Source organism: Bacteroidota bacterium, from assembly GCA_023957335.1.
Lineage (GTDB): Bacteria > Bacteroidota > Bacteroidia > NS11-12g > UBA955 > JALOAG01.
Genome location: JAMLHC010000001.1, coordinates 173,015 through 230,685, shown reverse-complemented (window position 1 = coordinate 230,685; position 57,671 = coordinate 173,015). Strand labels below are relative to the sequence as shown.

Annotated in this window: 51 protein-coding genes and 1 pseudogene (2 of these 52 running past the window's edge); 29 read left to right on the top strand and 23 right to left on the bottom strand. The window is 37.3% G+C overall.

Features of this window, described 5'->3' with window-relative positions; genetic code table 11:
* The 13 genes from M9892_00955 to coaD form a co-directional block, all read left to right on the top strand.
* Nucleotides 1-571 carry the 3' end of an OmpA family protein gene (locus M9892_00955; GenBank protein ID MCO5252918.1) on the top strand. Its footprint begins 2,078 nt before the window's first position, so the window shows 571 of its 2,649 coding nt (coding positions 2,079-2,649); its start codon lies off the left edge, out of view; its stop codon occupies nucleotides 569-571.
* A gap of 99 nt (nucleotides 572-670) precedes the next feature.
* A complete protein-coding gene (gene cyoE / locus M9892_00950) occupies nucleotides 671-1,573 on the top strand; it encodes a heme o synthase (GenBank protein ID MCO5252917.1) in 903 nt (300 codons plus the stop codon).
* Nucleotides 1,574-1,579: 6 nt separating this feature from the next.
* A complete protein-coding gene (locus M9892_00945; GenBank protein MCO5252916.1) occupies nucleotides 1,580-2,209 on the top strand; it encodes a cytochrome oxidase subunit III in 630 nt (209 codons plus the stop codon).
* Nucleotides 2,210-2,238: 29 nt separating this feature from the next.
* The gene (locus M9892_00940; GenBank protein MCO5252915.1) at nucleotides 2,239-2,985 is read left to right on the top strand and encodes a cytochrome c oxidase subunit 3; all 747 of its coding nucleotides are present in this window, start codon (nucleotides 2,239-2,241) and stop codon (nucleotides 2,983-2,985) included.
* Nucleotides 2,986-3,012: 27 nt separating this feature from the next.
* A complete protein-coding gene (locus tag M9892_00935) occupies nucleotides 3,013-3,375 on the top strand; it encodes a cytochrome C oxidase subunit IV family protein (GenBank protein MCO5252914.1) in 363 nt (120 codons plus the stop codon).
* 167 nt (nucleotides 3,376-3,542) lie between these two features.
* Nucleotides 3,543-4,397: a hypothetical protein gene (locus tag M9892_00930; protein ID MCO5252913.1), complete on the top strand. Its 855-nt coding sequence runs from the start codon at nucleotides 3,543-3,545 to the stop codon at nucleotides 4,395-4,397.
* 21 nt (nucleotides 4,398-4,418) lie between these two features.
* Nucleotides 4,419-5,327, top strand: coding sequence for a hypothetical protein (locus M9892_00925; protein MCO5252912.1), 909 nt, complete (start codon nucleotides 4,419-4,421; stop codon nucleotides 5,325-5,327).
* 121 nt (nucleotides 5,328-5,448) lie between these two features.
* A complete protein-coding gene (locus tag M9892_00920; protein ID MCO5252911.1) occupies nucleotides 5,449-7,101 on the top strand; it encodes an aldehyde dehydrogenase family protein in 1,653 nt (550 codons plus the stop codon).
* A 69-nt stretch (nucleotides 7,102-7,170) separates the two neighbouring features.
* On the top strand, nucleotides 7,171-7,848 hold the full coding sequence (locus tag M9892_00915) for a YceI family protein (protein MCO5252910.1): 678 nt from the start codon (nucleotides 7,171-7,173) through the stop codon (nucleotides 7,846-7,848).
* 126 nt (nucleotides 7,849-7,974) lie between these two features.
* Nucleotides 7,975-8,508 carry a hypothetical protein gene (locus M9892_00910; protein MCO5252909.1) on the top strand — a complete coding sequence of 178 codons (534 nt, stop codon included), beginning with the start codon at nucleotides 7,975-7,977 and terminating at the stop codon, nucleotides 8,506-8,508.
* Nucleotides 8,509-8,590: 82 nt separating this feature from the next.
* Nucleotides 8,591-9,295 (top strand): DUF3822 family protein, encoded by a 705-nt coding sequence (locus M9892_00905; protein ID MCO5252908.1) that lies wholly within the window; start codon nucleotides 8,591-8,593, stop codon nucleotides 9,293-9,295.
* Nucleotides 9,286-9,816 carry an RsmD family RNA methyltransferase gene (locus tag M9892_00900; protein MCO5252907.1) on the top strand — a complete coding sequence of 177 codons (531 nt, stop codon included), beginning with the start codon at nucleotides 9,286-9,288 and terminating at the stop codon, nucleotides 9,814-9,816. The genes M9892_00905 and M9892_00900 overlap by 10 nt, the downstream gene beginning before the upstream one ends.
* Nucleotides 9,817-9,836: 20 nt before the next feature.
* Nucleotides 9,837-10,295, top strand: coding sequence for a pantetheine-phosphate adenylyltransferase (gene coaD / locus M9892_00895; GenBank protein MCO5252906.1), 459 nt, complete (start codon nucleotides 9,837-9,839; stop codon nucleotides 10,293-10,295).
* Nucleotides 10,296-10,418: 123 nt separating this feature from the next.
* On the opposite strand, the gene M9892_00890 is transcribed toward coaD, so the two are convergent.
* From M9892_00890 to M9892_00865, 6 genes are all read right to left on the bottom strand, one after another.
* Nucleotides 10,419-11,060 carry a hypothetical protein gene (locus tag M9892_00890; GenBank protein MCO5252905.1) on the bottom strand — a complete coding sequence of 214 codons (642 nt, stop codon included), beginning with the start codon at nucleotides 11,058-11,060 and terminating at the stop codon, nucleotides 10,419-10,421.
* A 38-nt stretch (nucleotides 11,061-11,098) separates the two neighbouring features.
* The gene (locus M9892_00885) at nucleotides 11,099-11,422 is read right to left on the bottom strand and encodes a hypothetical protein (GenBank protein MCO5252904.1); all 324 of its coding nucleotides are present in this window, start codon (nucleotides 11,420-11,422) and stop codon (nucleotides 11,099-11,101) included.
* A gap of 86 nt (nucleotides 11,423-11,508) precedes the next feature.
* The gene (locus M9892_00880) at nucleotides 11,509-12,183 is read right to left on the bottom strand and encodes a response regulator transcription factor (protein ID MCO5252903.1); all 675 of its coding nucleotides are present in this window, start codon (nucleotides 12,181-12,183) and stop codon (nucleotides 11,509-11,511) included.
* Nucleotides 12,184-12,221: 38 nt separating this feature from the next.
* Nucleotides 12,222-14,108, bottom strand: coding sequence for an ATP-binding protein (locus tag M9892_00875; GenBank protein ID MCO5252902.1), 1,887 nt, complete (start codon nucleotides 14,106-14,108; stop codon nucleotides 12,222-12,224).
* A gap of 300 nt (nucleotides 14,109-14,408) precedes the next feature.
* The gene (locus tag M9892_00870) at nucleotides 14,409-14,879 is read right to left on the bottom strand and encodes a hypothetical protein (GenBank protein MCO5252901.1); all 471 of its coding nucleotides are present in this window, start codon (nucleotides 14,877-14,879) and stop codon (nucleotides 14,409-14,411) included.
* Nucleotides 14,880-14,979: 100 nt separating this feature from the next.
* A complete protein-coding gene (locus M9892_00865) occupies nucleotides 14,980-15,345 on the bottom strand; it encodes a hypothetical protein (protein ID MCO5252900.1) in 366 nt (121 codons plus the stop codon).
* A gap of 139 nt (nucleotides 15,346-15,484) precedes the next feature.
* On the opposite strand from M9892_00865, the gene guaA reads away from it, so the two are divergent.
* From guaA to M9892_00840, 5 genes are all read left to right on the top strand, one after another.
* Nucleotides 15,485-17,011, top strand: a complete 1,527-nt coding sequence (guaA, locus tag M9892_00860; GenBank protein MCO5252899.1) for a glutamine-hydrolyzing GMP synthase — start codon at nucleotides 15,485-15,487, stop codon at nucleotides 17,009-17,011.
* A gap of 55 nt (nucleotides 17,012-17,066) precedes the next feature.
* Nucleotides 17,067-18,263 carry a hypothetical protein gene (locus tag M9892_00855; protein MCO5252898.1) on the top strand — a complete coding sequence of 399 codons (1,197 nt, stop codon included), beginning with the start codon at nucleotides 17,067-17,069 and terminating at the stop codon, nucleotides 18,261-18,263.
* A 3-nt stretch (nucleotides 18,264-18,266) separates the two neighbouring features.
* On the top strand, nucleotides 18,267-19,415 hold the full coding sequence (locus tag M9892_00850) for a hypothetical protein (GenBank protein ID MCO5252897.1): 1,149 nt from the start codon (nucleotides 18,267-18,269) through the stop codon (nucleotides 19,413-19,415).
* A 77-nt stretch (nucleotides 19,416-19,492) separates the two neighbouring features.
* Nucleotides 19,493-20,719 (top strand): diaminopimelate decarboxylase, encoded by a 1,227-nt coding sequence (gene lysA, locus M9892_00845; protein MCO5252896.1) that lies wholly within the window; start codon nucleotides 19,493-19,495, stop codon nucleotides 20,717-20,719.
* Between the two features lie 29 nt (nucleotides 20,720-20,748).
* Nucleotides 20,749-20,937 carry a hypothetical protein gene (locus tag M9892_00840; protein MCO5252895.1) on the top strand — a complete coding sequence of 63 codons (189 nt, stop codon included), beginning with the start codon at nucleotides 20,749-20,751 and terminating at the stop codon, nucleotides 20,935-20,937.
* Nucleotides 20,938-20,976: 39 nt separating this feature from the next.
* Here the strand turns inward: M9892_00840 and M9892_00835 are convergent, their stop codons facing one another.
* The 3 genes from M9892_00835 to tsaD form a co-directional block, all read right to left on the bottom strand.
* Nucleotides 20,977-21,849: a metallophosphoesterase gene (locus M9892_00835; protein MCO5252894.1), complete on the bottom strand. Its 873-nt coding sequence runs from the start codon at nucleotides 21,847-21,849 to the stop codon at nucleotides 20,977-20,979.
* Nucleotides 21,827-22,579, bottom strand: coding sequence for a hypothetical protein (locus M9892_00830; protein MCO5252893.1), 753 nt, complete (start codon nucleotides 22,577-22,579; stop codon nucleotides 21,827-21,829). The genes M9892_00835 and M9892_00830 overlap by 23 nt, the downstream gene beginning before the upstream one ends.
* Nucleotides 22,580-22,673: 94 nt before the next feature.
* Nucleotides 22,674-23,672, bottom strand: coding sequence for a tRNA (adenosine(37)-N6)-threonylcarbamoyltransferase complex transferase subunit TsaD (gene tsaD, locus M9892_00825; protein MCO5252892.1), 999 nt, complete (start codon nucleotides 23,670-23,672; stop codon nucleotides 22,674-22,676).
* A gap of 29 nt (nucleotides 23,673-23,701) precedes the next feature.
* Between tsaD and M9892_00820 the strand changes: the two genes are divergently transcribed.
* The 6 genes from M9892_00820 (at nucleotide 23,702) to M9892_00795 (ending at nucleotide 34,809) form a co-directional block, all read left to right on the top strand.
* Complete coding sequence (locus M9892_00820; protein MCO5252891.1) at nucleotides 23,702-28,267, top strand: translocation/assembly module TamB; 4,566 nt, start codon at nucleotides 23,702-23,704, stop codon at nucleotides 28,265-28,267.
* Between the two features lie 187 nt (nucleotides 28,268-28,454).
* Nucleotides 28,455-29,111 (top strand): Crp/Fnr family transcriptional regulator, encoded by a 657-nt coding sequence (locus tag M9892_00815; protein MCO5252890.1) that lies wholly within the window; start codon nucleotides 28,455-28,457, stop codon nucleotides 29,109-29,111.
* Nucleotides 29,112-29,469: 358 nt separating this feature from the next.
* Nucleotides 29,470-30,393, top strand: a complete 924-nt coding sequence (locus M9892_00810) for a c-type cytochrome (GenBank protein ID MCO5252889.1) — start codon at nucleotides 29,470-29,472, stop codon at nucleotides 30,391-30,393.
* Nucleotides 30,394-30,412: 19 nt separating this feature from the next.
* A complete protein-coding gene (locus tag M9892_00805; protein ID MCO5252888.1) occupies nucleotides 30,413-32,080 on the top strand; it encodes a cbb3-type cytochrome c oxidase subunit I in 1,668 nt (555 codons plus the stop codon).
* Nucleotides 32,081-32,134: 54 nt separating this feature from the next.
* Nucleotides 32,135-32,866, top strand: coding sequence for an SCO family protein (locus M9892_00800; protein ID MCO5252887.1), 732 nt, complete (start codon nucleotides 32,135-32,137; stop codon nucleotides 32,864-32,866).
* A gap of 2 nt (nucleotides 32,867-32,868) precedes the next feature.
* The gene (locus M9892_00795) at nucleotides 32,869-34,809 is read left to right on the top strand and encodes a 4Fe-4S binding protein (GenBank protein ID MCO5252886.1); all 1,941 of its coding nucleotides are present in this window, start codon (nucleotides 32,869-32,871) and stop codon (nucleotides 34,807-34,809) included.
* A gap of 94 nt (nucleotides 34,810-34,903) precedes the next feature.
* On the opposite strand, the gene aroQ is transcribed toward M9892_00795, so the two are convergent.
* From aroQ to gcvP, 10 genes are all read right to left on the bottom strand, one after another.
* A complete protein-coding gene (aroQ, locus tag M9892_00790; protein MCO5252885.1) occupies nucleotides 34,904-35,326 on the bottom strand; it encodes a type II 3-dehydroquinate dehydratase in 423 nt (140 codons plus the stop codon).
* Nucleotides 35,327-35,335: 9 nt separating this feature from the next.
* Entirely contained in the window at nucleotides 35,336-36,967 is a 1,632-nt protein-coding gene (locus M9892_00785) for an ATP-binding cassette domain-containing protein (protein MCO5252884.1), read from the bottom strand.
* A gap of 117 nt (nucleotides 36,968-37,084) precedes the next feature.
* Complete coding sequence (locus M9892_00780) at nucleotides 37,085-37,807, bottom strand: methyltransferase (GenBank protein MCO5252883.1); 723 nt, start codon at nucleotides 37,805-37,807, stop codon at nucleotides 37,085-37,087.
* A 93-nt stretch (nucleotides 37,808-37,900) separates the two neighbouring features.
* Nucleotides 37,901-39,220, bottom strand: coding sequence for an NADH:ubiquinone reductase (Na(+)-transporting) subunit F (nqrF, locus tag M9892_00775; GenBank protein MCO5252882.1), 1,320 nt, complete (start codon nucleotides 39,218-39,220; stop codon nucleotides 37,901-37,903).
* Between the two features lie 6 nt (nucleotides 39,221-39,226).
* The gene (nqrE, locus tag M9892_00770) at nucleotides 39,227-39,844 is read right to left on the bottom strand and encodes an NADH:ubiquinone reductase (Na(+)-transporting) subunit E (GenBank protein MCO5252881.1); all 618 of its coding nucleotides are present in this window, start codon (nucleotides 39,842-39,844) and stop codon (nucleotides 39,227-39,229) included.
* Between the two features lie 24 nt (nucleotides 39,845-39,868).
* A complete protein-coding gene (locus M9892_00765; protein ID MCO5252880.1) occupies nucleotides 39,869-40,522 on the bottom strand; it encodes an NADH:ubiquinone reductase (Na(+)-transporting) subunit D in 654 nt (217 codons plus the stop codon).
* Between the two features lie 4 nt (nucleotides 40,523-40,526).
* Nucleotides 40,527-41,264, bottom strand: a complete 738-nt coding sequence (gene nqrC / locus M9892_00760) for an NADH:ubiquinone reductase (Na(+)-transporting) subunit C (GenBank protein ID MCO5252879.1) — start codon at nucleotides 41,262-41,264, stop codon at nucleotides 40,527-40,529.
* Nucleotides 41,251-42,387: an NADH:ubiquinone reductase (Na(+)-transporting) subunit B gene (locus tag M9892_00755; protein MCO5252878.1), complete on the bottom strand. Its 1,137-nt coding sequence runs from the start codon at nucleotides 42,385-42,387 to the stop codon at nucleotides 41,251-41,253. Before M9892_00755 ends, nqrC begins: the two co-directional genes overlap by 14 nt.
* 5 nt (nucleotides 42,388-42,392) lie before the next feature.
* Nucleotides 42,393-43,742 carry a Na(+)-translocating NADH-quinone reductase subunit A gene (locus tag M9892_00750; protein MCO5252877.1) on the bottom strand — a complete coding sequence of 450 codons (1,350 nt, stop codon included), beginning with the start codon at nucleotides 43,740-43,742 and terminating at the stop codon, nucleotides 42,393-42,395.
* Between the two features lie 100 nt (nucleotides 43,743-43,842).
* Nucleotides 43,843-46,719: an aminomethyl-transferring glycine dehydrogenase gene (gene gcvP, locus M9892_00745; GenBank protein ID MCO5252876.1), complete on the bottom strand. Its 2,877-nt coding sequence runs from the start codon at nucleotides 46,717-46,719 to the stop codon at nucleotides 43,843-43,845.
* 208 nt (nucleotides 46,720-46,927) lie between these two features.
* On the opposite strand from gcvP, the gene M9892_00740 reads away from it, so the two are divergent.
* The 5 genes and pseudogenes from M9892_00740 to M9892_00720 all read left to right on the top strand — a co-directional run bounded on the left by M9892_00740 (nucleotide 46,928) and on the right by M9892_00720 (nucleotide 52,063).
* Entirely contained in the window at nucleotides 46,928-48,370 is a 1,443-nt protein-coding gene (locus M9892_00740; protein ID MCO5252875.1) for a transglycosylase SLT domain-containing protein, read from the top strand.
* Complete coding sequence (locus M9892_00735; GenBank protein MCO5252874.1) at nucleotides 48,367-49,407, top strand: DUF4837 family protein; 1,041 nt, start codon at nucleotides 48,367-48,369, stop codon at nucleotides 49,405-49,407. Before M9892_00740 ends, M9892_00735 begins: the two co-directional genes overlap by 4 nt.
* Nucleotides 49,407-49,985, top strand: coding sequence for a phosphoribosylglycinamide formyltransferase (locus M9892_00730; protein MCO5252873.1), 579 nt, complete (start codon nucleotides 49,407-49,409; stop codon nucleotides 49,983-49,985). The genes M9892_00735 and M9892_00730 overlap by 1 nt, the downstream gene beginning before the upstream one ends.
* Before the next feature lie 890 nt (nucleotides 49,986-50,875).
* Nucleotides 50,876-51,067, top strand: a pseudogene (locus tag M9892_00725) (hypothetical protein).
* Nucleotides 51,068-51,604: 537 nt separating this feature from the next.
* Nucleotides 51,605-52,063, top strand: a complete 459-nt coding sequence (locus M9892_00720; GenBank protein ID MCO5252872.1) for a T9SS type A sorting domain-containing protein — start codon at nucleotides 51,605-51,607, stop codon at nucleotides 52,061-52,063.
* 35 nt (nucleotides 52,064-52,098) lie between these two features.
* Here M9892_00720 and M9892_00715 read toward each other — a convergent pair whose 3' ends face one another.
* The 4 genes from M9892_00715 to M9892_00700 all read right to left on the bottom strand — a co-directional run.
* A complete protein-coding gene (locus M9892_00715) occupies nucleotides 52,099-53,103 on the bottom strand; it encodes a fumarylacetoacetate hydrolase family protein (protein ID MCO5252871.1) in 1,005 nt (334 codons plus the stop codon).
* 16 nt (nucleotides 53,104-53,119) lie between these two features.
* Nucleotides 53,120-54,091: an SIS domain-containing protein gene (locus M9892_00710; protein MCO5252870.1), complete on the bottom strand. Its 972-nt coding sequence runs from the start codon at nucleotides 54,089-54,091 to the stop codon at nucleotides 53,120-53,122.
* A gap of 51 nt (nucleotides 54,092-54,142) precedes the next feature.
* Complete coding sequence (locus tag M9892_00705; protein MCO5252869.1) at nucleotides 54,143-55,303, bottom strand: AIR synthase-related protein; 1,161 nt, start codon at nucleotides 55,301-55,303, stop codon at nucleotides 54,143-54,145.
* Nucleotides 55,304-55,434: 131 nt separating this feature from the next.
* Nucleotides 55,435-57,671 carry the 3' portion of an OmpA family protein gene (locus tag M9892_00700; protein MCO5252868.1) on the bottom strand. 841 nt of this gene lie beyond the right edge of the window, so only the last 2,237 of its 3,078 coding nucleotides appear in the window; its start codon lies off the right edge, out of view — the gene reads right to left on this strand; the stop codon is at nucleotides 55,435-55,437.

Genomic DNA, 57,671 nt, shown 5'->3' with positions numbered 1-57,671 from the left:
TGCAGCTACTATTGTTTATAATGGAATTGAAGATGGTGTGAATTATGGAATAGCCAGAACAAACCCTGCCACAGGTGAATATAAGATTGTCCTTCCTTATGGCAAAAACTATGATATCACTGCCAGCGCTCCTAATTTTATCGGTGTATCTGAAAACTTAGACTTGAGACAAGTAGGGGAATATAGAGAGATAGAAAAGAATCTATTCTTGGTTCCTATTGAGGTTGGTGCTACAGTGAGGTTGAATAATATTTTCTTTGAATTTGGTTCTGCTAATTTAAAAGAAGAGTCCTATTCAGAGTTAAATAGGGTAGTTGAGTTTTTACAACAAAATCCAACTGTCAAAATTGAACTTTCCGGTCATACTGATAACGTGGGAAGTGATGCGTCTAATAACAAACTGTCACAAGATCGTGTAAATTCTGTGAAAACTTATTTGGTGAGCAAAGGCATATCTGAAAGCAGAATGCAAGCTAAAGGTTACGGCAAAACCAAGCCCGTTGCAACCAATGATACCGAAGAAGGAAGACAACAGAACAGAAGGGTTGAATTCAGTATCTTAGAAAAATAATTTTACGAATACATATCGTTAAAATAATAAAGGCAGCATTTTTATGCTGCCTTTATTATTATTTGCCATTTTGAATTAATTTCGCACGCGGTTTACAAGTTGGAGAATCAGCCCGAAATATCGAATGTGGAAGTGTTTACCTCCAAGGCTAGTGTAAAAGACTATCTCATACTGGGGAAGTTTCGACTATCACTTCTTGTTGCGGTGACTGCATGTATTGGCTATCTTGTGGGTGTTTACAAAGACCCTTACGCTGAATTTCACTTTGCTTCTTTATTACTACTTCTGATTGGAGGTTTTTTGTTATCCGCAGCATCCAATGCGCTGAATCAAGTGATGGAAAGAGATTCTGATAAATTAATGACCAGAACACAGAACCGTCCACTCGTGACTAATTCCATGTCTATCAACGAAGCTTTAGTTTTTGCCTTTATCAGTTCAATATTGAGTATTTTCATATTGGGAATTACTTTTAACGCAACAGTGGCATTTTTAGGCTTAGGCTCATTGGTTATATATGCCTTTATTTACACTCCTTTAAAGAAGATTACTCCCATTTGTGCTTTTGTTGGAGCTTTGCCCGGTGCGGCTCCTCCCATGCTTGGTTTTATTGGAGCAACAGGAGAAATTTCATTTATTGCAATTATCATTTTTGCCATTCAATTTTTCTGGCAATTTGTTCACTTTTGGAGTTTAGCATGGCTATTACATGAGGATTATCTTAAAGCCGGTTATTTTATGTTGCCTTCGCGTCAGGGCAAAAGTAAGAATAGCGCCTTTCAAATATGGTGGTACTCACTGTTGATGACACTTGCCAGTGCCATTCCTTTCTTGATTGGTTTTAGTGGAGTCGTTTATCTCATTGTTGCCATGATATGCGGTGGAATTGTGCTATGGTATGCCCTTCAATTATATAAAACATTAGAGAACAAAGACGCCAAAAAGGTTATGTTAGCAAGCTATCTGCATATCGTTTTTGTTTTAGTTGCTTTATTATTTTAATTTAAAATGAGTGAAAAAATTACAAATATAAATCCAAGTAATATTCAGAATACAAGGGAGGATAAAAGCAGTTTTGGAGTACATCCAGTTGTATTCCTTGTTTGGCTGCTCATCATAGCTTCCATCATGCTTTTCTCAGGATTTATCAGTGCTTATATTGTACAAAGAACTGATGGATTGCGCAATGAGGCTTGGCTTCAATTTCAGTTACCTATATGTTTTTGGGTGAGTGCCGGTATTGCTGTTGTATCGAGTTTCTTAATGCAAAAGGCATATAATTCTGCTCGCAAAGATGATGTGCAACTTGTGCCCAGTCTTGTATTTTTAGCCATTATTACCGGACTTATGTTTGGAATTTCTCAATTCTTGGGTTGGAAGGATATGACAAGTAGAGGTTTGTTCATTTCCAATCAAGAACCTGAGGAAATATCTGCCAGTTTTGTTTATGTGATTTCACTGGTGCATTTGGCACATATCCTGATTGGTTTAGCACTGCTTATTATTACTTTTTATAAGTCTTTAAAGCTCAAAGTTCATAGAAAAGACCTTGTGTTTATTAATATCTCAACAACATATTGGCATTTTCTCGGATTACTTTGGATTTGTATTCTTTTATTTCTTTACTTTGCGCGATAACAAACAAAATTAACTTAATTTACAAATAGATGTCAAACACTGCTACAATTCAACAAGCTAAGCCTACGTGGGCAGGAGGTCGCTCTCCATTTAATGTTAGCTATGGAAAATTGATGATGTGGATATTCTTGATTTCAGATATCTTCACATTTTCCTCACTCTTAGTTTTCTATGGTGCAACCAGATTTGCCAATTGGGATGTATGGCCATCACCGGATATGGTGTTTAATCACTTCCCTTTTGCCGGACACATGCATCTACCTTTGTTTTTCGTTAGTTTCATGACTTTTGTGCTGATATTTAGCTCAGTTACCATGGTTTTGGCAGTGGAAGCCGGACAAAGAATGGCACAGAAAGAAGTTGCTAAATACATGCTGTTGACCATCGTGGGTGGACTTATTTTCTTGTCATGTCAGGCTTGGGAATGGTCTGTCTTTATTGGCGAAGGCGCCAGAATGTATGGAAATGATTTTGGGCTGACAGCAGAAGGCGCTAAATATGCACACAGCCTCAAACTTTTTGACACTTACCATTGGCAAGAAGGATATAGAATGACTGGCGCACCGCAATTTTCTTCATTTTTCTTTTTGGTAACCGGATTCCATGGTTTACACGTTTTCAGTGGTGTTATCATCAACCTTGTTGTTTATATCAATGTTATTTTTGGTACTTATGAAAGGAGAGGACACTATGATATGGTTGAAAAAGTGGGTTTATATTGGCACTTTGTTGATTTGGTTTGGGTTTTTGTATTTACCTTCTTTTACCTCATTTAAAACTATTAACAATAATAAATTACAGATATGAGTACAATGAATCACACTATTGAAGATCCAGAAAAGGAGTACGACCCATCACAATATGTTCCCGAAGCACATAGTCATGGCAAGAAAGAAGTATGGATGGTTTTCTATATATTACTTTTTCTAACCTTAATTGATGTAGCTATCTATTTCATTTTCCACCCCTCAACCGCAAGACACTTGACTTTTATTGCTTTGGGAGTGCTTAAAGGTTTCTATATAGTAGGTACTTTTATGCACCTTAAATATGAAGTTAAGAATCTGGTTTTAACAATCTTATTACCCTTAATCTTGGTAGTCTATCTTATAGCACTAATTATTCATGAAGGGGGCGCCATAGAATTATCAAACTATATTCAATAATATCTAGTATCAACAATTCAAATCCGGTTATGAATTATCATAATCGGATTTTTTTATTGTCACAATATTAGACATTCTGGATGTAATGTTAACATAATCAATGAGTAGTTGATTATTGAATGTAATTTTTGCTTTTCTTTGCGACCTCAAAAAAATTAATAATTCAAATGAAAAAACAAATTTTAAAATTTGCCGTATTGATGGCATTACCTGTTCTTTTTTCAATTCAATCTTGTAAAAAGGACAATGAGAACACAAGCACAGCAACACTAGGCTCAGCATTTGTTGTTGGGAAAATTAATGGAAACCTTAACCTATTAAGTGGAGAGAAAGATCCAGTTGCTGGAATTAAGGTAATTGCTAGGGTGAATATGTCTGACCTGGTAACTTCTGGTTCTGCTCCTGCAAATGCAGTAAAAGTTTATGAAGCAACTACTGATGCTGACGGAAATTTTACTATTAAACTTGACGCAGGGAACAAACCAATGAACGTAACCGTTAGTTTCCCAGCAAAAGCTAATCTTGAACAAACAAAAGAAGATGGTGCTAAAGAAGTAATGGAGTACACTGTAAATTCAGCAACACGTAATATTACAGTTTACAAAGGCGAAACAAAAACAGAAAACGCTAATTATACATTTGTTCCTGAAATACCTATGGGATTAATGACTGTAAAAGGAAAAGTTAAATTCAGAAATGATATGTGCGAAACAGGTGACGACCAATTACATGATGCTCCAAGTGGAACAGTAATCGTGATTTCTTGGATGTCTGATGGTTCTATGGCTTATGACAGAGAAATTGAAGTAAAAGTAGATGGTAACGGAAATTATAGTGCAACACTAGAAACTAAAGAATCTTCTAAAAATATTAAGATCAAAGGACGCAAATTCTTTGCAAACAGAAAAGAAAAAGACGGTAGCGATTGTGTTACTAAATCTGATTATGGTTATGTACATGGTAGTCAAAATGTCGGTTTGAACAAAGGCGAAACTACTATTTCTAATTTAGAGTTTAATTAATAGCTTTTTAATAACATAAATATGAAAAAAGTATTTTTAGTAGCTTTATTTCTAAGTGTAAGTGTATATGCATTTGCGCAAGGAGAACAAAGTTTTAAGAGCAAGAATGGACACGAGGTGTTGCCACAAGCGGGTGACTGGGGATTTGGTATCTCCGCCAACCCATTCCTAAATTACTTTGGTAATTTTATTAATGGAACCAATGGTAACGCAGCTCCTACCTTCAATAATGCAGGTGCTTCAACCATATTGAACAATAACCTCAATACAGGTTCTTTTGCTCTCTTAGGTAAAAAGATCATTTCACCCAATACTGCTTATCGTGCGAGATTTGCCATGAACTTATATAATGAGAAGCGCGCTGGTATGGTTCAAAAAAATCAATTGATTTTAAACAATCTTTTACCCGAATTTGTTCAAGATAATTTCACCAATAGACTCTCAACAGTGTTCTTAGGAGCAGGTATTGAAAAACGCAAAGGAAGTACACGTTTACAGGGCGTATATGGAGCGGAAGCATTCTTAGGGTATTTTGGACAAAAGCAATCGTATCAATATGGCAACGCTATTGATGTTGATTTTACTGCTCCAAATTCAACTAACTTTGGTACAGGAAATATTACTACCCTTGGTGGACAGTTTGCCAGAACAACAGAATCGAATCTTGGAAGTGCATTCTTCATAGGTGCTCGTGGTTATGTTGGTGTTGAATATTTTATTGCTCCCAAAATTTCTCTTGGCGGTGAATTAGGCTATTCGTTAGCTTTTATGAGAAACAGTAGTACTTATGTTACAAACGAAACTTTTGATTTTGATAATCTTAAAGCTGAGAAAGTAACTTTCAAGTCTGTTAGAAATGCAGGACTCACATCTACAGGTATGGGTCTAGATAATACTAATGCAGCTATCAATCTTTATTTCTATTTCTAATAGATAAAAATAACTCGTCATCTTCAAAAAGAGCATCTGAACAAGATGCTCTTTTTTTTGCCCTAATTATTGCAGTTACAGACGGTGCGGTCATAGCATATTTGGTTAAATTTGTGCCGCCATGAACGCTATACAAGAATTTAAAAAATTAGAGCTTTATCTCAAGCAAATTAGAAGCAGAGAGTATTTTTCACTTTATCCCGAAAATCCTAAAGCATATACCGAAGATGAGTTAAAACAGGGTGAAAAAGACTTCCATAGCCGATTAAATACAAATTTTGATACATTATATTCAGATGGATGTGTTGATTGGGCTGGTGAAGAAATTTCGCCATACCTGCAAGTAGGGTTGGGTATAAAATACCCTCGATTTTCAGCAGAGACACTCATTCACAATGCAGAATCGGTTCGTGGCACTTGGGCTAAAACTTCCATAGAAACACGTATAGATATTTTACTTAAAACCTTAGATGAAGTAAAAAATCATTTCTCTGAACTTGCGTATGCGACCATGCATACAACGGGACAATCATTTTTGATGTCTTTTCAGGCAAGCGGACCTCATGCATTGGACAGAGCAGTCGAAACTATTACGCTTGGATATGCTGAATTAACCCGATTTGCAAAAGATGTAACTTGGACAAAGAATCTAGGAAAATTTGATTTGGTGCTTGAAAAGAACTTTAAGCCAATCCCCAAAGGGGTAGGGCTGGTTATTGGCTGTACCACTTTTCCTACATGGAATTCATTGCCGGGTCTATATGCAAATTTGATTGCAGGCAATCCGGTCATCGTGAAGCCACATCCCAAAGCTGTGTATCCGATGGCTATTGTCATTCATGAAATTCAACAAGTCTTAGCTAAACATGGTTTTGATAAAAGAACTGTGCAACTTGCGATTGACCGTAGTTCAGAGCTGATAACCAAACAACTATGCGAAAATCCTGCTGTGAAACTAATTGACTATACGGGAGGCAATCTGTTTGGCGATTATGTTGAACAACTCAAAGGTAAAGAAGTCTTTACAGAGAAGGCGGGTATTAACTCTGTTATTCTGGATTCTTGTGATGATATACAAAAAGTGGCGGCTAATCTTGCATTTTCAATTTGTTTGTATTCAAGTCAGATGTGTACAGCGCCTCAAAATATTTATATTTCAAAAGAAGGTATTAAAACATCAAACGGAGTGGTAAGCTATGATGAATTTAAAACGATTTTTGCCGATGCCGTCAGTGCGTTGGTGAATAATCCCAAAGCAGGACCCGGTACCTTAGGTGCAATCCAAAATGATGCAACTATTCAAAGAGTTACAGAAAGTAAAAAGAACTTTTCGAATTTAGTAAAATCTCCTGAACCTTTTGTCAATCCCGAGTTCGAATCTGCAAGAGTTCAAACTCCTACCATTGTTTCAGTGGATAGCTCTCAAAAAGATTTATTTTGGAAGGAATATTTTGGACCCTTGACTATTCTGGTTCAGACAAATAATTTTGAAGAATCACTTCAATTGACCGCGAAATCTGCTGTCGAAAAAGGTGCAATCACTTGTCTTGCTTATTGCACAGATAATAAACAATGTGAAATTATAGAGGATTCTATGAATCAAGTATTTATACCTGTCTCTTTTAATTTTACCGGAGCAGCATTTGTTAATCAGCATGCTGCTTTTTCCGATTTGCATGTTACCGGTGGTAATCCTGCAGGCAATGCCACATTCACTGATGCGAATTTTATCAATCGAAGGTATGTGTGGATAGGAAACCGTTATATGAAATAAAATGCATGTATGTACATGTATTTAAATTTTTTGATTATCTTTGCAACCTAAAATCCAAAATAAACAAATATGAAAAAAGTATTTTTAATCAGTTTCGCAGCGCTCTTATTTGCTGCATGTTCCAACCAGACACAGCATGTTGAAGCTAACGAAGCCGGAGAAGTAGCGCAAGCCGAAACTACTGCACTCAACCTTCAAATTGATACAACCCAGAGTATCATTGAATGGGTGGGAGGTAAGCACCTTGGCAAAACCCATCATGGTACCATTAACCTTGCTGGCGGGACTGTTTCTATTGAGAATGGACATGTGTCTGCAGGTGATTTTGCGGCAGATATGAGCACAATCAAAAATCTTGATTTACCCGTTGATGGTGATTATAACCAAGCTAAATTAGAGGGGCATCTTAAAAGTCCCGATTTCTTTGATGTAGCACAATTCCCAACAGCTACTTTCCATATCACTTCTGTTAAGGTAGAATCTGATGACAAGGGCAATACACACCTTATTTCAGGTAATTTGACAATTAATGGATTGGCAAAAGAGATTAGTTTCCCTGCCAAAGTTGATTTTTCTGAGAACGGTTTCCGTGCAAATGCAACTTTTATAATTAATAGACTTGATTGGGGAGTTACTTATGACGAAGAAGGAATTAAAGGATTTCTGGATGGCGTTGTAAAGAAAGGCAAAGATGATTTTGTGAAGAATGAACTTGAAATAACAGTGAAATTAGTAGCTAATCAATAGCATTATCAGCCTGAAACGACCTTTTTAATATCTTTTGTTTTATGTAAAGCCCCTTATGTTAATTCAGAGGGGCTTTTTAATAAATTAATTCCAAAAGTATTAATATTGCACTCTCATTTAAAACCTATGTCAAATAAAACTATCATCATTGTTTTGTTAATCCTAAACGCAGTTGTTGGCTATCTCATTTACCATTCCGTTAAGATGGATGTTGATTATACGAATGAGGTCAGACAAATTGACCAACAAGTGATTGACCGATTAAAAGAGGTGCAAAAGGCTCAACTTGGCTATAAGGATACCAAAGGTAAATTTGCCGATAATTTTGATTCATTACTTTACTTTTATAAACATGAACAATACATGGAAGTTAAAAGTATAGGGGACTTGGATAAAGATTCACTGGCAGGTTTAAAGGTTGATACCGTGTTTTCAAATCCTTTAGAGAAAGTATTTGGCAACAAAGAATATAATATTGATAAAATTGCATTAGTGCCTCCACAAGATACCGCAAAGTTCTTAATCTCTGCCGGATTTATTGAAAAGAATGATGTTCAAGTACCTGTGTTTGAAGTTACTGACCCGCATCCATATAATCGCGTTAGAACCCTGAAAGTGGGCTCAATGAAAGAAGCAATCTATTCTGGAAACTGGAAATAAGAATAAAGCCAATGTCTTTAAGGAGTTTACCTCCAAAAGATGGTTGGAGGATAGCTCTTCAGGCTATTTCTATGCTTTTACTTTGAAAAATGGTTTTTATAACGAAGCTGTTTTTGCTCTTAATTATGAGCTTTTGGCTTTTAGGCAAACCTTTGATGAAGGCATTGCTCCGCATAATTTTGAACCGCTAAACCATCATTGCTCTTCGGTATCATTTTTATATACCCCTCAGCATTTCGAAATTATTCCTGCTATTTTCAAAGGAGCGGGAGTTTTGAATCCAATGAATCCTGTAAATGAATCAGAATTGGACTTTTTTGGAAATACTTTATTGCTACGCAATGAAATGGGTAATAGATCAATATCGAATAAAGGACAAATAACAGAAATATCTGTAACCGATTTATTAATGAAGCTGGTTGCTAAATCACTTTTAGAGTGCACTACAACTAACAGTATTTTCGTTTTTAGAAAGGAGGATGGTTTTCATCTGATTCTTTTACAAAAGAATAAACTTCTATTTGCCAATTCTTTTGATTTTACTGCTTATGAGGAGGTTTTGTATTTTTGTTTGAACATACTCAAAGACTACGGTATTCGTCAAGAAGAGTGCAGTCTTGTTTATTCAGAGACGGAATACTCAGAAAGTGCCTCTAACCTTTGGAAGCCGTATTTTGCAAATGTTATTACCATTGAAAAGCAATTAAAATTACCTAATTACCAAGGATCAGCACCGTTTGACTTACAAGAATTTTCTTTGTTGTTTCAACTTCCACAATGCGTATAACAGGTGGGGAGTTTGCGGGAAGGGTAATCAAGGGGAGTCCCGGTAGCCATGTGCGACCCACCACAGACAGAGCGCGTGAGAGTTTCTTTAACATTTTGCAAAACAGATATGATTTTGCTCAAACAAAAGTATTGGATTTGTTCGCGGGTACCGGGGTTATGGCTTTAGAGTTTATTTCCAGAGGGTGTGTTGATGTAGTATCTGTTGACTTAAACCCAAAATCCATACAATTTATGAAACAACTTAAATTGGAATTTGGAGTTGCTGATAATTGGAGTTTAAAGAAAGAAAATGCTTTGAATTTTGTGCAAATACATGACTTGCAAAGTTATGATGTCATTTATGCAGATCCGCCCTATCATTGGACATTCTATCAGGAATTATTAAATCAAATAATGAAGAAAGTTGCATCGCCTACTTTGGTTTGTTTGGAACATGAAAGAAACCATTTGCTGCCACATATTACGCTCGTTGAAGAAAAATTCTATGGCCAATCCACTATCAGTTTCTATAGAAAATAAAAATCGTTTACTTTGCATAGATGAAAAGAGCCGTTTTCCCCGGAACATTTGATCCTATTACCAACGGACATGTTGGTGTCGTTGAAAAAAGTTTAAATCTTTTTGACGAGGTGATTATTGCGATTGGTTCTAATGTGAAAAAAGCCACTTTGTTCAGTTTGGAACAACGCCAAGCATGGATAGAGCAAGTTTTTAAAAACACGGACAAGGTTAAGGTCATGACATACGAAGGCTTGACTATCGATTTTTGTAAAAGTCAAAATGCCGGATTTATTATTAGAGGACTGCGCAATTCAACAGATTTCGACTACGAACAATCTATTGCGCATGCCAACAAAAAGATGTCGCCAGAGATTGAAACCATCTTTGTTTTAGCTCCGGAAAATGCGGCTACCATTAGCAGTTCAATAGTCAGAGAAATTATTGTCTCCGGTGGAGATTTCAGACCTTTTGTTCCTAAAGGTGTGGGAGAATCTTGAGTTTTTTATTTATTGCAGTACTTTTTATAAAGTCCAAAACCCGCCATAGGCAGGTTTGAGGACTCTTATCAAGTTGACAACTGATAGCTAATTTATATGGCAATTACTTTTGCCTCTCTGTGATTAGAGCTTATTTGTAGGGATGGAAATACCCATAGTTAAGTCTAAAAATGCTCGTGCATTCAATATTCCTTTTGACTGTCCTTTATATCCGGGACGAGCACCAAAAGCACATTCAAATGACATCCATGTTTTAACGGGATGTCTGTATTGCCAGCCTACTCTCCAACCTATTCTGCTCTGATTTTTGTTGCTTATTTCCCACACTCTTTTATCTCTTGATGCCATGTCTGCATAAGAAATAACGGGTGCAAACATTAAATCAAAATATATATCATTTAATCCTGCATTTCTTCTGCCGCCCCAACCTTCCACATCTACAACAAGATTTGAAATATATTTATACGAAATACCGGCAAACAGAGAAGTCATTGTCATCATAGTATAGCCGTTATAAATAGGGCTTCCACCGACAGTTTGGCCATAAGGACCAAATGTAAATTTTTGATTTTTGTCCTTGAAATTTACTGCTTCAAAATCAGGTTCTGCGTCTCCTTCGCTAAAATCTACTGCATTGTTAATAAACATGAGACCGCCACGTGCACTGATTACGTGTCTTGCTGTTCCGGGGACATTAATTGATTTTGTGTTTGTGTAGGTATATCCGCCATAAGAATAGGAATTAGATGATAACACTATTCGCATACTTGCTCTATTGGTATAGTCAGCCAATGTGTAGTAAGCTACGGGTTCAACAAAAATGTATTTTTTAATCCTCCTGCTGCATACATTAGATTTCCATCCATGTGTTCGCCTGCATTCATATCAAGGTAGGCTCTTCTAAAAGTTAATGCAAAGTTGAGATTTTTGTTAAATCTGTAATCTACCCTGATGCCCCACCCTATGTTTATATTAGTCATCCAGCAATCGACATAGAAAGGGTCAAGATGTATGACTGTTTTCTTGATGTCATAGGGGTCATCACTACGAATACTGTAGGAGATGTTTTGACTTTGGGCACTCAATCCAAAAGTAACTGTCATAAGACAAAGTAGTATTTTTTTCATTTTGTTTGTAAGTATTAGTGTTTCAGGGCTCAAATTTAGAAATTCTGTAATCATGTTTTCAATAAGTATAATTGCGTATTTATAACTCAATCAAGTAGGCGGTTTCCTGAAGCTTTTTGGAGTGCCTCGACTTTATTGGTTACTTGCAATTTTCGATAAATATTTTCAATGTGTTTGCGAACTGTATGATAGCTTATGAATAGATTAGAGGCTATTTGTTCATACGTGAGTCCATTTTTCAGTTGGTTAAGAATCTCTATTTCTCTTTCAGATAAGCCAAAGTCTTGAGTGTTTTGCGTTGGTTGTTGCGGGTGTTTGATGAGGTTCAATGCTTTGAGTGCGATTGCAGGGCTCATGACAGCCCCCCCGGTTATCGTGTCCATCATAGCCCTAAATATCTGTTCAGCGTTACTTTCTTTGAGTATATAACCTGAAGCACCCGCCAAGATAGCATCAAATAGATTTTGTTCATCGTCAAACATTGTGAGCATCAATACTTTGATTTGATTCCAATTCTTCTTTACTTCTTTTGTTGCCTCGATACCATTCATTACAGGCATTTCAATGTCCATCAAGACCAAGTCTATGTTGCAATCTTTGTGGAGCATGCTAATCAATTCCTTTCCATTAGCTGCAATATGTTTTATCCGAATTTGCGGATATTTTGACATGCGCTCTATGGCAGCCTGTCTTGAAAAACAGTTATCTTCTGCTATGGCGATGTTAATGGGCATATTGGGGGCAAAACTCTTTTTTTCCATATTTTATATCAATACGCAGTGTTTCGTATAAATTGCAATTAAACTTTAAAGAAGCCTTTTATGGTGGTGCCTTCACTCGGGCTACTCTCAATATCCAGATGCCCGTTTAGATATTCTATTCTATATTTCATGTTCGCCAATCCATTATTTGTACTTGTGTTATCAGTGTCAAATCCGCTTCCATTATCTGCAATTTTAAACTGTATAAGGTTATTATTGTCAATATTAATCGTAATTTTAATTTCGCTGCATTGCGAATATTTGATGGCATTGTTAACCGCTTCTTGAATAGTTCTGAAAAAGTGGGTTGTTTGGATGTCATTTAATACAACTTCGGTATTGCCGCTTGCCTGAATCAGAATGTTAATGCGTTCGTCATCCATGTTGCTCAAGAAACTTCGCAAGCGAATGACAATTTCATCAATAGAATTTGAATCTTTGTTCAACAACCAAACGGTTTTGCGTAGTTCTTTCATGCTCAACAGGATACTTTTACGTATCTTTTTGGACTTGATGTCATTTTCGTCAAATTCTTCGGTGAGTGCATTGATAAGTGTAAGATGAGAGCCAATATTGTCATGCAGTTCGCGTGAAATTCTCAAACGTTCCTCTTGAATTTTATTTTTTATTTTCTGTTCCTGAAGCGAAAGTTCAAGAGCTGCTTGTTTTGCCAATGCTTGTTTCTTTCTTAACTTCAAATAAAAATAGGAAGTTAGGGTAAAAAGAAAAAGCAAAACCACAAGAAACCACATGGTTAATTGTTTGGATTTTAAATCTTTTTCCAGATTTTGCTGACGTGCAAGCAGTAATGCCTTATTGGTTTCCTCTGTTTCATACTTAACCATCATTTCAGCAACAGTTTGATTGAGTTTGAGATTGGTGATACTGTCCTTGATGCTAAGAAGTTGAGCTAAACAGTCATTTGCTTTGTCAAGTTGTCCTAACCCAAAATAGGACTCAATCATAAACTCGCGTACATCGCCCATATCATTGAGATTTTCGGTTTTGTCTGCCAGTTCTTTGGCAATTTCAAAATAACTTAAGGCTTTGGCATATTCTTTCTTTTCATTATATAAAATCCCTAAGCTTGTATGTATCAGTATCTGATTAGCAATCGAACCATATTTGATATATTGAAACGCTTCAAGCAATGCTTCTTCGGATTTTTCTAATTTATTAGCACGCTTATAGATGTTGGCTAAATTATTCAGCGGTTCAATAAGTGACTCAAATGCACCGGACTTTTTCCCAAACTCAATCGACTTTTGATAGTAAAAGGCGGCAGAGTCTAATTTCCCGAGTATTTTATATGAAAGTCCGATGTTATTGTATGATGCACAAACAGATTTTAGGTATTTGTCGCCCAATGTCAATTTGATGGCAAGACTTTTAAAATAATATTCAAGTGCCTTATGATTGTTTTCTAACTCTGCAGCCCAAATATTCCCCATTTGATTGTATGCCTTTGCTTTTTGGATTTGCTCTTTATCGTATGGGAGGTTCACAATTTTGAGATAACTATTCAAAGCCAGATTAATCTGATTGTTTTCGTAATAATACAAACCTAAATCCAGAAGGTGTCCCATAGTTTTTGAGGTGTCTCGCTCTGCTTCCCAATATGTTAACGCTGTTTGAATCAGGTGAATAGCGGATGCATAATCGCCCGAGTCTGCATAGGCTTGCGCTTTGCTTTGTAAAATTAGATGTTCGAGATACCGGTTCTGAATCTTTTGGTATTTCTTCTGGGCTTGTTCGAGATATTGGAAAGATTCTCTATAATGCCCCTCGTAAATAAGTAACTTGCCAATTTGATGCAATACTCTGCCTTGGTGCTCAATACTGTCTTTTGGGGATAGAGCCAGTATTTGTTTTAATATAAGAATGGCTGAGTCATCTTTGTTTTCATCTATTAGACGGTTCACCATTTCCCTCTTTTGAGTAGATTCTTGAGCATGTAGGTATGTGGGAAACAATACCATACAGGTCAAGATATAAAACAGATGCTTGTATTTATGAAAGTGGACGTTCAATACTCAATTTAAATATCAATGTCCAAAACTAAAACTTTTTATGATATATGGATTGTTCTGAAGTGTTTATTTGCGTAACCACATTATATATGATTTGATTTTCGTCTTTTTCAAATTATAAATGAGTTACATAGGTTTTAGGATATGAAAAAAGCCCCGCTACAAGAGCGAGGCCTTCTAAATTAATAAAGTCAACTAATCAATTTCTTTCATTCGCTCATTGATTAATTTGTCCCATTTTTGAATCAGTTGCAGTTCGTCTGCAATTTCTGTAGAGTCAAGTTCATTATGATAAAAATCAAGAGTCAGGTTAGACTTAGCATTATCCTTAAATGTGAATGTAAGTGTTAATTGTTCAATAAAGTTCGTACTGCTTCTGTTGATGAACTGACATGATTTTACATCTTTTAATCTGATTGTATAAGGAATTATACTGTCTTTTGTTTTCCTGATTGCAAAAACAGTAGTTTTATTTTCATCCAATCCGATGGCGTTCTCTTTCCAAGTGTCGGATTCTGAAATGTGCTTGTTCTCTTTTAAAGCAAGTGCCTTGAGTGAATTTATTGCGCGTCCTTTTTTCTGTTGACTTTTAACATACATTATGATAATAGGGATGATAAATACTAATAGAATTATCAACCCGATGATGGTTGTTTCTGATAACATTTTTTTTTAAATTTATTTTTGTGAATAATTGTTTTTGCCTCCGTTGTGGTGGCTGATTAAGATATGATTCCATTTGAATAATGGAAGGAATCGGAAACAATTACCAAAAATAATGAAAAGGGAAAACTATATCCGGTGGGCTAAACCTCACGAAACTGTTTTTTTCAAAGTCGAGATAATGAAACCAAGATGTCCTATAATAGTATTCGGCTGATTCTAATATCCTTTTGAAGTCATTGGTGAGTTTCTTCTCGCCATTGTAATACATCCTAAGACTGTTTGCAAAAGCATTCTCGTTTCCGCTGGCGAGGCTGAGTCCATTAATCTTTTGTATTGAAAAACTTTCGGATTGGTTGGAATTAGCATGATAGTGATGTGTATGGCTGTGATAAAGGTTCTGCCCCGTTGCAAAAATGTATGCAACCATAATAAAAATAGAAAAGAATATTTTGACACCCTTTTTCACATTGCAAAGATATGTAACTAACTGTAGTGTTTGCGTTCTATGGAATAAGAATGAATTATGAACGTAGGAATATCTCTCAAAATATTCTCAAATTAATAGTCTTGACTGCTTAATTTCGCACACTTATCCAAAGCCTTGTATGCACCAGAAAATATTAATTCTTGATTTTGGTTCTCAGTTTACTCAGCTTATTGCCAGACGGCTCAGAGAACTCAATGTTTATTGCGAAATTCATCCGTATAATAAAATTCCTCAATTGGATGAAAATATGAAAGGAATTATACTTTCGGGCAGCCCTGCTTCAGTGCATGACAAAGCTGCACCACAAGTAGATATTGATGCCCTGAGTGCTAATCTGCCCGTTATGGGTGTCTGTTATGGTGCGCAGCTCATAGCAAATAACAATGGTGGTGTTGTGAGTAAAACTTCCAATAAAGAGTATGGCAGAGCCATTTTGAATGCCAATACTTCATGTGAGTTATTTGCCGGTATTGCACATACCTCTCAGGTTTGGATGTCGCATGGAGACACCATTACGAGTCTTCCTGCTCAGTTTGAAATTGTCGCAACCACAGATTCAATTCCGGTTGCAGGTTTTAGGGTGAAAGGCAAAAATATCTACGGAATACAGTTCCATCCTGAAGTTACACACAGCATCGAAGGAAAAACGATTCTTAAAAATTTTGTTTACAATATCTGCGGTTGCAAAGGGGATTGGACTCCCGCCAATTTTGTGCAAGAAACCGTGGAACAAATCAAACAAACTGTTGGGGATGACAAAGTAATATTAGGATTGTCAGGCGGGGTGGACTCGAGCGTTGCTGCTGTGTTAATTTCAAAAGCTATCGGAAAACGCCTGCATTGTATTTTTATAAACCATGGACTTTTGCGGAAAAATGAATTTGAAGAAGTGCTTCAAACATATAAAAGCCTTGATTTGAATGTGAAGGGAGTGGATGCCTCAGAGGTTTTCTATAATCAACTCAATGGAGTGAGCGACCCTGAACAAAAGCGAAAAATCATTGGCAGGGTGTTTGTAGAAATGTTTGATAAAGAAGCAACTCAAGTGGAAGGAGCACGTTGGTTAGCACAAGGTACTATTTATCCGGATGTAATAGAATCCGTTTCGGTGAACGGACCTTCAGCCACCATTAAGTCTCATCACAATGTGGGCGGGCTTCCCGAAAAAATGAACTTAAAAGTTCTGGAGCCACTTAGAAACCTTTTCAAGGATGAAGTCCGTAATGTGGGTACAGAGCTTGGTTTGCCCAAGGAAATCAATGGGCGACACCCGTTTCCGGGTCCGGGATTGGCAATTCGAATTTTGGGTGCCATTACCCAAGAAAAAGTTAAAACATTGCAAGAAGCAGACAGCATATATATCAACGAACTAAAAGCAGCCGGCTGGTATGACAAAATCTGGCAAGCAGGAGCAATTTTCTTGCCTGTGCAAAGTGTGGGAGTTATGGGCGATGAGAGAACTTATGAAAATGCTGTATGTTTGCGTGCAGTTACTTCTACAGATGGGATGACTGCCGATTGGGTTCATATTCCCTATGAATTGTTGGCTGCCATTTCAAACAAGATAATTAATAACGTTAAAGGAATAAACAGAGTAGTATATGATATCAGTTCTAAACCACCTGCGACTATTGAATGGGAATAAGACTCTCGTCTTTTTTTCCTTCTTTTTACTGATTGTTTCTTGCGGTTCACTAAATGTGAGCAAAAGGAACACTGTTGTGTTGCAACCCGTTGAACCTGCTTATTCTGATGAAACATCTAAAAGCGGAGGCGTAGTCATCACTACAGACAATAAAAAACAGCACAAAAATGCAAAAGCCTCCATTGTAACCTTTATGGGGCAACAGTTTGAGGTTCCTGTTTCGGATGTTAACGAATATCGTGTTGCTGTAATCCTGCCATTTTGTTTTAACAAAGAGGGGAAAATAAATGAACAACTCAAAAGTGTTTCTATGGAATATTTTGAGGGTGTAGAATTGGCTCTTGAAGAGTTGAGTAAAAGAGGAATGAATGTGCATACTGAGATTTTTGACTCCCAAAATGATACAGCAGTAGTTTCCGGAATACTCAAACAAAGCTATTTTAAAACAGTACATTTAGTTATAGGACCGGTGTATGACAGTGAGTTTGCATTAGTAGAGCGGTTCTGTAGTGTGTATGGAATTCCGCTCGTAAATCCGCTGAGATTTTATTCAAAAAGAAATAGAACATCTTCGCCAATCTATAACCCCGTGAGCGATGATTCCAATCGTCATTATTTGGCGGCTTTGCAACTGATGAAACTATTTGGTACAAGTAAATTTGTCATGCTTAATGATAATACAGCCGCTGGACTACCTGCAAGACGTGCTTTTCTGCGTGCATTTAATGAAAAGAAAAAGTCTCTCCAAATTGTTGATTTGAACATGTTGAATCAACATATAGCAAGTAGTGCGGAATTAATTGTTATTGCACCAACAAAGTCTGATATTACAGTGCATAATCTGCTTAATCTTACTGCCGGTAAAAAAAATGTAAATGTGGTGGGAGAGATGGAATGGTTTGATTTTCCTATAATCCCGTTTGCTACATGGGCAAAATGCAATTTGTTTTTTTATAATAATAATACAGTCAGCCAAGATGATTCTGAGGTAGTAATCTTTAATGAAAATTACAATGCCAAGTTTGGAGGTGTTTCCGGTAAATTTTCCTATATTGGATACGACCAAACAATTTTTTTTGTGCAAGCTCTGGCAGCATTTGGAACCGGTTTCGGAGCATATATTCAAGGTAAATCATTCCCCTTAATGCATACATCTTTTCAGTTTGAACACATGAATAACGACACTTACGAAAATAGGTTTGTTAATATTCTCAGACTGAATGAGAACTTTGATTTGGAAAAAATTAGATAGGGCGTGGCAATCATTGATAAGCATATTAAGGTTGCTGCCGAACTCATTACAACCTACGACTATTTAGTTCCGTTTCATCTCTATTTGAATCGATTTTTCAAGCAAAATAAGAAGATGGGAAGTCGTGATCGCAAAACCATCAAGGAAGCCGCTTACGGATTTTTCAGGTTAGGAAAATCTATGTCGCAATTGACTGTGGAAGAAAAAATCAGACTTTCATTGATATGCAAAGGGTTGATTGCAGAACCGGCTACACCAAAAATGACAATAGCCGGTCACACCATTGCGGATTTGATAGCGAATTCTGAAGGAGGATTTGACGTCTTTTTCCCCTGCTCAAACATGGTTAGCAAGGAGATTGACTATATTGATTTTTGTAAACATCACCTCATAACCGGCAAAGTCTATTTTAGGGAAACCCGAAAAGGAAAGTTAACACACAAGGATTGTCTCGCAGACATGCCTTTTGAACAAGTGGCGGAGAACACGTATTCGATTGATGCAACATCATATTTGAATACATTGGTAGAAGATGGTTTAGTACAAATACAAGATATAGCAGCACAAGATATTTGTAAAGAGATGGCAATAGGTGAAAAATGTTGGGATGTATGTGCAGGAGCCGGTGGCAAATCATTGCATCTGCAAGAGTTGCATCCAAGCAGCCATTTTTTCGTTTCTGATATACGCAAATCCATCTTGTATAATTTGAAACAAAGGGCATTCAATCAAGGTTTGGAGCCTTTTATGTCAGCAGAGGTCAATTTGGAGAATCCGCACGAATGCCTTGTATTTGCGGGCGAAGAAGCCGAAATGAGAATTGAACAAGCGTATTTTGACACCCTTATAGCTGACGTACCATGCAGCGGGAGCGGTGTTTGGAGAAGAAATCCCGAAAACTTGCGCGGGTTTGATTGTGCTCAAATTGAACATTATACAGAGTTGCAAAAAAAAATAGTGAAGAACGCATTGCCGTTTCTAAAACATGGTGGCACATTGCATTATATTACCTGCTCTGTATTTGAACCCGAAAATGTAGCTCATTTCCCATTCTTTTCAGAGTTAGGATTAAGAGTATTAAAGTCACAATATTATAACCGTCAGCAGATGGGCGGAGATGTGTTGTTTCATGCTGAGTTGCGCTATGATTGATAAGCAAATGGAGTAAAATAATTTCTTCATTTTCTCTTTTCTAAAACACTCATTAAAAATTACATTTGCACTCCCTTATGGAATTGATTAACGGACAATATAATATTGCAGGAATACCTGTCGAAAAATTGATTGAGGAGTTTGATACTCCTCTGTATGTTTATGATGCGTCTGTGTTTGAAAGGCAATATAAACGCTTGTTCAATGCATTCCCGGGAGTAAAAGTGAGATTGAATTATGCTTGCAAAGCATTGACCAATATTGCAGTTTTACAGGAGTTTAATAAAATGGGGTCTGGATTAGATGCTGTTTCTATTCAAGAAGTTTGGATTGCGTTAAAATCAGGTTTTGCGCCCGAAAGAATACTTTATACTCCCAACTGCGTTTCGATGGAGGAGATTGATATGGCTGTTAAAGAGGGCGTAAGAATTAACATTGATAATCTCTCGGTTTTGGAACAATTTGGAAGTAAGTATGGAAGCAAAGTGCCGGTTTGTGTTCGTCTGAACCCGCATATCATGGCGGGTGGGAATGCACATATTTCCGTGGGGCATATTGATTCTAAATTTGGAATTTCAATTCATCAAGTACGTCATATTAGCAGGATAGTAAAGAGTTTTAATATCAAAGTGGAAGGATTGCACATGCATACAGGGTCGGATATTTTGGATGCGGATGTGTTTTTGTATGGTGCTGAATTATTATTTGATGCTGCTTCTGAGTTTCCTGATTTGAAGTATATGGACTTTGGAAGTGGTTTTAAGATTGCTTACAAACCGGATGAAGTAATTACTGAGATAGAAGAGATTGGGGAAAAAATTGCCCATAGATTCAAAGAGTTTTGTAAAGATTATGGAAGAGAATTAGAACTTTGGTTTGAGCCGGGTAAGTTCTTGGTTAGTGAGTCCGGATATTTTTTGGTGAAAACCAATGTTGTAAAACAAACAACCTCTACTGTTTTTGCCGGTGTTGACTCAGGTTTTAATCATTTGATACGTCCCAAGTTGTATGATGCTTATCATCATATTGTCAATGTGAGCAATGTCGAAGGGAAACAACGTGTTTATTCGGTGGTGGGCTATATCTGTGAAACAGACACATTTGCGATGGATAGAAAATTAAGTGAAGTACACGAAGGTGATATTTTGTGTTTTTTGAATGCCGGAGCCTATGCTTTTTCTATGTCCTCTAATTATAATTCGCGTTTTAGACCTGCAGAGGTTATGATTAAAGATGGAAAAGCAACTCTGATAAGACGTAGAGAAAACCTGCAGGATTTGCTGGCTACCATGGAAAATCTTTAAATGGGAACTATTTTGTTTTCTTAAATATAATGAAAAGTAAAGCTTCAAAACTGATTATATTTCTGCTCTTTCTGGGCTTGTTAATTGGCGTTGGAGTCTGGATGAATCTAAAATTTGTAAAGGGTCATCCTAAAATTAAGGTTCAAAACCAAAGAATCAATTTTGACAGACTCGGAGCAGATAGTGCAATTGAGTCGCAAGAGGGATATAAGAGATAAAGGTTGTCGTAGCCTGCACTCATACTCTTATAGTTCTGATTAGGGTTTTACAAATTCATATTTGAATGAAGTATTTGTTTTTTGCAACACCATGTAGCTAGCATTGTTTGCATCATCTCGCAATGCATCTAAAATGATGTATTTGCATAAACCTAATTGTTTTTCATCCCGTTTGTGGTCGTGTCCGTTAATTACCATATCGACAGTATGTGTTTCAAACAAGTCCATTAACACTAAGATTTCGTCCATATTAGGACTGGTGGATGGCGTGTGATGTGTGCGGAAAAAATTACAGTGAGAGAAAATCACACAGCGATCATAATGATTGCGTTGGGTTTCAAGCAAGTTTTTCAGCCATGCAATCTGACTGCTGCCGTGTGTTCCATTGCCGGAGTTCAAACAAATATAAAGGTCTTGCTTGCTTGGTGTTTTTATGGTAAAATAATAAGTTGAACTGCCAAAGACACTATAAAAGGCATCCCATCCATCAAAGTATAAATCATGGTTGCCTGCAATGGGAAAGCTTTGGACAACAGAGTCTTGTGGCAACAAAGACTTAAAGAGTTCTTGGTGTTCCTTTCTTCCTGAAGACAAGTCGCCTACATAGACAGCAGCTGTGATGTCAGGTTGAGAAGACCTGTCAATGAATTTTAAAAAATTTTCATAAGTATCGGCACCGCCCACATGCACATCTGAGGTAACCAATACTTTGTAGCTTTCGTTGTCGGTTTCAATAATCTTGAATGGATGATTTGAATTCCATTCCATTGATTCTTTAAAGCAACTTTCGCTTCTGTCGGTTGAACGGATAAATCCTGAAAAATCAGCTTCTTTGAAACAGGAAGACAAGGTCAGCGATATGAACAGCAGCCATCCGTTTTTTTTCATTTTATTGGTGATTGCTCTTGTCATGATTGATTTTTTGAGAATTGAGGTCTAAGCCGTAAGTATAACCCAAGCGTACATAATAGCCGTATGCATTGACCCTGATATTCAACAGCCCTGCCGATTGGTAGGCAATATCAAGAAATAGTTTGGATTGTTTGCTTGATTTGTATTCTGCTCCCACCATTACAAAAGGATTGGTTTCTTGCCAAATCAAAAAATTATCATAGTCCGTGATGGTTGCTAATAAGTCAATTTGTTTGGCAATGGGTTGTCTGAATGTAAAACGGTACATCAAATTAAAAGGCTCCCACAAAGTGCGTTTTGCAATTGAATTACTGTTATTATGATTGCTGAAAAGGCTGATAAACATTGAATTTGCACCCAAATTTAATTCCCATTTTTTGAGTTTGCGATTCAAAATAAATCCAAAATTATTGACTGAAAAATTTTCGGAGTAGGGCGACCATTGATAGAATGCGGTTACTTTGAATGGGTATTTTGAAGGTGAGAAAAATCTCGATGCTTGAACTTTGAGTGCATCCAAGTCCTGTGTTTGTGCTTTTGAAAAAATGAATCCCATTCCAGCGGCAAATTCCCAATTCGAAAAACATTGACCTCCTTGAATAGTTATTTTAGCAAATTGCCCTGCTGACGCCTGATTGCGCCCCGAGTTAAAAGATAATTCACCAAATGAAAACAGTGTAAATGGCTGAATGCAAATAAGAATAATCAATATATGACTTTGCTTTTTCATACACATGAATGTGCGGCAAATATAAAGTTATTGCTATGTATGAGTGATAAATACATAATTCGTGATAAAAATCAAGTGCTGTGAGGAATTGTGACTATCCCCGCGTAAAAGGGATGCTATCTAACCCAATGAATCGCTTTTCAGTATAAGCAAAGTGAGCAGCCATAGCTATCATGGCAGCGTTGTCAGTACAATATTCAGATTTGGGAATTAATACTTCCAAACCCATTTGATTTCCCAATTGAGAGATTTTGGTTCTTAAATCTGAGTTTGCAGATACACCACCGGCTATGGCAATCCCTTTGGGTTGCGTGTGTTGAATTGCTTTGATGAGTTTTTTACTCAAATAACTGTTTATGGTGTGCTGTATGGATGCACACAAATCATGGAGATTCTGATTGACAAATTCCGGATTTTGTTGTTTTTGATTGTTAACAAAATAAAGGATAGAGGTTTTGAGCCCGCTAAAAGAAAAGTCAAATCCCGGCACTTTTGGTTCTGGAAAAATGAAAGCCAAGGGGTTGCCCATTTTAGCTAATCGGTCAATATGTTGCCCACCGGGATAGGGCAGTCCCAATAGCTTAGCTGTCTTGTCATAAGCTTCTCCGGCTGCATCATCGATGGTTTGTCCTAACAATTCAAAGTCAGTATGGCTGCTTACTTTGATGAGTTGGGTGTGTCCGCCCGAAACCAGCAGTGTAATAATCGGAAAGCTCGGATTGGGATTGTCAATAAACAGAGCCGAAATATGTGCTTGCAGATGGTTGATACCAATTAATGGGATGGATAAACTCCATGCTAAACCTTTTGCGAAAGTATTGCCTACTAATAATGCGCCCAATAATCCGGGACCTTGTGTAACCGCAATAGCATCAAGGTTGTGAAGGCTTTTTGTTGATTGATTTAATGCTTCTTGTACGACCGAAGTAATATATAAATCATGGTTACGTGAAGCCAATTCAGGAACAACACCTGCATATTGTGCATGAATTTCCTGCGTTGCAATAATATTGGCAAGTATTTTGCCTCCCGAAATAACCGATGCTGATGTTTCGTCACAAGAGGTTTCTAATGCTAATAGGGTGGGCGACACGGCAGGTTTTTTAATTACTTTTGCAAAATTTGAAAGCAGGTGCGAAAATAAAGAAAATACTGAAGTGGACTTCCCTCTGCTTCCTAAGCTTGTTGGTAATTTTGTTTATTCTGCTTAATACCAAAGCTTTTCAGAATCTTGTTCTACGAAAATTCTTGAGTGGTGTTTCCAAAGATTTAGGCGTTGAACTTAGCTTCTCGGATTTCAAATTCTCACTACCCAACACGGTTTATCTCAAAGATGCTTTTGTGCCCGATCAGAAAGGTGATACTTTGTTTTATATACAAGAGTTGAAGGTTAATTTGCGCAGTTTCAACAGTTACAGGCATTATATAGGTTTTGGAAATATTTCAATCAAAGATGGCTATGTGAATTTTGGTGTTCACAAAGGAGAAGCCTTTCAAAATCATAAATTCTTTTTTGATTATATAAGTCCGCACCGATATGATACTATCCCCAGCGGGCGTCCAATATGGACGATTTCCTTTGATAAAATTAAGTTTGAAAATACACGTTTTCGCCAATTTAATGAAGATTTGTCATTACCGGTAGCCGCCAATGAATTCAACCCGCATGACATTCAGTTTAAACAAATTAATGGAGAAATTGAGAAGTTTAGGGTAGTGGGAGATTCTTTGAATTTTATTGCCAAGAATGTAAGCACTGTTGAACGTTCCGGTTTGGTGGTAAAACACTTTGCTGCTTTGACACGAATTTATGATAAAGGACTCGAATTTGACAACTTACTGTTGCAAACTCCTAATTCCAGCTTAGGCAATACACTTTATTTTAGCTATGATGGTTATGATGAACTCTCTGACTTTATCAAGAAAGTGCACATGAAAGGAGATATTACCAATAGTTTTCTTGCCATAAAAGATCTTTTACCATTTGGCTCAGGTCTGAAGATGTTTGAAAAATCATTGGTTAAAATTGAAGGAGATGTAACCGGTACGATAGAGAGGATGCGTTGTCGCAATGTGTCAATCAAAAGTCTGGATAACACCGTGTTGGAAGGTAAGTTTGATTTGACCGGGTTACCCGATATCCAAAATACTTATCTAAATTTCACAATAGATAAGCTCCACTCGGTGCCACACGAGTTGTTTAAGATTCTGGATATAGAAATGCCTCCTGATTTGGATAGGTTGGGATACATTGATTACAAAGGGCGGATGAATGGTTTCTATAACAACTTTGTTGCTTTTGGGAATGTTGGAACGGCTTTGGGCTCTGTCAGAACAGATATTAATCTAGATTTTAGAAATGGAATAGAGGATGCCCTTTATTCGGGGCAGATTGAGTCCAAAGGCTTCAACTTGGGTAAGTTTACTAACAACCCTAATATCGGAACTGTTGAGTTGTTAGCACATTTGCACAACGGAGTAGGCTTGACCCCAAAACATTTTTCTTTTGACATACATGGCGATATTCCACGTATTCAATTGTTTGGATATTCCTATAAAGCAATCAATATTGAAGGTAAATTTACCGAATCACTTTTTAAAGGAAAAGCATTCATCAAAGACCCAAATCTAAAATTGGATTTTGATGGTGTTGTTGACATGAAAGCCCAAGAGGAAATGTCTGATTTTACGGTTGATGTGTATGAGATGAATCTGAAAGCACTGGGCTTGGATACTGTTGAGTCGGGATTTACAGGGCACATGTTGCTCAGTACGAAAGGCTTTGATATAGATAAAATAACAGGAGTATTGCACACAAAAAACATAGAAGTATATCGTGGTGATAAACGGTTTAATATGACTGATTTCAATGTTATTGCTGAGTTTATAGACGAGAAAAGAAATATTTCATTGGTGAGTGACCTTGCCGATATTGAGTTAAAAGGGGTGTTTGATCTAAAAATTCTACCTGATGCTTTTCAAAATTTTGCTTCTAATTTATTGCCCGGTATTGTCCACCCTTCCAATAAAAAGACACCTTCATCAAGAATTGATTTTTTAATTCATCTCAAAGAAATAGACAAGCTGACATCTATGTTTGATTGGGGTATAGAAGTTGGAAAAGGCAAAATTCAAGGCGCTTTTAATTCACAGAAGAAAATATTCGGAATGCGAATCAACCTTAGCAAGTTTGTTATCAGCGATCTCCATTTTGATAATATCAATTTTAGAGCCAGAAAAGGTGAGGAGAAAGATATGAAAGTTACTGCCTCTGCAAGTATGTATTATGATGATGTTGCATACAAAGCGGACAGTATGTTTTTGGACGCTGTGGTAGTTGAGAATTTGATTTCATATCAAGTTTCAGCCGAAGATTTCAGCAACAAATTGAAGTCCTTTGCAAAAGGAAACTTGTCATTCGCATCCCTAGATACTGCCTCCTTGTTTGTAGAGGATATAGTATTGGACATCAAGGGTAGGACATGGAAGTTACGTGATACCACAAGCATGGTTATTGGAAAATATTTCATGCTGAATCCGATTGAGCTATTCAATGGCGAACAGAGTGTCAGTGCGGAGTATATAGGCTCAAACGAGCATAAAAAAATTGCATTGAACCTCAATCGTTTTCAGTTAGAAAATATTAACTTATTTACTCCGGAGACATACCCGGAATTTTTCGGATTGGGCAACGGGAGCATTGATTTCAGACCCAGACAAAATGGAATGCTTGAGATTATTTCTGATTTGAAGATTGATAATTTTGCTGTGAATACAGATACTGTCGGGACAATAGGAGTGAAGACAAAACGAATAAACTCCTTTCAAAATGAGTTGAATTGTGATATTCAAAGTGGAATCTTCAATGGTGTAACTTTAGTTGGAACTATTGGTAACGTCAACAAGTACGATGCACTTGATTTAAATCTGAGCATGCCACAATCAGATGTTGCTATATTTGGTCAATTTCTAAAAGGAATTTCCAAATTAAAAGGGAAGGTGGGCGGTACTGTTAACATTTCCGGAGAACCTGCCAAGCCTTTACTCAACGGCAGTCTTTATGCATCTGATGTTTCATTCATGATTGATTATTTGAAAGTGCCCTTTACAATAAACTCAAAAGTATTGGTCGAGAAAAATAAAATTACCCTTGACAAAGGCTCTCAAATCAAAGATGATAAAGGCAAGGTTGGCAATATTACAGGTATTCTCAACCACACTAATTTTGCAAAATGGAACTACAATGTGAGTATTGACAATCTCAAAGACTTTCACGTGCTTGGAACTACAAGCAAAGACAATGACTTGTATTACGGAAATGCTTATGCAGACGGCAGTGCCAAGATTTATGGGACTTTTGATAAGTTTAATATTTCCATGAAAGCCAAATCCAAGCCGGGTTCTTTGATAGTAATGCCATTGGGAGACACAGAAGCATCAGGTCCGGTTTCGTATATCAGTTTCAAGTCGGATAAAAGTGATACTGTGGCTAAACAACAATTGGATGTTGGCTTTCTTAACACCATGCTTATTGAAATGGATATTACACCGGAGATGGAAATGCAACTCGTTTTGGATGAACAGACAGGTGAAACTATAAAGGGAGCCGGAAGAGGGCATATCACAATGGCTTTAGGCGAAGATGATGTGTTTACCATGCGAGGCGGAATTACAGTGGAAAGAGGGGATTATAATTTTGTTGCTTTCAATAATATGGTCAATAAAAAATTCTTTATTGAAAAAGGCGGAACCATCAAATGGGATGGCGACCCGCTTCAAGCGACCATTGATTTGTTGACCTATAATATTCAAAAGGCTTCGCCTAACCCACTATTGGGTAGGGGTTCGGGGAGCACTACTGCTTCTCAATCACTAACCATGGTGCAAGCAAGAAGTGAAATTATGATAAAAGGGAATTTATTCAGCCCGGATATCACCTTTGGATTGAAAATACCAGACCTTGCAGATCAAGGAATGACCGAATTGTCCAATGTTTTGCAACGAGTTCAAAGCGACTATGATGAAGTCAGTCGTCAGGTGTTTAGTTTGCTTGTTTTCGGAAATTTTATGCCCCCCACTTTTGTAACTACTCAAATGGGTGATTTAGCATTGAACCCGCGTTCTATGGTTAATAATGGAATTGCTGATTTAGTGTCTAGTCAAATAGATGCATGGCTATCGCAAATTGACGACAAGTGGTTGGTAGATTTTAGTTTGGCAAATGTTACTCCCGACCAAAGAGCGGATATGATTTTTAAATTAGGAAGAAAGTTTGCCAATAACCGTTTCATCATTGACGGAACCTACGGCACAACCCAATTTGGCTATGCAAATCATAGCATTAATATGGAGTATTTGGTTAGAAAGGATGGAAGAACAAAAATCAAAGTTTTCTCAAAAAATCAGTCGATTTATAATGATGCAAATATTGCAGCAGCACCGGTCAATACCTTTGGTTTTGGAGTCTATTATCGGAAAGAGTTTAATAGCCTGAAAAAATGGACTCGGGTTGATACGCTTCAAAACACCCCGAAAGATACAACTCACAAGCAAGATAGTTTCAATGGGTCATTTTATTTTATACCTCGCCCTTATTCCGGTAAAAATAAAATTGAAATAGGTAGTCAACCTGTTTTTCTACCCCCCAAAATGCTGGGACTAAAAGAGGATGAAAACATACTGTCATAAGAGAATGCCTTCTTAAAAATCATTTGATAATCATCTTTTCCGATAGGAGAATTAAATTTATATTTGCCACTAATGAGGCTTAGGTAAGTTTAATGTCAAGATAATAAATATGGATTTTTCGCGATATGATTGTATTCATTGTAAGACTAGGGATTGCTCAATCCTCAGAGACTGCAATTATGAAACTTTGCAAGCTCTCAGTACATTCAAAATATGCGGTGTTTTACGAGACGGTGAAACCTTGTTTGTCAAGGGTGATGAAATCAAGGGAGTGTATTTTATCAAGAATGGATTTATCAAAATTGAATCTATTGGCAGAGGTGGACGCCCTCTGATACTTAGAATAGTTGGCAAAGGAGCTATTTTGGGTAGCAGAATCAATATGAACGAAAAACACAAACAGCACACCTTTTCGGCAGTTGCGGGGTCTAATGTTGATTATTGCTATGTGCCAAATATTGTTTTTAAAAATATTGTTGCAAAATCAGATAACCTTAAACAGGAAATTATCAATCAATCTATTGATGAATTGCATTATGCCGAAATGAAAGCAGTTAACCTTGCAATCAAAAATGTAAGAGAGAATTTGGCAGAAGCACTCTTAATGCTTGCTGAAGTTTACAAATATGAAGGCGGTGGACAAAGTTTTAAAATAAATTTTCAAAGACAAGATATTGCGGATTTGATTGGCACAACAAAAGAACAGGTATCTAAGATTATCAAAGACTTTGAGAAAGAGGGGCTTATTAAATGTACAGCAAAAAAGTTTCACTTTTTGAATATTGAAGGCTTACTTGCATTAACCAACAACACTTCGCAAGAACCTTCTAACAGCACATTATAAATACCAAGCATTATTTTAACTTTTTACTGAAAGTACGAAAACGTATTTTTTGACACATTTTTATCCCTTTTTGGGATGCGCTCATCCTGATTGAAAATAGTTTTGCCGGTAAGTTTGTTATCTGCAACTTATTAAAAACTAATCAATATGGAACAAGAACAACACAATCAAGAGCAAAAACGAGTTCCCTTTTACAGAATGATAATGGATGACTTCATGCTGTTATTATTCCTCGGGGTAACTATCTATGCCATTTTTTACCTCTTATGGGGGGTAATGGAATTATCAAATCTCCAGGGTATCCCGGACGATATTAAATCAAGTTTAATTAAATAGCTCAACCTAAAATAAAAAAATTATGAGTTTATTAAGTCCAAAAGAAGGTTGGTACGACACTAAAGTATCTAAAGATGAAAAAATGTGGATGGTAATTGCGCTCATCCTCTGTATTGCAATGTTTGTGTGGATGATTTTGTGGCACGTTTACGGCAAACAAAACCCATCAAGTATTACATACCGTACAACAACTACTGAGTTTGCTAAACTTAGTGAAGCCTATATCAAGCGCAATATGGTGGGTATGGACAATGGGGTGCCTGTTGTTCGTCCTGAACCCAACAGCGAGGTTTTTTTAATGGCAGAAATGTGGAGATTTAGTCCGGCCATGATTCTTATCAAAGACCAGTCTTATAATTTTCATATCTCTTCAAAAGATTTAGTACATGGATTTTCATTACAGCCGGTTAATATGAATTTTCAGATTTATCCCGGTTATGATTACGTACTGAGGTTTACACCTACAGAAACAGGAGAATTTAAAATCGTTTGTAATGAGTTCTGCGGTATTGGACACCACACCATGATTGGGAAGATTATCGTAATTGAGAAAGACGAAGACCTCAAGTTGTATGGTTATGAAAATATGAAAACCAAACCCGATCCAATCATTGAAGAAAGTGATGACAAGCCTTTGTCTGAAGAGCAAATGATTTCATTAGGTGAACAATTGTATAGCTTAAAAGGCTGTGTGGGTTGTCATAGTACTGATGGGTCTGTGTTGCTTGCACCTTCATGGAAGGGGCTGTATGGCAAGGCAGAAGAAGTGAAAGAGAGTGGCAAGAAGTTGTCTGTAAATGTGGATGATGCCTATATTAAAGAGTCTATTTTAGAACCTCAGAAAAAAGTAACCATTGGATTTGAAACTACCTTAATGCCTGCAACTCAAATGACAGACAAAGAGATAGCTCAAATCGTTTCCTTTATAAAATCATTAAAAGACTAACAGTTTAAAATTAAAAATTATGTTTAGAACATGCGATATAACAGGGTTTAAGGTCGATTTAAGATCAGAAAAACTCATACGATACAATGCGGTATTTGCCGTCATTTCATTACTTTTGGCTGTAGTTGCAGCTCTTTTATTAGTATTAACAAGATATCAGCCTATTCACTTGTTGGGTGCTGAATGGTACTACCGTTTGGTCACTTTTCACGGATTGAATGCTCTTATTTTTTGGATTATTTTCTTTGAGGTTGCAGGACTTTATTTTGGCTCTACAGTCATATTAAACACGCGGTTCTGTTCCCCAAAAACAGGATGGTGGGCATTTGGGTTGATGGTTGCGGGACTTGTAATGTCAAATGTGATAATCCTTATGGGAAAAGCAGATGTGATGCTTACTTCTTATACACCTCTTAAAGCACACCCACTTTATTATCTTGGAATTATTCTATTTGCCGTTGGTGCATTGATTGCAGTAATTCTATTTTTTGGAAACTTGATGATTGCTCGTAGAGAGAAAACTTATGGAGAAACCATGCCTCTTGTGGCGTACGGATTGATGACTGCTGCTATCATTGCAGTGATTACCCTCGCTTCAGGTGCACTGATTTATATTCCTACTTTCTTATGGTCCATAGGTTTAGTTGAAAACATTGACCCTGCAATGTATAAGTTAATTTGGTGGGGACTTGGACATTCTTCTCAGCAGATTAATGTGGCTGCTATGGTATCTATTTGGTATATGACTTCATTCCTTACTGTGGGCGGTACTTCAATCAATGAAAAAGTTTCACGTTCTGCTTTTGTGCTCTATATCCTTTTTATTTGCTTGGCTTCTGCTCACCATTTGTTGACAGACCCCGGAGTGAGTAGTGCATGGAAAGTATGGAACACAAGTTATGCTATGTATTTGGCAGTACTTGCTTCTATGATTCACGCGTTTGCTGTGCCATCTTCTTTTGAGGTAGCGCAACGTAAATGGGGATTCAACAAAGGTTTATTCCAGTGGTTAGCTAAAGCTCCGTGGGGTAATCCGGCCTTTTCTGCTATTATCCTCGCTATCATTGGTTTTGGATTTATTGGTGGTACTACCGGAGTTATCTTCGGAATGGAACAAACCAATATCATTGTCCATAATACCATCGCAATCCCCGGACACTTTAAGGGTACTGTGGTTATCGGTACTACTTTGACTTTTATGGGTATTACCTATTATTTAATCCCTCTAATATTTAGGAGGAAAATAGTCGGTTTTAAACTTGCACAATGGCAACCTTGGTTATTCTTTATCGGAATAGCAATGCTTTCTATTGGTATGATTGTATTAGGTCAGTTAGGCGTTCCAAGAAGACATTGGGATAACACATTCTCAGGAGGTCCTTTCTCTCACAATTTCAACCCTGCTGTTGACTTCTTTTGGGTAATCACCATGTTGGGAGGTGTCTTAGCATTTATTGCCACTTTAATATGGATACTCATTGTTGTTGTGTCTGTGTTCTGGGGACCCAAAGTAAACGGACCACAAGATATGCAACTTACTATTTCAGGTGCACCACCCGAAGGCAAAGCTCACAAAGGTTTTGAAGCACCCGGCACATTGGTGCTGACTTTCTTGTTCCTTCTTGTATTCCTTGCGCTGTTCTTCCTTAACTGGAAATGGCTCGCAGCTACATGGAACGTTAACTAATTAATCTGCGAAGGGTTATTGTTCCAACAATAACCCTTCTTTTTGAAATCTTTTATGAGGAAATCGGTTTTGTGTTTGGTGTCTGTGTGGCTGTTGATGAGCAGTTTTAATCTTCCTAATGAGAAGAAATACCTTGCTCAAAAAGTGGCTGATGTGACCATGTTCAATGCAAGGGGAGAAGTTTTACAGTTTTCTTCTGTCTTCAACGGAAAGCCTATCATCATTTCTCCGGTCTATACCCGATGTTATTCAATTTGTGGACTTGTGAGCAGTGGAGTGCAAAATGTCATTAAAGATATGGATGGCTTAGGAGAGGATTATACTGTAGTCAGCTTTTCTTTTGACAGCACAGAAACCGCCAAAAGTCTTGCTGTGTATGAAAGTAGATGGATTTTGGATGGAAAAAAATGGATGGCTTTGTCTGCAAGTCCTGAGAATATTCGAAAATTTATGTCCTCTATTGGTGTAGAATATGACTACAATTCGTCAACCAAAGAATATGACCACCCCCCGGTGTTGGTTGTCCTCACTCCGCAAGGAGCAGTCTCAAGATATATTTATGGAATTAACCCATCAAAGAAAGACTTAAATATCTCGGTTATGGAAGCTCAGGCAAAAATAACAAGACCGGGACTGTTTACTGGATTTTATCTCAGATGCCTTAAATACGACCCTCTTAATAAAACCTACAAAGTAGATTGGCGGTTTATTATCGGCACTACTGCCGGAATGTTGATTATCTTTCTCGTAACCCGAATGTTTATTAAATCTTTTATTTCTAATTAATCATGAATCAAAACAACCCTGAACTGAACCCACCCAAAAAATATACTCGCGGACATCAGTTATATCAAAAATTTGCAAGCTTTTTTGGAAAGATATATTCTACCAAATTAAATCCTCTCTATTACCTTGGAGGGATTGCCGTTATTATGTTTGCGATAGCATGTATTTCGGGAATTTATGTTTTTATTTTTTATAATATCAATCCGAGATTGGCGTGGGAGTCTGTAGATGCCATGTCTGCCAATCTTCTCCATGGCTATATGAGGAGTATTCACCGCTACTCCTCTGATTTACTGGTGATTTTTATGGCACTCCATTTTATTCAAGTTCTGATTGTATCTAAATTTAAACGACTATTAGCATGGATGAGCGGGGTTGTTTCTATTATGGTTGTGCTCATTATTGGTATTACAGGGTTTATTCTGGTTTGGGACCAAAAAGCAAAACTTACGGGTTATCTGACTGCAAAGCTTTTTGCGGCACTGCCCATTTTTGACCCATCTATTGCCGGGGCATTTCTGATGAATGATTTGAACACTGTTGGAGGCTTTTTCAAAGTAGCTGTGTTTGGGCATATTGCACTTTCATTGCTTACGGTTTTCATCATTTGGATTCATGTGATGCGAATCTCCAAACCCAAAATATTTCCTCCAAAACCGCTCATCTATTATTCATTCATTGCATTAACTATCATCGCATTTGCTTTCCCGGTTAAGAGTGATCCACCTGCACAGATGTCATATTTGCCTACCCAAACTACGTTTGATTGGTATTATTATTTTGGGTATTATTTTATGAAAGTATCCAGTATTAATATGAATTGGATTTACTTGATTGTGTCGGGGGCATTTTTAGCATGTATCCCATTTATATTCAAACGCAAAGACAACCCTCCGGTACACATAGACCTTGATGCTTGTGACGGGTGTAATTTGTGTGCTTTTGACTGTCCTTATGAAGCCATTGACATGATGAACAAAGACGGAGAGCGCAAGGCAATCCTTTCACCCGACAAATGTGTTGGTTGCAACATTTGCATTGGCTCCTGTCATACACATGCTATTTCTCATGAGCTATTTCCTTCTTTAGATTTGCAAACAAATGGAAATAAAACAGATGTAACACTTCTTAGTTGTAGTTATTTTCCCGAGCCTGAAATTCCTCAAGATTTGAATGTTCAACATTACAGAGTTCCTTGTATTGGAAGTGTTTACCCACGTGATGTGCAAGAAATGTTGGACAATAATACTCATAAAGTAGCTCTGTTGAGTTGCGAGGATTGTTATTACCGCTTGGGCAAAACATGGACAGTCAATAGATTTACTAGAAAAAGAGCACCATTATTTTCTAAAAAATATGATGCAAGTAATGTGAAATTGTTTACCCTTACACAATATTCAAAAGACAAACTTGCTGATTTCTCTAAAGAAGGCGCATCTAACTCAGGGTATAACGAACCAGGAATAGAAGATAACAAGAAGCAAAATCATTTTGTGTCAGTTCTGATAATGACCTTGTTTTTTGCGCTAATGCTACCTTTGAGCAGCACCACTATTCATTTCTTTAATCCAACAGAAAAAACCCTCATTGTCAATTATAAATATATTTCAAGCCCTGAAGAATACGAGCAAAGTACTTCTAATGCGGCACACATGAGAGCACTCGCCCCTGTTGTAAAGAAGCGTAGTGATGTTATGCTTCGAATTTATTCAGCGACTGACAAGAAACTTATATATGAAAAGGTATACAAGCCTCGTGGGATTCGTAGTGATATTGCAATGTTTATTTACACACAGCTTATATTAGATGAAGATGCAGTTGATGTAGAAATGCAAGAAACCGCTTTCCCGGACATCCGTTATCGAATTGATAATGTGAAGCTAAAAGAAGGGGATGGAACCTTTGTTATTTTCAAGGAAGGAGCATTGCGTGAAGTGAAATAAAATGTTGTCGGTATTTTTGGCTGTTATGAAAGTTTAGAATCTGTTTTCTTAGAAACCGAAACCGAAGCCAATCAGTTACTATTTGTAGCACTACTTATTTATTTTTAAAAAAGTAGCTTAATGCCAATTCATATCCCTGCAATCCCAGTCCTGAGATAGTTCCTATGCAGTATTTAGCCAATAAGTCAATATGCCTTTGGGTTTCGCGCGCATAAATATTGCTGATATGTATGCCTATCACGGGGGTTGAAACTGAAGCAACAGCATCCGCAATAGCTACAGAAGTATGAGAATATCCGCCTGCATTGAAAATGACACCATCATAAATGCCAACACTTTGTTGTATAACATCAATTAATTCCCCTTCATGGTTGCTTTGAAAATAAGTTATTTGCATTGTAGGGAAGGATGTTCGAAGTGTTTCTAAGTATTCTTCAAAACCGGTTGTTCCGTACACATCAGGTTGTCGTTTGCCTAATAGGTTCAGATTGGGTCCGTGCAGAATCAGAATTTTCATTTAGAATATTTATGCGCTCTGTGAGCGACCATACAGTTCTTCTTTGCGTTGTTGAACAGATTCATCCTCTAAATATTCATCATAAGAGCATATTTTATCAATAACCCCATTGGGAGTTATTTCAATAATTCTGTTGGCAACGGTCTGAATAAATTCATGGTCATGGGATTGGAAAATAATAGTTCCTTTAAAATCAATAAAACTGTTGTTCAATGATTGGATTGATTCCAAGTCCAAGTGGTTTGTAGGGTCGTCTGCAATGACAAAGTTGGGTTGTTCAAGCATGAGTTTGCTCAACATACAGCGTACCTTTTCGCCACCGGAAAGAACCTTCGCGCTTTTGAGTGATTCTTCACCGCTAAACAACATCTTGCCTAAGAAGCCACGAATAAAAGTTTCATCTTTTTCTTTTGAAAACTGTCTAAGCCAGTCCACAAGACTAAGATTCACGCCTTCAAAATATTTGGAGTTGTCGTTAGGTGTGTATCCTTTTTTGATGGTAATTCCATACGAGTACGTGCCGGTGGTGGGTTTAATTTCTTCTGCTAAAATCTGAAAAAGCCGTGTTAGAGCAAGTGTGTTCTTTGAAAGGAAAGCAATCTTGTCTCCTTTGTTTACATTGAAATTTATCTTTGAGAAAAGTGTTTCTCCATCTTGTTTATAACTGAGATCATCTACTTTAAGCACTTGGTCTCCGGCTTCTCGTTCAGGTATAATAAAGATTGCAGGGTATTTGCGGCTCGAAGGTTTGATTTCTTCTATATTCAGTTTCTCCAATAATTTTTTACGGCTTGTTGCCTGTTTGGATTTGGCAGCATTGGCGCTGAATCGGGCAATAAACTCTTGTAATTCTTTGCGTTTGTCTTCTGACTTTTTGTTCTGTTCTTGTTTTTGTCTTAATGCCAACTGACTGCTTTGATACCAGAAACTGTAATTACCAGTGAAAACTTGGATTTTACTAAAATCAATGTCCGCAACGTGGGTACAAACCGAGTCAAGGAAGTGACGGTCGTGGCTGACTACTAATACGAGATTTTCAAAGTCTGCCAAAAAATTCTCGAGCCATGCTATTGTGTGTACATCCAAGTCGTTCGTAGGCTCGTCCATAATCAATATGTCTGGATTGCCAAACAAGGCTTGTGCGAGCAATACACGCACTTTCTGATTGTTACTCAATTCGTGCATGGTCTTGTGGTGGAATTCATCTGAAATTCCCAAGCCGTTCAACAATATACCTGCATCACTCTCAGCATTCCAGCCTTCCATTTCAGCAAATTTTTCTTCTAACTCCGCTGCTTTCACACCATCTGCATCACTAAAGTCTTCTTTTGCATAGAGCGCGTCTTTTTCTTGCATAATTGCAAAGAGATTTTTGTGCCCCATAATCACGGTTTGCAACACCTCGAATTGGTCAAATTCAAAGTGATCTTGTTTCAACACTGCCATTCTTTTGCCGGGCTCAATGTCAATAGAGCCGGTAGTGGGGTCAACGTCTCCGGTAATTATTTTTAAAAAAGTGGATTTGCCTGCACCATTCGCTCCAATGATACCATAGCAATTTCCATTGGTGAATTTTACATTTACTTCATCGAATAAAACGCGTTTACCAAAACGCAAAGACAAGTTATTACAAGTAATCATTAATGATTGATTTAAAAGGGCTGCAAAGGTAGTTAAGTTTAGTGATATACCAAAGAAATCAAGCTTTATAGGTTCTTTGATATTCTCCTATGAAGCGTGAAAATTTAATGTAAACCTTTATAAATAGTAAGGCAGCATGGTTTCCTTCATTTGATTGCTATAAACATCTTGCTCTCTGATAATGAACTCGGTTGTTTTGTATGGTTGGTCAGTATTTTTTCTCATGATTTCTGCTATGAATAGATGAGGCGGCTTAGTTTTATTATTTTTTATAAAAATCAGGTTATGACAAACAAGATTGTAACTTAAAATCAATCGTTTAAACTCATCTAATCTTTTTGTAGGATATATACAGAAGTGTCTTCCGTTTTTGCTTAAAAGAGTGTTGACACAATTCAATAAGTCATCCATGCTGAGACTTTCTTCTTCATGTCTCACGTTGGAACGAGAACGAGAAGGTGGTTTTAAGTCAGAACTGAAAAATGGAGGGTTAGAAATTATTCCGTCAAATTTGTGTAGATTATTGCTATCATTGGCAAAGTCTTTAACATTTTGGTTGATACAATGGATTTGATTGGACCATTTTGAGTTTTTACAGTTTAATTTAAGTTCGTTGAACGCATTATGGTCGATTTCAATGGCGGAGAATTGTGCAGATGTGCAATTCTTTTGAGCTTGCATCAGGGTTAATAACCCCGTTCCTGCTCCTATATCTAAGATATGATTGCAGTTGGATAAGTCTGCTAATGCACCAAGTACACAAGCGTCAGTAGTTACTTTCATGGCGTTTGCCATTTGAATGATTTCAAATTGTTTAAACTTAAAATAAGCATTTGACATTGCATCACAAAACTAATCCAACGCATTGGATTTGTGTAAATGAAAAAGCCACTGAACTTGCAGCGGCTTGTGTATAAGTTTGTATGCTAGGTTTTAGCCGAAATCGTCAAACGAAACATTCTCGGCAGGAACCCCAAAGTCTTGTGTCATCTTAACTACAGCTGCATTCATCATAGGAGGTCCACAGAAATAGTACTCAATATCTTCGGGTGTTTTGTGTTTGCTTAAATAATTATTAATCAGGGCTTGATGTACAAATCCTACAAATCCATCGCCTTCTCTGTCGTCTATGTCCGTTTTGACTTTCCAATTATCTTCAGGTAGCGGTTCTGAAAGCACTAAGTAAAATCTGAAATTAGGGAATTCCCTTTCTATGGCTTTGAAGTCGTCAATATAAAACAGTTCCCTTTTAGAACGTCCTCCATACCAAAAAGAAACTTTGCGATCGGTCTGTTTTAGTGTATGGAAAAGATGGAATAAATGCGAACGCAAAGGAGCCATACCGGCACCACCACCAACATAAATCATCTCTGATTTGGTTTCTTTGATGAAAAATTCTCCATAAGGACCGGATATTGTAACCTTATCACCGGCTTTTTTACTGAATACGTAAGAAGAGCAAACGCCCGGATTTACATCCATCCACCCGTTTTTGGCTCTGTCCCAAGGAGGCGTAGCAATACGAATATTCAACATAACAATATTGCCTTCCGCAGGGTGGTTAGCCATAGAATAAGCTCTGAAAATAGGTTCGTCATTTTTCATTTTTAAGTTCCATAATTTGAACTTATCCCATTCTGAGCGAAATTCATCAGCAGGTTTACCCATTCTGGGATGAGAAGTGATATCAATATCTTTATAATTAATTTCACAAGCCGGAACATCTACCTGAACATAGCCCCCCGCTTTGAAGTTGAGATTTTCGCCTTCGGGTAGTTTAACAACAAACTCTTTTATGAATGAAGCTACATTGTAATTTGAAACCACTTCACATTCCCATTTCTTAATTCCAAATACCTCGTCCGCAACTTGGATTTTCAGGTCATTTTTTACTTTTACTTGGCATGAAAGTCTCCAATGTTCTTTTTGCGCTTTGCGTTTGATATGTCCGGTTTCTGTTGGCAAAATGGATCCGCCTCCTTCCATTACCTGACATTTACATTCTGCACAACTGCCTTTCCCTCCACATGCAGATGGCAGGTATATACCGGCATTTGATAAAGTTGTGAGCAAACTGCCTCCAGCAGGAACGCTGATCTCCTTTTCTTCATTGATAGTAATCTTGACATCTCCTTGTTGCACCATTTTTTTAGCTGCAAAAAGTATCAGAATTACTAAGAATAGTAATATAGCTAAGAATACAACAACACTAACGACCAGAAGCGTTGGATTTATACTGAGTAGAGTGTTCATTATTTTTTAAATTGTAAAACCAATAAAACTAAGATAACCAAAAGCCATCAAACCGATTAAGATAAAGGTAATGCCAACACCTCGCAAAGGAGCCGGTACATTAGAGTATTTAATCTTTTCTCTGAGTGCTGCCAATGATGTAATTGCCAAAAACCAGCCAAAACCCGAACCGGCACCATAAGCGGTTGCTTCTGCAAGGTTGTATGGGCGTCCAACCATAAATAAGGACCCTGCTAAAATTGCGCAATTAACAGCCAGCAAGGGGAGGAATATTCCCAATGTATTATATAAACTAGGATAATATTTCTCTATTATCATTTCAAGCATCTGAATAAAGGCAGCAATGATAGAAATATAAGTAATAAGTCCGAGAAAACTTAAATCCACCGTGGCAAGAGCTTTAATCCCAGTCCATGCAAGTGCACCTTCAGCTAAAAAGTAGTGATATAATACCCAGTTTAAAGGCACTGTTATAGTCAATGCTAAAATGACTGCAATGCCCAATGAAAATGCGGCCTTTACTTCTTTAGAGATGGCAATATATGTGCACATCCCGAGGAAGTATGCAAAAATCATGTTATCTACAAAAACCGATTTTACAAATATTGAAATTATACTTTCCATTTTTTCTTCTTTTAAAGGGTTACATTAATCTTCTCTGTAGCCGTTTCTTGCTCTTTGCATCCAGACTACTAATCCAATAACAAAACAAGCACCAGCAGGCAAAATCATTACACCATTGCCTATATAACTGTCTCCGAGTAATTTATAGCCAAATAATGAACCGGAGCCGAGCAACTCTCTGATTACTGCTGTTATCATCAAGATGGCTCCATAGCCTGCGCCATTGCCAATACCGTCTAACAATGAAGGCCAAGGCTTGTTGCCCATCGCAAATGCTTCAATGCGTCCTAATAGGATACAGTTGGTCAAAATCAGACTGATATATACTGAAAGTTGTTTTGAAATATCATAGGCATAGGCTTGAAATAATTGGTCAATAATTACAACCAAGGTTGCCGCTACCATTAATTGAACAATAATTCTGACTCTGTTAGGAATCATATTGCGTATAATCGCAATAATAAAGCTGGATAGCCCTACAATAATAGTAACGCCCACTGCCATAAACAGTGCCGGTTTCATTTGAACTGTTACGGCAAGTGCGGAACAAATGCCCAGAATTTGAACAGTAATAGGGTTGTCTGCATCTAATGGGTTGGATAATAATTTTCTGTTCTTTTTGCTAAACAGAGGTTCAGACTTTGGTTTTATCGCTTGTTGTACGCTTTCTGTGCTCATGTTTTTACTTTGTTAATTTTGAATTCAAATAACCTGAATATGCCTGAAGATATTCTTCAAACATCTTGTTGATTCCTTTTCCTGTATTGGTTGCTCCTGAGAGCCCATCAACCTTATGAGAGTCATTCTCATAGGCTTTAATACTTGCTTCTCCACCGCCTTTTTCGCCTTTTTGCATTACGATTGTTACAATATTGCCCATGTCATCTCGAATGGTTTTGCCTTGATAACGGTCTGCAATTTGCTTTTCGGACATGCGTGCTCCCAATCCGGGCGTTTCCCCTTTGTTATCCAATACCACACCTTTGATAGTTTTCATGTCAGGTTCAACTGCTATATATCCCCAGATATTATCGTATAAACCATGCCCGAAAAATGGCAAAACGGAATATTCTATTTCTCCTTTGTCATTAAAGATTTCATAAACAGGAAGCTTCCGGTCTTTTAAATCCTTGCGATACTCATCAGAAACTTTGATACTGGCTTCGTCTATATCAAGTTTTTGAGCATCAAAAGACACTACAACGGTTTTTACTTTTTTTGCATAAAGGGCATTGATTTCTTCTTTTGACATTTTGGAAACATCAATAAAAGTACCCAAAATGGATTTTTTCTTTTCTAACTCAATATTTGCAATTTGAGCGGGTTTTAAGCTTTCAGAAATGAAAGCAAGAATAACAGCTGAAAATACAGACAGCGTTATCATAAAAACAAGTATGTATGAATTATTATGCTTTGACACGGCTTAATCTCCTTTTAATATTAGCTTCAACAACATAGTGGTCAATCAGTGGGGCGAACACATTCATCAATAGAATGGAAAGCATCATTCCCTCGGGGTATGCAGGGTTCCAAGCCCTTATCATGATAGTCAGAATTCCAATTAGCAATCCATAAATAATTTTGCCTTGTTCGGTCTGAGATGCGCTTACAGGGTCGGTAGCCATGAAAATAGCGCCAAATGCAAAACCACCTATAATTAAGTGTTCCCAAGCAGGGAGCTGCATAAATGCATTTCCACCGGGAATCAAATTCATCAATGTTCCCATGAAGAAACCTCCGGCAAAAACTGATAGCATAATTTTCCAACTTCCAATACCGGTAATTCCCAAAATGACTGCTCCAATCAAACATGCCAGTGTTGAAGTTTCTCCAATTGAACCGGGAATAGTGCCTAAGAAGATATCCCATGTTGAATATGTTGCCGGGGTAGATGATGCCAAGTCAGCTAAGACCGTAGCTCCTGAGTAGGCATCGGGTCTGCCTGCAATCCATATATCTCCGGACATAGATACGGGATATGCAAAGAATAAAAATGCGCGGGCAGTGAGTGCAGGGTTTAATACATTCATCCCTGTACCACCAAATACTTCTTTTCCGATAATAACACAAAAAGCTGAACCCACTGCAACCATCCACAATGGAATGGTGGGAGGCATAATCAAAGGAATTAACATACCCGTTACTAAATAACCTTCATTGACATCATGACCTCTGAGTTGGGCAAACAAAAACTCTATTCCTAAACCCACTACATAAGAAACCACAATAATGGGCAATACTTTCATGATGCCATAGTTGAATTGCATCATAAACGTAGCTTCCTCACCTGTCGCACGATAATGTTGCAGCCCCACATTCCACATACCAAATAACAAAGCAGGAATTAAAGCAATGATAACCGTCATCATTGTTCTTTTTAAGTCTATTCCGTCTTTAATATGAGTACCTGAACTTGTTGTGTGTCCCGGTACAAACATAAAAGTAGCAAATGCATCGTATGTGGAGCGAAGTTTTTCGAACTTGCCTCCTTTCTGAAAATAGGGACGGGTTATGTCTAATTTTTTTCTAAAAAACTCTTTCATTGTCTTTAAGACTCTTTTTCTAAATAATTAATGGCTTCTCTTAATATTTGTTGCAAAGGCATTTTGGAAGTGCAAATAAATTCGCAAAGTGCAATATCTTCTTCAACAACTTCGTAAATGCCCAATCCCTCCATATTGTTTAAGTCAAATGTGTAACATGCTTTAAAAAATTGTAATGGCAATACATCCATGGGTAACACTTTGTCATATTCCCCCGACATTACAAATGCTCTCGCTTCTCCGTGCATATTGGTATTGACTTGGTACTCCTCTTGAGGATGCATGAATGAGGTAAAAGTTCTTGAGAGAGAAGGTCTTTTGTATGTAGGGCATAGCCAACCAAAGAATTCGGGTTCGTCTCCTTCTTCGATGACAGAAATTGAATTTTGAAATGTGCCGATAAATCCATCTCTACTCACTTTGGTACCTGTAAGCGGATTGCCGCTGATAATGCGTACATGTTCGTTCAAAAGATTATTTTCAATCGCTTTTGTCACTTGTGCTCCAAGATACGAACGGAAATATCCTTTTTTCCTAACTACATCTCCGGAAATTGAAAAAAGTCTTTGGGTGTCATATATGCCTTGATTAAACAAACGACCGATTGTGACTAAGTCTTGTGGGCTTATTGTCCAGACCACTTCATCTTTGTTGATAGGAGCGGTATGGTGAATTTGCACTCCTACATTTCCTGCCGGGTGGGGACCTTCGAAATAGGTAATCTCTACACCATTAAGTTTTGTAAAAACGCTATGTTGCTTTTGTGCTGTTGATAATCCTAAATAAACTTTGCCATCAGTCAATTTTCTAAGTGCATCAATTGCAGTTTGCATATTGGCAAGTTCATTGGATACCGCATATTCAATATTGGTTGCAAAGGGTGCAGAGTCAAAACCTGAAATAAAAATATTTTTTGGGGTAAGTTGAGTTTGTGGAACTTTATTAAAGGGTCGCTGGCGCATCAAAGTCCAGCAGCCACTTGCCAATAGTTTGGATTTAATTTCTTCTGAACTAAGGTCATTGGGGTTTGCTTTCCCAAAATCAATAAATTCATTTTTTGAATCAGCTAAAATCAGGATTTCCAAAATGACTCTCCTTTCCCCTCTAACGATATCAACAATCTCCCCACTTACCGGTGACGTGAATTGTATTGTTTCGTCTGTTTTGTCTTGAAAAAGGACAGAACCGGCTTTGACTTCCGAGCCTTGTTCAACTATTAATCTGGGAGTAAGTCCGTTATAATCGGGAGGTTTTATTGCAAATAGCCTAGACTGATAGTTCGTTTGTTCAAATCTTGGTGCTTCACCACTCAATCTGATATCGTACCCTTTCCTTAATTTTATTGTTTTAGACATGCTCAAAGCATTATTTTAAATCGCTACGAAATTAAATTTAATCTGTAATTTGCAAATCGAATTTAGATAAATAGTTTTCTCTTAGATGGCAAAGCATTGATTAGGAATTCATTTCAGCATACATCTCAGTAGGAGGACAAGCACAAATGAGGTTGCGGTCTCCATAAGTATTGTTTACTCTTGCAACGGTTGCCCAAAATTTATTTTTTAGTACAAAGGATGCCGGATATGCGGCTTTTTCCCTACTATATGCATGTGCCCATACGTCTGCTATCACTGATTTTGCAGTGTGAGGTGCATTTACTAATACATTGTCCTCCTTAGGCATTAGTCCTGATTCAATTTCTTGTATTTCATTTTTGATAGATAACATGGCATCAATGAATCGGTCAAGTTCCTCTTTTGATTCACTCTCTGTTGGTTCAATCATCAGTGTATTAGGAATTGGGAAAGAAAGGGTGGGGGCATGGAATCCATAATCCATAAGTCTCTTTGCCACATCTTCGCCTTCAATACCGCTATTTGCTTTAAATGGTCTGATATCCAAAATAAATTCATGCGCACAGTATCCATTCTTGCCGGAATACACAGTTTGATATGCTGTTTCAAGTCTGGCTTTCATATAATTAGCATTCAAAATTGCAATCTGAGTAGCTTTTTTCAACCCGTTTCCACCCATCATTTTTATATAAGCATACGAAATAAGAATAATGCTTGCACTTCCAAAAGGTGCTGCAGATACCGCCCCTATGCCTTTGTCGCCCCCTGTGCTCACCACGGCATGTCCGGGTAAGAAAGGTTTTAGGTGCGAAGCAACACAAATAGGTCCCATACCCGGACCGCCACCTCCATGAGGAATACAGAATGTTTTGTGCAAGTTAAGGTGACAAACGTCAGCACCGATATTGCCGGGACTGGTTAGTCCTACTTGAGCATTCATATTGGCTCCGTCCATATAAACTTGAGCTCCGTATGAATGAATTAAGTTTGTAATATCTTTAACTCCTTCTTCGAATACCCCAAAAGTGGAAGGGTAAGTAATCATCAAGCAAGCTAAGTTGTCTTTATTAGCTTCTGCTTTGGTTTTCAAATCTTCGAAATCAACATTACCTTTGGCATCTGTTTTCACAACCACAACCTTCATACCCGCCATGACAGCACTGGCAGGATTGGTGCCGTGAGCAGATTCCGGAATAAGTGCTACATTTCTGTGCGTTTCTCCTCTGTTTTGAAAATATTCTCTAATTACCAGTAGTCCGGTGTATTCTCCTTGAGCACCCGCATTGGGCTGAAGTGAAACACCTGCAAAGCCGGTAATTTCAGCTAAATCGGATGAGAATTCTTCCAATAAATCTGTATAGCCTGCTCTTTGGTCTGTTGGGCAGAATGGGTGCAAACTATTGTATTCTGTCCAAGTTACAGGAATCATCTCTGTGGTTGCATTGAGTTTCATTGTGCAACTACCTAATGATATCATGCTCTGACAAAGTGAAAGATCCTTGCTTTCTAAATGCTTGATGTAGCGCAACATTTGATGTTCTGAATGATGACTGTTAAACACAGGATGGGTCATGTAATCTGTAGTTCTGATAAATTCATTGCCCCAAGTCAATTCTATGCTGTTGCTTAGGATAGCTGTGTGAGATGAGTCAGCGGCTTTGGCAAAGATATCAATGATTGCTTGAATATTTGCATGAGAAGTTGTTTCATCTACAGAGATGCCAACATAATTATTATCAAAATATCTAAAATTAATTTGTGCGTTTATTGCATTGGTCTTAATAGCACCAACCTTTGAACCGGCATTTATATAGATAGTGTCAAAGTAGTTTTTATTTTCTTGTGTGAAACCTAAATCAGTAATTGCAGAATCAAGAGTTTTAGCGCAATTATGTACTTGCGAAGCAATTGCTTTCAAACCTTTTGGTCCATGATAAACTGCATACATGGATGCCATAATGGCTAGTAATACTTGCGAGGTGCAAATATTACTTGTTGCTGCTTGTCTGCGAATATGTTGTTCGCGAGTTTGCAACGCCATACGAAGAGCGGGGTCATTATTTGCATCAATAGAAAGTCCTATGATTCTACCGGGTACTTGTCTTTTATATTCTTCTTTTGTAGCGAAGAAAGCAGCATGTGGTCCGCCAAATCCCATAGGTACACCAAAACGTTGAGCAGAACCAATAACACAATCAGCGCCCCAGTCTGCAGGAGGTGTCAAGAGTGTGAGTGCCAGTAAATCCGAACCTGCACACACCAAAACGTTTGCTGAATGACATTTTTCTGTAAATGATTTGTAACTTACAATATTGCCGGTGTTGTTTGGATACTGAACATAGGCTCCAAAATATTCATGATTGGGTACAAACATATTATAATCACCTACTACAATGTCCCAACCTAATGGGATGGCACGAGTTTTAATTACATCAATTGTTTGAGGAAAAGTTTCCTGGTCTATAAAGAATTTCGTTGCGTTTTTATTTGCTGATAAGTTTTTGAACATGCTCATCGCTTCAGCAGCAGCGGTCGCTTCGTCAAGCAAAGAGGCATTGGAAATTTCCATGCCGGTAAGGTCAATAACTGCAGTTTGATAATTGAGTAATGCCTCTAATCGACCTTGAGAAATCTCTGCCTGGTACGGGGTATATTGTGTGTACCAGCCGGGGTTCTCCATAATGTTGCGCAAAATTACATTGGGAGTCAAGGTATCATAGTAACCAAGTCCTATATAGTTTTTAAAGATTTTGTTCTTGGCTCCAATTTTTTTTAATTTTTCGAGTAATTCATTTTCGGTGATTGCATCTGTCAAATTCAATTCTTTTTGAAGTCTAATATTCTGAGGTACTGTTTTGTCAATCAGTTCTTCAACAGAGTTAAGCCCAAGTGTTTTGAGCATTTGTTCGATTTCATTTTGATTAGGTCCAATGTGCCTGTCTGCAAAGCTGTGAAAAGGTTGAGATGATAATTTCATGATAAATTTTTCGTGTCGCAAAAGTAGTGATTTTATAAGCATGAAACGATTGAGGACGACAATACTTTTTCAACAAAACTACTCAGAGAAAGTAGATAAATTAGGAGTAGAAAAAAGAAGTCGGATAAATTGAAGTAAAGGTCGGTAAATAAATAGGGATGAAATAGAATATGTAAAATAAAAAATTAGATTTGCCGTTTTCAACCAAATGCCTAAAAAAAAAATTACATCCTTCATATTTATGAGAGGCATGCTCTTAAAGTCAATATTGGTATGCACAATCGTGTTTGCATTTTCGTCCACGAATGTTTGGGCTGATGGTGGAACCGATGGAGGGATTAGATGTAATACTATCAATCGAATTGATAGTATGACTATGCAGTTGATTCAGTTTGATTCGAAATTAGAAAGGAAAATTAATGTTTTTGAACAACCCATTACAGAAGATGTTTTCTATGCAAAGATGAAAACACTGGGCAGTCACATGGAGTTTAGATATAACGAGGACATTGCGCGCCAAATAGGATATATGACTAACCCGGCAAGTTCTTTTATGGCAAAAACATTGCCTAATAATCTTACGTATTTGCCCATATTTAGTGAAATTTTAGATAAGCGCAAACTGCCGGATGAAATCAAATATCTTGCAATGATTGAGTCAGCACTCAACCCAAATGCTGTATCTTGGTGTGGGGCTACAGGGCTTTGGCAGTTTATGCCCGGAACAGGTAGGTTGATGAATCTACAGATTAATGGAGAGATTGATGAGAGAAAGGATATTGTTAAGTCAACAGAAATGGCTTTCAGCTACCTCGAAAACATGTATTCTATTTATGGAGACTGGTTTATGGCATTGGCTGCCTATAATTGCGGTCCGGGCAATTTAAACAAAGCAATATCACGTAGTGGAGGCAAAAGAGATTTTTGGTCTGTTAGAAGATTTCTTCCTCGCGAAACACAGCAGTATGTACCTAAGTTTATTGCAGCGGTCTTTGTGATGAACTTTGTTGACCTTCAATCTTTATTTACTTGCGAAGAAAGATATTACAAGATTGTTCCAATTGAACTTTCTAAGCCCATGAACCTAACCCTTGCCTCTGTTTTATTGAATTGGGACGAAGGGTTTATAAGCGAATATAACGCGTTTTATAAAATGGACTTTGTGCCTGAAATGTATAGTGATAAGCGAATCTATCTTCCTTACTATGCAGCAATGCAGTTTATTGAGATGGAGGATTTTATATACTCGGTTCAAGAGAAATCTATCTATGGTAACAATTTTCAAAGTGCAAAAAAAACAGTCTATCATAAAGTGCATAAGGGAGAAAATCTTTATAGAATTGCTTCAAAATATAATGTGAGTGCAGATGATATTGTGCGTTGGAATAGGTTGAAAAAAAAGACGTTGCATGCCGGACAATCACTCAAAATTCATAGAAATATTGCTCCTGAAATAAACTTTAATTTCTCGTCAAATGACTTTGCTTATTATGTGGTAATGACTGATAACGAAACGTTGGCTTCTATTTGTGAAAAAATAGGATTGTGTAATATTAAGGCTACTTTAGAAAACAACGATATCATATCAGAAAATGATAATTTAATTAAAGGGACTTTGGTTAGAATATATCCTAACACTCAAGATTTATGAGGCATATATTTCTTTTGCTGTTTTCAGTTTTATTAGTTTCTTGCTTTAATACAGATTCAAAAATAGTAACGTCCAAAGGTGAGCCGGGTAGGTTAGTTTTAGTTGCACCCGATCAGCTATACAATGAACTCGACTCTATTATTGATGATGTTTTTTATGAGCCCCAACCTTGGTTAGCTATGTCTGAATCTTATTTTAAACTTTCTAAAATGAATAAGGATGCGTTTAAAAGAAGTTTTATGGAATATCAGACCATTCTTTTTTTAGTCACTAAGGAAAATTTTGCGGATTTTAAAGTCTTTATCCCTAATATAGCTCCGGAGGAAATTGACAGGTTATTTGCGGATGAGAACGGAATGCCAATTATGGTGAATAATCAGTATGCTTCTCCCCAAAAAATATATTTTCTATTTGCCAAAGACATTGCATATATGGGCAAGAAACTGACTAAGTTGCGTGATAATCTGTTGACAACCCTCCATAATAATGAGGTGCAGGATTATAAAAATCGCCTTTTTCTGAACGGTCAGGATACTGCAAATGCTAAATTCAAACAAATCAAAAAGGAATTGGGGACAGGCTTAGCAATTACTGATAATTTTGAATTACTCAAAAAGTCGGGTAAGTTTTTTTGGTTTGGTGAAAGGTATTCAAATGAACAATTAGGGATATTCTGTTATCGAGTTCCTTATGTTGATACATCTCAGTTTAATGACGACTATCTCTTTAAATATAGAGACAGCATGATGAAGGCGCAAGTTCCCGGACCGCGAGAAGGAACATATATGACAACCTCAGCCCAAGATATTTATCCCAGATTTTCTGAATATTTGACTATAAATGGACTTTATGCAAAAAAACTCAGAGGGTGGTGGACTGTACAAGGAGAATTTATGGGAGGACCATACGTGTTGTATGCTGTCTTGTCAAAAGACAACCAATACATATTCTTCTATGAAGGGTTTATCTATGCCCCTAACAAATCAAAGTCCAAAAATCTCAGAATATTGGAAGCATTAGGATATTCAATTCAATAATGAGTAGGAAGAGAATTGTAATTTTTGCTTCGGGGAGCGGTACTAACGCAGAGCAAATTGTCAAGTATTTTAAGAATCACAATTCCATTGAAGTTATAGCACTGTTTACTAATAATGCTCACGCAGGAGTTATAGACCGAATGAGCAATTTTAATATTCCTTCATATATTTTCAATAGGCAGGAGTTTATTAATAGTAATGTAGTTGAGACAGAACTAATCAAGCTCAAGGCTGATTATATCATATTGGCAGGATTTCTCTGGTTGGTTCCTTTACATCTTTTACGGTTATTCAATGACAGGATAATTAATATTCATCCGGCATTATTACCCAAATATGGAGGCAAAGGAATGTATGGCATGAATGTTCACAATGCAGTTCTCGCCAATAATGAAAGTCAGTCAGGTATTACCATTCATTTAATCAATGAAGAATACGATAAAGGGAGAATTCTCTTTCAGGCCAATACAGAAATTACACATAGTGAAACAGCAGCTACTTTGGCTGAGAAAATTCATGCTTTAGAACATGAGCATTTTGCTAAAGTTATAGAGAGATTCATACTTGGGGATATTTAAATTTCATTGTAGGCAGTTTACGTGATTGCTCTCTTACAATCTGTTGTTAATACTTTGTTTGCAATAGGTTTTGTAATAAATATGATGTTTATTATATTTGCAACGCAAAAATAAATTGTTCTATTATTAAAATAAGTTTCATGAATAAGTCAATAAAAGAAAATGTTAATAGTTTGTCCTTTTTATTTATCTTGCTTCTCATTGCCCCTTTCTCCTCATTTGCACAACAGTATATTAATGCTTATGCTAAGATAACTTCTGTTAATTACAGCGCAAAAGAAATTACACTAAGCATCATAGCGGGTGAATATGAGTACACTAACCACACTTTTGTTGTAGGTGATAAGTTGATGATATGGCAGGTGCAAGATAGTGTAATAGGAAATAACACTCTTGATACAGTTACATTTGGCGATTTAGGTAGTATTCGCAATGCAGGTAAATTTGAAGTGTGTGTTATTACAGGGGTTACTTTAAACAGTGGCTTACCTTATAAGATTACACTTGATAAAATTGATAATACATACAATATTGGGGTAAATACATCTGTTCAAGCTATATCAATCAGGCATTTTGGCAATTATACAACCACATCTGACCTAACTTCATTCGCGTGGAATGGAAGTATAGGAGGGGCAATCATTATGGTTGTGGACAGCACGCTTACTCTTGGACATAATATTAATGTTGATGCACAAGGGTTTAGAGGAGGTGCACCAGGATGGAATACATCTTCCGATGCATGTGCAGCAAGTGAAGAGCTAAAATATATAGAAAATTCCAATAATCTTGGAAGTAAAGGCGAGGGGATATATAAAAATACAAACAGTACATTTAACAACAGAAGAGGTAAAATTCTTACCGGTGGAGGCGGTGGTAATTATCATAATGCAGGTGGTGGTGGCGGAGGTAATTTTTCTGCCGGTGGTCTGGGAGGGAATGGTTGGGGAGGTGGTAACCCTTCTCAAAACGGTCTTTGTATATATCCATCCGGAGGAATAGGAGGAATAGCACTTGAAGGATATATCGCTCCGGACAGACTCTTCCTTGGAGGTGGTGCAGGTGGTGGACAAGGGAATCAATCTCCAAACCAAGCTACAAAAGGAGCTCAGGGTGGTGGTGCAATTTTTATTCAAGCAAATACTATTAAAACTACCGGGGCTTGCGGAGGTGGAGTATCCATAAGCGCAAATGGTGAAGATGCGCAACCAACTTCCGGAAATGATGGAGGCGGTGGTGGTGGAGCAGGCGGAACGATTGTGTTTAATGTCAATAATTGGGATGCGACCGGTGGATGTCCATTATCTATTTCTGCAAATGGGGCAAACGGCTCATCTGTTACCCATTCCGATGCACATGGAGGTGGTGGAGCAGGAGGCCAAGGTGTTGTGGTTTTCAGCACCAAAACTATACCCACCAATAATATTACTACAACTACTCTTAATGGCGCACCGGGTCAAAATTGTAACGGATGTTCCGGTAATACAGCCGGTCCGGCTTCTAATGTCGATAACAAAGGAATTTTTACGTTTTGGCACACGCCACTTCCCGTTGAGTTGGTGTATTTTAGAGCTACAAAACTTGATAACAAAGTTGCTTATCTTGACTGGGCTACTTCTATGGAAGTAAATGCAAGTCATTTTACCATATTCAAGTCGCTGGATGGTGAACTTTGGGAAGAAATTACTTCGGTCTCAGCGCGAGGAAACAGTAATGAATACAACTCGTATGTTTATTATGATATTAATCTGAAACCGGGTAAAAATATCTACAAGTTATTGCAAACGGATATTAACGGTAATTCTATTGAACAAGCTATTGCGTCTGTATTTGTACCCTATGAAGAAAACTCATTTACTGTTTTTCCGAATCCTAATAACGGAAGTTTTTCAGTTGAGTTTAGCGATGATGTGATAGGTGCGCAAATCGAAGTTGTGAATATGATGGGGCAAACCGTATTCTCTCAAACTGTCAGCTCATACAGTATTGATATCACATTACCCGAAACTAAAGGAGTGTACTTTGTTAAAGTTTCCATTGGAAACTATATTGTAAGAAAAAGAGTAATCAGCCAATAAGTTCAGAGTCCCTCATAGATATAGAGGCGCTCAAATCAATTCTTTTTAAGTGCCAGAATAGAGAAGTCCGAGTTCTCGGCAACGATTTTGTTGTATAGTTTCCCCAAACCGGTAATTTCCATTTCAACCACGTCATTTGGTTGTAGCCATTGTGGAGTGTAGTTAGGATTATTGAGTAATCCGGTTCCGTTGAGTTCTAGAAAACAACCGGTTCCAACTGTCCCTGAACCAATGACTTCACCCGGATAAATATCAACGCCATAAGCACATCTTTCAATTATCTCTGCAAATGTCCAATCCATATCACCCATATTACCTGATGAAACTATCTTGCCATTTACCCAACACTTCATGTCAAGATTGAAATTATTGCCAACATGATTAGGTTTTGCGGAGGATTTATAGGGTGCAAGTTCGTCCGGTGTAACCAATATAGGACCAATAACGGTAGAAAAATCTTTGCCCTTTGCCGGTCCCAGATTCAATTTCATTTCTTCCATTTGTAGCGTGCGCGCACTCATATCATTCATGATGGTATATCCAAAGATATGATCATCTGCATTTTCTGCTTTTACATTGCGCCCTGATTTTCCCAATATTACTGCAACTTCTAATTCAAAGTCGAGTTTTTGGAAATGATCAGGCATACATAGAATTTCACCGGGACCTTGAACAGCATTGTGGTTGGTAAAATAAAAAATCGGATATTCATCAAACTCGGGAATCATTTCAACTTTTCTATTGCGCCTTGCTGCTGCAACATGTTGTCTGAATGCGTATCCATCTCTTGTGCTAACCGGATTGGGTACCGGTGCCAATAATTTTGCATCTGCAAAATCTGATGCAAATTCAATATATTTACCGGACAACACCCCTTTCTCTATCTCACGTAATCTGTCCAAAGCCGCTTCTCCAACTCTGATAAAGGTAAGCATATCATTAGGCAGTGAAGAGTCTATTGAGTGTATAGGATATATTTTATTGTTTACTACAAAACCGGCAGTTGCCTGGTTGTTATTGATATAAGTTACAAATTTCATTTCGTTGTTTAATCTTCTATTTTAAAAAATTCTTAAGCTGGTCGATATTGTCCACTCTCATATTGTCCACTCCTTTGGATTCAGACAAAATTATACTCACCCAATCAAGAATATAGATAACTTTGAATAATTGGCTCAAATCAGCTCCTTGTATCGCTAAATGTGTAACTTTATTATGATTGACTGTCAGTACTTTTTCTAAAAAATCAAATCGTTTGTTGATGCGAGGGTTCAGACCTGAATTTAGAAAGAGAATATTGGCATTCATACTGCCATAAATACTTTCTGTTACATTATGATTCACTTCCGGTAATACAAAGGAAAACGCTTGTCCTTTTGCATTTTCTTGAATCTGCTGACAGAAACGCGTTGCAACGCCTGCATAATATTCGTCACAGTATATATGTATCGGATTCTGTTTGTTTTGAATTAATTGGTTAAATAGAGTTTTGGCGTTATTTCTTAACGTTTCTTTATCATCGTATAATTTCAGGCAATGTTCGAGTTCAGTATGCATGTTTATACCAAAAATTTTACCTAATATCAAAAGATTCAAGGATAGAGAAAAGCCCAGCGCCATTCTTGGTTGATATCCCTTGGGAACGTTAAAACAAGGGTAGTTGTTTGATTTAAGTTTGTCGGCTAATTCTCCACCGGAGCATATTCCAATAATTTGACAATTGGCGTTGTGAGCAATTTGAAACATCTCCAGCGTTTCCTCTGTATTGCCTGAATAAGAGGACAAAATGACCAGTGTTTTGTTGTTAATGTACTTTGGTAAGAAATAGTCGGAATAGACCTCAATAGGGCATTTGGCTATGTGAAGAAAATAACCTCGGGCAATTCTTCCACCTATACCGCTACCGCCTAATCCACACAAAATAATATTGTCGAAGTTTCCGGATGGTACTTTATTCGTGTCAAATTCACTCATAGCAAATTGAATCTGTTCTTGAAAAGATATTAATGAACTCTCGTGCGTAATCATATTTGGGGTATTGGGCAAAAATAAATAAATTGAATAGTTTAGCAAAAGCAATTAGTACTTAATCACCCCTTTAGGAGAGTGAATCTGAAGCTCTTTTTTATTCGATGACTCAACTCTTCCTATAATTTTGCTTTCAATTTGAAAAGTTGCAGCAATCTCCATGAGTGATTTGGCTGTTTCTGCATCGGTATAAATTTCAAGTCTGTGTCCCATATTAAAGACCTTATACATTTCTTTCCAGTCAGTGCCGGATTCGTTCTTAATCGTTTGAAATAATATTGGAGTTTCAAAAAGATTGTCTTTAATAATTTTGACATTGTTTGCAAAGTGAAGCACTTTGGTCTGTGCACCACCCGTGCAATGAATAATGCCGTCTATTTTATTTTTATATATTTTCAAAATTTGACTTAATAGAGGTGCATAAGTGCGAGTGGGCGATAGTACCATTTTGCCTGCATCATAAGGAAATCCGGAAATTTTATCGGTTAATTTTAATGACCCCGTATAAGCTAAATTGCTTGGTATTTGTTCATCAAAACTTTCGGGGTATTTTGTTCGGTAGTCAGAATGAAAAACGTCATGTCTTGCGGAGGTCAATCCGTTGCTTCCCATCCCACCATTCCAAAATGTCTCATAAGTAGCTTGTCCAAAGGATGCAAAACCTACAATTACATTGCCCGGTTTAATGTTGATTTCAATTACATCTTTTCTTGCTAATCTGCTGGTCATGGTAGAGTCAATGACGATAGTTTTAACCAAATCTCCCAAGTCGGCTGTTTCGCCACCACCCGAAATAATATTTACTCCATATTGTCTTTGAGATTCAATAAACTCTTCTGTCCCGTTTATAATAGCGGCAATTACTTCCCCCGGTATGCGAGCCTTATTTCTGCCTATTGTGCTGGAAAGTAAGAAGTTGTGAGTTGCTCCCACGCACAACATATCGTCTAGATTCATCACAATGGCATCTTGTGCAATTCCTTTCCAGACAGATAAATCACCAGTTTCTTTCCAATAAATATAGGCTAATGATGATTTTGTTCCCGCTCCGTCCGCATGGATTATATTGCAATAATCATCATCACCTCCTAATACATCGGGAATTACTTTACAAAAAGAGTTTTGAAATAAGCCTTTGTCAATGTTTTTAATCGCTTTGTGTACATCCTCCTTCTGCGAAGATACACCCCTCTTTTCATATCTGTCGGTCATGCTGCAAATGTAGAAGATATTTTGCTATAAAAAGCAAAAGAGGGCTATTGCCCTCTTAGCTTGAACACTAAAACATATACTATGAAAACTATCTTTTTAAGGTAAATTCAACCTTTATTTTGCATACCTTGTTATTGTTTCTTTCCTCTCTCGGGTTTGGGTACCAAATAAATAAATCCTCCTTCTTCGTGCCAGTCTTTAAACTGCTTGAAAAACGCTTTCCCTAAGGTTGGATATTCAGCTTTATCGGATATCTTAAATTTAGCTCCGGTTACTACGGTTTCGCCCAATTGCATCTTCTCAAATTCAAATTGATTGCTTGGGAATTTAACACCTTCAGCCTTAAATTTATCTCCATCGGCAAAATCCTTTTTTCCTATGGTTTTGGATTGATACAGTTTTGCCGCAGTAGGGATGTCGATCCATGTATTTCTGCCCATAAAATCAAAGTTAAACATGATGGCTTCCTTGTCATTGACCATAACAGAAATGTATTTAACCCCGCTTTCTTCTATTACTTTTAGTTTAATAACGCCAGGAATTGCGTTCCAATCAATTTTGGGTTCCTCAGGGGTTGTCAACTTGGAATTTATAGGTCCGTTTTGCATCGCTTCTTTGTTGATGTGGGTGAGTGCAAGCTCTCCTTCCTCCTTGTTAAATGTAATTCCGTATAAGGAATCCAAAGCTTTGAATCCAAATCTGAATGAAGCATTGAATGTGCTAATTTGTAATTCAACATTGTTATAAGCCTTGCCTAAGTCTTTAGTTCCAATTAATAATGGGTTTATGACTACAGATGCGCCCGGAGGAATTTTGCCGCTTATGATTTGTTGTGGTGTAACACCTTTGAGTGCATCAGGAGTAAGCGCCTTTCTGTTTATTAGATTTTTAACTTCAATCAAAGATATTTCTAATCTATTAGATTCTATAAAAATGGTTGGACCCTCTGCCGGTACATTATTAGCAGATACCTGTCCTTTATAATTGTTGCCTTCTTGATCCAATTTTACAATTACAATCTGAGCATTTTGGTTGTTGGGATCGTCTGTCTGAACAACTTTCATACTGGAGTCAAAGTTTACGTCTAAGATTCTAAAAGTAGTTCTTCTGTTTTGTGAATGTTGGTATTCATCACAAGGGACGTATTTCACAGTATTGATTGTTTTAATCTCACTCGGATCATAAGCCTTATAAATATACTGATCTCCGGATTCGATTTTTTTCTTGGCAACAATTGGCATATTGCTGATTGGACTTAATCCCAAATCGTATTTAGTATTGGCTACAATATCTCTGCCTTCGCAAGCGCAATCATTGATTAACTGAGATTCACCATAACCTTTTGCAATAATTCTCCTTGGGTCAATTCCTTTGCCAATCAAATAAGACACGGCAGAGTCTGCTCTTCGTTGTGAAAGAGAGATGTTATAGGCATAAGAAGAGCGACAGTCTGTATGTGAACCCAACTCAATTCTTATTTTAGGGTATTTAAGTAAAAGCGGTAATAAAGAATCCGATAAAACCTTAGCTGCAGCAGGTTTAATATTTGCTTTGTCTAAATCGTAGAAAATTGGAAGTACTTTGGCAAAATCTAACTGAGGGTTTAAACAGAAATCTTCAATAAAAGTATGAGATTTTTTCAATCCTACGGTGGTGATTACTCTTGGGTTATCTTCAGCATCAAAGTAATATGCTTCTCTGTTTGTTACAGAAATTTTGTAAGTAGCTTTTTCTGCCAATACCACTGTGTCATAATCACCGTCTTCGTTAGTTCTGAGTGAAATCTTCACGGTATCTAAATCGTTGGTAATTTCAACTAATGAGTTAGGGAGAGGTTTGCCGGTTTTACAATCGGTTACAGTTCCGGTTAGTTTAAAGTAAAGTGGAAGAATCTTAAATTCATAAATATCTTCTTCGCCTCTGCCACCGGGTCTGTTTGAAGAAAAATAACCATGGAATTGGTTGTTGTTATCAAAGGTTATCCCAAAATCATCTGCTCCGGTGTTTAAAGGAAATCTTAAATTTTCAGGTTCAATCCAATCATTTCCGGCTCCTTCACTTTTGAAGATATCCAAGCCACCCATTCCGATATGTCCGTTAGATGCAAAATACAAACTGTTGTCATGTGAGTTGTAATAAGGGAACATTTCATCTTTTTCCGTATTAATCGTATTGCCTAAGTTTACAGGATCGCTCCATGTATGTCCTCTTTTAATATAGTTAACCACATACAAGTCATAACCGCCATAACCGCCTTCTCTGTCGGAAGTAAAATAAAGTTTGTTGCCATCGGGTGACAAAGCAGGGTGTGCATAGTTTGCGCTATCTGTTTCAGTGAATGGGAGAACTGTTACTTCCACCCAGTCAT

Excerpts from the sequence above, each read along its gene's own strand:
- M9892_00705 (MCO5252869.1), bottom strand. The coding sequence starts at position 55,303 with ATGACCGACAGATATGAAAAGAGGGGTGTATCTTCGCAGAAGGAGGAT.
- nqrE (MCO5252881.1), bottom strand. The coding sequence starts at position 39,844 with ATGGAAAGTATAATTTCAATATTTGTAAAATCGGTTTTTGTAGATAAC.
- coaD (MCO5252906.1), top strand. The coding sequence starts at position 9,837 with ATGAAAAGAGCCGTTTTCCCCGGAACATTTGATCCTATTACCAACGGA.
- M9892_00795 (MCO5252886.1), top strand. The coding sequence starts at position 32,869 with ATGAATCAAAACAACCCTGAACTGAACCCACCCAAAAAATATACTCGC.
- M9892_00810 (MCO5252889.1), top strand. The coding sequence starts at position 29,470 with ATGAGTTTATTAAGTCCAAAAGAAGGTTGGTACGACACTAAAGTATCT.
- M9892_00720 (MCO5252872.1), top strand. The coding sequence starts at position 51,605 with ATGGAAGTAAATGCAAGTCATTTTACCATATTCAAGTCGCTGGATGGT.
- M9892_00750 (MCO5252877.1), bottom strand. The coding sequence starts at position 43,742 with ATGTCTAAAACAATAAAATTAAGGAAAGGGTACGATATCAGATTGAGT.
- M9892_00885 (MCO5252904.1), bottom strand. The coding sequence starts at position 11,422 with ATGAAAAAAATACTACTTTGTCTTATGACAGTTACTTTTGGATTGAGT.
- M9892_00925 (MCO5252912.1), top strand. The coding sequence starts at position 4,419 with ATGAAAAAAGTATTTTTAGTAGCTTTATTTCTAAGTGTAAGTGTATAT.
- M9892_00785 (MCO5252884.1), bottom strand. The coding sequence starts at position 36,967 with ATGATTACTTGTAATAACTTGTCTTTGCGTTTTGGTAAACGCGTTTTA.
- M9892_00875 (MCO5252902.1), bottom strand. The coding sequence starts at position 14,108 with ATGGTGAACCGTCTAATAGATGAAAACAAAGATGACTCAGCCATTCTT.
- M9892_00900 (MCO5252907.1), top strand. The coding sequence starts at position 9,286 with ATGCGTATAACAGGTGGGGAGTTTGCGGGAAGGGTAATCAAGGGGAGT.
- M9892_00800 (MCO5252887.1), top strand. The coding sequence starts at position 32,135 with ATGAGGAAATCGGTTTTGTGTTTGGTGTCTGTGTGGCTGTTGATGAGC.
- M9892_00840 (MCO5252895.1), top strand. The coding sequence starts at position 20,749 with ATGAAAAGTAAAGCTTCAAAACTGATTATATTTCTGCTCTTTCTGGGC.
- M9892_00710 (MCO5252870.1), bottom strand. The coding sequence starts at position 54,091 with ATGATTACGCACGAGAGTTCATTAATATCTTTTCAAGAACAGATTCAA.
- M9892_00870 (MCO5252901.1), bottom strand. The coding sequence starts at position 14,879 with ATGTTATCAGAAACAACCATCATCGGGTTGATAATTCTATTAGTATTT.
- nqrF (MCO5252882.1), bottom strand. The coding sequence starts at position 39,220 with ATGAACACTCTACTCAGTATAAATCCAACGCTTCTGGTCGTTAGTGTT.
- M9892_00730 (MCO5252873.1), top strand. The coding sequence starts at position 49,407 with ATGAGTAGGAAGAGAATTGTAATTTTTGCTTCGGGGAGCGGTACTAAC.
- M9892_00780 (MCO5252883.1), bottom strand. The coding sequence starts at position 37,807 with ATGTCAAATGCTTATTTTAAGTTTAAACAATTTGAAATCATTCAAATG.
- M9892_00945 (MCO5252916.1), top strand. The coding sequence starts at position 1,580 with ATGAGTGAAAAAATTACAAATATAAATCCAAGTAATATTCAGAATACA.
- M9892_00755 (MCO5252878.1), bottom strand. The coding sequence starts at position 42,387 with ATGAAAGAGTTTTTTAGAAAAAAATTAGACATAACCCGTCCCTATTTT.
- M9892_00830 (MCO5252893.1), bottom strand. The coding sequence starts at position 22,579 with ATGAAAAAGCAAAGTCATATATTGATTATTCTTATTTGCATTCAGCCA.
- M9892_00915 (MCO5252910.1), top strand. The coding sequence starts at position 7,171 with ATGAAAAAAGTATTTTTAATCAGTTTCGCAGCGCTCTTATTTGCTGCA.
- gcvP (MCO5252876.1), bottom strand. The coding sequence starts at position 46,719 with ATGAAATTATCATCTCAACCTTTTCACAGCTTTGCAGACAGGCACATT.
- M9892_00740 (MCO5252875.1), top strand. The coding sequence starts at position 46,928 with ATGCCTAAAAAAAAAATTACATCCTTCATATTTATGAGAGGCATGCTC.
- lysA (MCO5252896.1), top strand. The coding sequence starts at position 19,493 with ATGGAATTGATTAACGGACAATATAATATTGCAGGAATACCTGTCGAA.
- M9892_00805 (MCO5252888.1), top strand. The coding sequence starts at position 30,413 with ATGTTTAGAACATGCGATATAACAGGGTTTAAGGTCGATTTAAGATCA.
- M9892_00890 (MCO5252905.1), bottom strand. The coding sequence starts at position 11,060 with ATGCGAATAGTGTTATCATCTAATTCCTATTCTTATGGCGGATATACC.
- M9892_00735 (MCO5252874.1), top strand. The coding sequence starts at position 48,367 with ATGAGGCATATATTTCTTTTGCTGTTTTCAGTTTTATTAGTTTCTTGC.
- M9892_00935 (MCO5252914.1), top strand. The coding sequence starts at position 3,013 with ATGAGTACAATGAATCACACTATTGAAGATCCAGAAAAGGAGTACGAC.
- M9892_00835 (MCO5252894.1), bottom strand. The coding sequence starts at position 21,849 with ATGACAAGAGCAATCACCAATAAAATGAAAAAAAACGGATGGCTGCTG.
- aroQ (MCO5252885.1), bottom strand. The coding sequence starts at position 35,326 with ATGAAAATTCTGATTCTGCACGGACCCAATCTGAACCTATTAGGCAAA.
- guaA (MCO5252899.1), top strand. The coding sequence starts at position 15,485 with ATGCACCAGAAAATATTAATTCTTGATTTTGGTTCTCAGTTTACTCAG.
- M9892_00930 (MCO5252913.1), top strand. The coding sequence starts at position 3,543 with ATGAAAAAACAAATTTTAAAATTTGCCGTATTGATGGCATTACCTGTT.
- M9892_00910 (MCO5252909.1), top strand. The coding sequence starts at position 7,975 with ATGTCAAATAAAACTATCATCATTGTTTTGTTAATCCTAAACGCAGTT.
- M9892_00880 (MCO5252903.1), bottom strand. The coding sequence starts at position 12,183 with ATGGAAAAAAAGAGTTTTGCCCCCAATATGCCCATTAACATCGCCATA.
- M9892_00920 (MCO5252911.1), top strand. The coding sequence starts at position 5,449 with ATGAACGCTATACAAGAATTTAAAAAATTAGAGCTTTATCTCAAGCAA.
- M9892_00715 (MCO5252871.1), bottom strand. The coding sequence starts at position 53,103 with ATGAAATTTGTAACTTATATCAATAACAACCAGGCAACTGCCGGTTTT.
- M9892_00940 (MCO5252915.1), top strand. The coding sequence starts at position 2,239 with ATGTCAAACACTGCTACAATTCAACAAGCTAAGCCTACGTGGGCAGGA.
- M9892_00765 (MCO5252880.1), bottom strand. The coding sequence starts at position 40,522 with ATGAGCACAGAAAGCGTACAACAAGCGATAAAACCAAAGTCTGAACCT.